Source organism: Cognatundibacterium griseum (assembly GCF_014284195.1).
GTDB classification, from domain to species: domain Bacteria; phylum Pseudomonadota; class Gammaproteobacteria; order Burkholderiales; family Burkholderiaceae_D; genus Undibacterium; species Undibacterium griseum.
The window spans coordinates 1-57,671 of sequence record NZ_JACOGC010000009.1; the positions used below are offsets into that span (position 1 = coordinate 1).

Consider the following 57,671-nt stretch of genomic DNA (forward strand, 5'->3'; position numbering starts at 1 on the left):
TTTCTGAACTCCTTCTTGCGAAGGTGTCGCTCACTCAAAATACTGACAGTTCGGCTTCCATTGCTGAAAACCGTCTTGCTTTGTTATTTCTTGCGAACATTTGATATTTTTTAAGCATGCCGGCCAGCTACACTGACCGGTGCGCTTTCATCAAGTGCCCACATTTATTGACTGTTAATTGTTAAAGATCGCTGTCTTGTCTGCTGGCTTTTACAGCTTGCTGGCGAAGCGTTTTGTTCGTCAGCAGCAGAGAAACGAGATTATGAACGACTTAACGCACACTGTCAACTACCTTCCCACAAACTCCTCGCCGTATAAGCTGCAGAGGCGACTGCCCGACAAAATTTCTTCGTATCGAACTGAATTAAAGACTGAGTCGCATCAAAGGGTAAAATACCGTTTTCGCAGCCACAAAACGCTTCAGACCATTTCTGACTGAGGCCTCTGGAATCAATCACTATGTTACGCATTACCGATTTACAACTCCCGCTGGATCATTCTGAATCTGCTTTGCAGGCAGCTATTCTGCAGTCGCTCAATTTACCAGCAGATGAGTTAATCCACTTTGAAGTATTTAAACGCAGCTACGACGCGCGTAAAAAAACAGCCATCATTCTTATCTACACGATCGATGTTGAAGTAAAGCATGAAGAGTCTGTTTTGCAGAAAAATAAAAACAATCCTCGCATCAGCACGACACCGGATACAAGTTATCAGTTCGTTGCGCAAGCCAGTGGTAAGCAATTTAAACGACCAGTTGTCATCGGCTTTGGCCCCTGCGGTTTATTCGCTGCATTAATACTGGCTCAAATGGGGTATCGCCCGATTGTTCTCGAAAGGGGGAAAACGGTAAGGGAGCGAACTCAGGATACCTGGGGATTATGGCGAAAACGGGAATTGCAACCTGAATCCAACGTTCAGTTCGGTGAGGGCGGAGCCGGTACGTTTTCAGATGGAAAATTATATAGCCAGATTAAAGATCCAAAACATTATGGCCGGAAGGTATTAACTGAGTTCGTCAAAGCTGGTGCGCCGGACGAAATTTTATACGTCAGCAAGCCGCATATCGGCACCTTTCGTCTGGTAAAAATGATTGAAGAAATGCGTAATTCAATCGAAGCATTAGGTGGAGAAATCCGCTTTCAGCAAAGGGTAACGGATATTGATATCCAAAATGGCGCGGTGCAGGGTGTGCAGGTAAACGACGGTGAATACATCGAAACTAATCACGTGGTTCTGGCAATAGGGCACAGCGCGCGGGACACTTTTCAGATGGTGTATGACAAAGGCATTTACGTGGAAGCCAAGCCATTTTCTGTTGGTTTCCGGATTGAACATCCGCAATCCGTGATTGATAAAGCCAGATTCGGCCCTAATGCCGGCAATAAAATCCTGGGCGCGGCGGATTACAAACTGGTCCACCACGCCTCGAATGGCCGTTCCGTGTACAGCTTTTGCATGTGCCCGGGCGGCACGGTAGTGGCCGCCACCTCGGAGCCGGGACGCGTGGTCACCAATGGAATGAGCCAATACTCCAGAAACGAACGCAATGCCAACAGTGCCATCGTAGTTGGCATTTCACCCGCCGATTATCCAGGCCATCCATTGGCTGGCATACAGTTTCAACGTGAACTGGAGTCACATGCTTACGTCATGGGGGGCGGCAATTACAATGCCCCGGGTCAGTTGATCGGGGATTTCCTGCGCAACACCAGTTCAACGGAATTAGGCGCGGTAACACCGTCTTATAAACCTGGCATTACATTAGTCAATCTGGCCGCTGCCCTGCCCGGATTTGCCATTGAGGCGATACGCGAAGCCATTCCTGCGTTTGATAAAAAAATTAAAGGCTTCGCGATGAATGACGGCATCCTGACCGGTGTCGAAACCAGAACATCCTCACCCATCAGGATAAAAAGAAATGATGAAACGCTTCAAAGCATCAACACCAAAGGACTTTATCCTGCCGGTGAGGGTGCAGGTTATGCCGGTGGGATTTTATCTGCCGGTGTAGACGGCATCCGGGTTGCCGAAGCAGTCGCTTTGTCGATGAATAAAACCGCATAAAGATCATACCGGGGCAGGTATCTGCGAAGATCCCCGCCCCACTGTCCGAGCAAACCAGTTATACGATTTCCATCGAAGGATGCGACTCAATCATCCTTCGCGCCATCAATTCCCAGCTCATGAATTTTACGGGTAATCGTATTGCGCCCGATCCCCAATCGTACTGCCGCATCGTTTTTTCGTCCGTGCGTATATTTCAACGCAGCCTTGATGACGATGGCTTCAAATTTATCACCCAGCTTGACAATAACTTCCGGCTGCCCCTGAGCAAGCATGCTGGTGGCTTCGGCTTCCAGCAACTCCAGCCAGCTATGCGTCACCGCTAAAGTATGGTGTCTGTCAGCCCCCCCAACTGCCGGAGTTTGCACGACAGGATGATGCGCGGCTTCGGTACCGGACCTCTCAGCCTGCGGGCTGTGCGGAACCGGAGAAGAAAGCGTATTCGACGGCAATAAATCCTGAGGTAAATCGGGAATTTCCACAGTCTGTCCGGGAGCCATCACGGTAATCCAGTTGCAAAGATTTTCCAGTTGCCGCACATTTCCCGGAAAATCCAGCGTCGACAAAAACTGCATCGCGGAATCAGACAGGCGCTTCACCTCCACATCAAGCTGTCTTGCGCTTTGACTCAGAAAGAATCTGGCCAGCAAAGGAATATCTTCGCGGCGCTCGCGTAAGCTGGGTAAGCGCAAACGAATGACATTCAGGCGATGGTATAAGTCCTCACGGAACAAGCCCTCTTTTACACGCGCTTCCAGATTCTGGTGTGTGGCGGCAATCACGCGAACGTTGGCTTTCATAGGCTGATGCCCGCCGACCCGGTAGAAATGTCCGTCAGAAAGCACCCGCAATAATCTGGTTTGCAGATCAAATGGCATATCACCAATCTCATCCAGAAACAAAGTACCGCCTTCCGCCTGCTCAAACCGCCCCCGGCGGGTCGTCTGCGCTCCGGTAAATGCGCCGCGCTCATGGCCAAACAATTCAGATTCCAGCAAGTCTTTGGGAATAGCGGCTGTATTCAACGCAATAAATGGCTGATGGGCGCGGGGGCTGTGTTTATGCAAAGCGCGGGCGACCAATTCTTTACCGCTACCGGACTCGCCGGTAATCAGAACGGTGACGTTAGATTGAGACAAACGGCCAATGGCACGGAATACATCCTGCATCGCTGGTGCCTGCCCGAGAATTTCAGGCGTCTCGGATGTTGCCTGCTCAACGTTCGACTCGCGCAAACTTTCCTCAAGCGCCCTGCGGATCAACTCTACCGCTTTATCCAGATCAAAGGGCTTTGCGAGATACTCAAATGCTCCTCCCTGAAACGCCGCCACAGCCGAATCCAGATCAGAGAATGCCGTCATGATGATGACTGGCAAGCCGGGATGTTTGGCTTTGACTGTCTGCAACAACTCCAACCCCGAAGCGCCGTGCATACGGATGTCAGACACCAGAACTTGCGGTGTCTCTGATTGCAAGGCAAGCATGGCATCACGCGCATTCGTAAAACTTTTTGTCGTCAGATTTTCTCTTGCCAATGCTTTTTCAAGCACCCAGCGAATCGAATCATCATCATCCACAATCCAGATAGGTTTCATATTTTTGTCTTATTTCCAGTATTGAACTGATGCATTCATCACGATATCTTGTCCTTATACTTCGCACCCAAAATGGGCACGATTTTTACGGAAGCGGAATCAGGATTCTGAAATCCGTACAGCCCGGCCGGCTCTCACACTCAATCACACCTAAATGCTGCTCGACAAAGGTCTGTGCCAGAGTCAGCCCCAGTCCGCTGCCGCCATCTCTGCCGGAAACCAGCGGATAAAAAATCCGGTTCCGGATTTCCGGAGGTATGCCAGGCCCGTTATCAATGATATGCAAGTCTAATGCCAGCCTGTATCTGACTTTAGCCAGCGTGATCTGCCGCACCACCCGCGTCTTAAACGTAAGACGCGCATCCCCCTGACGAATACGTTCAGCCAGTGCCTGTGCGGCATTGTGGGCAATATTAAGAACAGACTGGATCAGCTGCTCTTTATCGCCACGGAATTCCGGAATGGACAAATCATAATCACGCTGAATCGTCAGACCTTGCGGAAACTCCGCGACGATCAGACTCCGCACCCGCTCACAGACTTCGTGAATATTGACATCACCCACGATATGCGGGAAACGATGCGGTGCCAGCAAACGGTCAACCAGTGTCTGCAGCCGGTCGGCTTCTTTGATGATCACCTGCGTATATTCGCGCAACTCTTTCAGATGACGCTCCGGCAATTCCAGCTCCAGCAACTGTGCCGCACCGCGGATGCCACCGAGTGGATTCTTAATCTCATGCGCCAGATTGCGGATCAGCTCTTTGTTCGCCTTGCTCTGATCCAGCATGCGTTCTTCGCGATCAAGCTTCAGTTGCTGAACATTTTCCCTGAACTCGATTAACACCGGCATTTCGGGATTATCCAGCGCAGTCACAATGCTGTGCACGTGCAGCGACTCCCGGCCCGCGCGCTCCAGCGTCAGATCCTGCCGTTTGTCCGCAAACTGATGCGCCACGGCCTGATGAAAAACTTCCAGTAATTCTTCGCCATTCAAAAACAAGTCTGTCAGACGTTGCTGCGCCAGCGCCTTCATGGAGCTGTCAAGCAGGCTTTCGGCCGCAGCATTTGCGAACAGAACACCGCCCTGAGCATCCAGCACCAGCACAGCGGAAGTCAGCAAATCAAGACCGGCAAATGAGGGGAAAGTATTTTTCAAAATCATTCATAAAAAAAGGTCGCATTCAGCGACCTTGTTACGCAAACATCATGCCTGGAAATAAAGTGAGAATGTCATATGATTTCCTGCATGATTTCCCGGGACTCACTTCAGGTTCGCCAATTCCCGTTTGAGTGCCTCAACATTTTTTTCACTGCGGCCGATACTGTCTTTCAGGTTGGCCGTGCGCTCCTGGTATTTGGCGTAATTCCGCTCATCGCCGCGGCGCTCAGGCTCTCCGTTGTTGTACTCTTTCTTCAGGTCAGCCAGTTTCTGCTCTTCGTTTTTCAGTTCATCTGCCAATATCTGCTTACGGTCTGAATCCCTGGCCTTTTGTGTGCCCTCATCCACTTTGGGGAAATCTGCCGGGCTGGAAGCTGGTTTTCCTTGTGTCTTTTTGGCAGACGCCGGCAAAGTGGGTGCCGGAACCACCGTAATGCCAGGCAAATCTACCTTCTTGCAACCCTTTGTTGCGCCGGTATTTTTATATTCTTTCTTCCCGTTCTCATCGACGCACAAAAAAACCTCTGTCTGCGCATGAGCGAGACTCTGCAAAAGAATCAGAACCACAAAACCAGTCAAAAGTCGCTTCATATTCAATCATTCATCAAAAACAGACAAGTAGTGTATGCGAAGCAAGGTTTCTGCACAATTCCAGGTTACTTAAGGTAACAAACAAAAAAAGCGGGGTGAAAACCCCGCTTTTCTTTTCCCGGTCAATTACAGGGAGTAGTACATATCAAACTCTACCGGATGGGTAGTCATGCGGAAGCGCTGGACTTCCTGCATTTTCAGTTCGATGTAGGCGTCGATCATGCTGTCGCTGAATACACCGCCGCGTGTCAGGAACTCACGGTCTTTGTTCAGTGCATCCAATGCTTCTTCCAGAGAAGAGCAAACTGTCGGGATCAGTGCATCTTCTTCTGGTGGCAGATGATACAGATCTTTCGTCGCTGCTTCGCCAGGGTGGATCTTGTTCTGAACACCATCCAGACCAGCCATCATCAGTGCGGAGAATGCCAGGTATGGGTTTGCCAGCGGATCTGGGAAACGCGCTTCAACACGGCGACCTTTTGGATTCGCAACGTAAGGAATACGGATAGAAGCAGAACGGTTACGTGCCGAATAAGCCAGCTTAACCGGAGCTTCAAAACCTGGAACCAGACGCTTGTAGGAATTGGTACCCGGATTAGTAATAGCGTTCAGTGCTTTGGCGTGCTTGATGATACCGCCGATGTAGTACAGAGCGAACTCAGACAAACCGGCATAGCCGTCGCCAGCAAACAGATTTTTGCCGTCTTTCCAGATCGACTGGTGAACGTGCATACCGGAACCGTTATCGCCAACGATAGGCTTAGGCATGAAAGTCGCTGTCTTGCCGTAAGTGTGGGCTACGTTCCAGACGACGTATTTCAGATTTTGCGTCCAGTCAGCACGCTCAACCAATGTAGAGAATTTAGTACCGATTTCATTCTGACCAGCGCCAGCCACTTCGTGGTGATGCACTTCAACCGGGATGCCCATGGATTCGAGGATCAGGCACATTTCAGAACGCATGTCCTGGAAACTGTCGACCGGAGGAACAGGGAAATAGCCACCTTTAACGGTTGGGCGATGGCCGGAATTGCCGCCTTCGAGTTTGGCGCCTGTTGTCCAGGAGGCTTCTTCGGAATCAATTTTCACGAAGCAGCCGGACATATCCACATCCCAGCGCACGCCATCAAAAATGAAAAACTCTGGCTCTGGGCCAAAGTAGGCAGTATCACCGATACCGGAAGACTTCAGATACGCTTCTGCGCGCTTCGCGATCGAACGCGGATCACGGTCGTAGCCTTTGCCATCGGATGGTTCGATAACGTCACATTGCATGAACAATGTGGTTTCTTCCATGAATGGATCGATATTGGCGGTGTTCGGATCAGGCATCAGCAACATGTCAGAAGCTTCAATGCCCTTCCAGCCTGCAATCGACGAACCGTCAAATGCGTGACCAGATTCGAATTTATCCATATCGAATTGGGAAACTGGAACAGTCACGTGCTGTTCTTTGCCTCGGGTATCAGCAAAGCGGAAATCAACGAACTTAACTTCGTTGTCTTTCGCCATCTTCAAGACTTCTGCGGCTGTCATTGCCATGTGAAACTCCTCAAATAGAGCTAAAAAATAAATTCAGAAATTGCCGAGCCCATTATCAGCCATTACGGCCAGTAAATGATTGACCTATTTACTTATCAGTCCCGATATACCGTGGCTGCTAAACTCAATAAAACATGATAGCAGAAACTATGCCACCCGCCTGATATACCGGAATCAAATATCCGTATTTGTAAACCCTTGTTTTTACAGGTCTTAAATCAGGGTGCCCACAAGAAATGTTTTATCACAATACAGAAATTCACCACAATGAAGCGCCCGCCCATGAAAGCACCAAACAAGTGCAACAGGAATCACCAAAATAGTGCATCCTTATTTTAGTGCAAGACATCCCTTTCATGATGCAAAAAGAGCGGCCTTCAGATTCTCAATATCAAGATCATTCTGTTCCGCTTACCCTTAGTGACAAGAGACTTGATGCGCATCACAATCTCTGCATCTTTTTAAAGAATGCAATTGACTCTCATTTCGGGAGTGTCTATTGTTCCGCAGGGCATCAATAGTGTTTTGTCGATACATCCGGCAAACCACCTCAATTGCAATCCATCTTTTCCTCTTCCACATGCTGCGTTTTTTTCAACGATTTAAGGGCAATCCCTATTTATGGGCAGCAATTGTCTTTTGTATTGCCCTCAGTTTATGTACGGGACTGATTCTTAAGCTGGAAGAATACAATGACAAGGAAGCACTGGCGCTCACACATGATCTGGCCGCAGTCCATGCTCACGCGATTGAACATAAGGTCGGGCAAGCGCTCTCTGCCGCCTATGCGGTAGCTGCCTTGGTCAAGGATACGCAGGGACAAATCACCAATTTTGAAACTTTCGCAACCCAGTTGCTGGAATTTCACCCTGCAATTTCAGCGATCTATCTGGCTCCTGACGGCATCACGCGCCAGGTCGTACCGCCGCCATGGAGAGAAAAAGGACTGGGCGTCAATTTACTGACCGACCCGGAACGAAAGACGGAAACCATTCTCGCAAAAAATACCAAGCGCCTGACCCTTGCAGGGCCACAAGTCCTGAGCCGGGGTGGCACAGGAATTATTGGCCGTCTGCCGGTCTTTTTAAAGAGGAACGACGGCACGGAATACTTCTGGGGCATGGTATCGGTTGTCATTTCCTTGCCGAAAATTCTGCAGGATGCCGGTCTGCCTGCGCTGGCACAACGCGGCTACCAATACCAACTCTGGCGCATCAATCCTGAAACCGGGCAAAAGCAAATGATCGACGGCAACCGGGAGCTGGACGCCGCCGATCAGATTCACCATCCCTTTACCCTTCCGAATACAGAATGGAATCTGGATGTCACGCATCAGGTCAGCGAGGCATCACTTTACGGGCTTTATCTTAAATACAGTCTGGGTTTCATTTTCAGTCTGATGCTGGCTGATCTGGTAAAACTGTTACTGGAAGCACGGATACAAAAGCGGAATCTAAAAAACATCATCGCCAGCCGCACCGCTGAACTCGCCGAGAGCGAAGCCGATCTGCGCAGAGCGCAGGCCATATCCAAAACAGGCAGCTGGGTTATTGATATCAACAGACATCAGATTCAATGCTCTGAAGAAGCTGCCCGCATCTGGGATACCCCGGCTGACGCACCGTTGAGTCCGGATACGCTGATACAGAAAGTACATCCTGATGACAGGGATGCTGCTTTCAACAACTGGCTTAAAGCACTGGCCGGACAAGAGAGTGAAATCGAATACCGCCTGGAGATCAACGGGCAGATCAGGTGGGTGCATTCCCAGCTGGAAAGCGTGACCACCGCCGAGCAACTGTCGCACCGCCGAATCGGCACCATCCAGGACATCACTGAACGAAAGCATGCCGAAGAAAATCTGCGCGTGGCAGCAATTGCATTTGAAGGCCAGGAAGGTATGGTCATCACCAATGAACAGCGCGAGATTTTGCGGGTCAATCAGGCATTTACCCGGATTACTGGCTATACGCGGGAAGAAGCCGTCGGTCAAAAAACCAGTCTGCTGAAATCAGGCATGCACAGCGCCAGCTATTACAGCGATATGTCCGAGCAGCTGGATCAGCATGGGTTCTGGCAAGGTGAAATCTGGAACCGCCGCAAAAACGGGGAAATCTATCCGGAATGGCTGACGATCACTGCTGTGACGTCAGAGCATGATCAGAGCATCCATTTTGTCGGCACGATGCTCGACATCACTCAGCGCAAAGCCACCGAGGCCAAGCTGGAACACCTTGCCTACCATGACCCGCTGACTGGCCTGGCCAACCGGAGACTGCTGCTGGACCGGCTGGAACATGCGTTGGCCAGCAATACTCGCAGCCATCGTTTTGGTGCCATCCTGTATCTGGACCTCGATAACTTCAAGACCATCAATGACATCAATGGTCATGGCAAAGGCGACCAGCTCCTGCAGCAGGTTGCCAGGCGGCTGACGGTCCGGCTGAATAAAGGCGACACTCTGGCGCGTATCGGTGGCGACGAATTTGCACTGATACTGGAAGACCTCGGTGACACCATGCGCGAAGCCGCGATCTGCGCAAAAACACTGGCCACCCAGATTCTGGATGACATCGCCGCCAGCTATTTCCTCGATGACAGTGAACATCACACCTCGGCCAGTATCGGTATTGAGCTGTTCAGCGCCCACAGCCATTCGGCAGAAGACATTCTGAAGCAAGTCGAAGTCGCCATGTATGAAGCAAAGGCCAGCGGCGGCAACAATGTGTATTTCTTTGATCCGGACATGCTGAACATTGTCACCACACGCGCAATGATGGAAGCCGACATGCGCGCCGGAATCAGCCATGAGCAATTCATCCTGCACTACCAGCCACAGGTCAACAGCGCGGGAAAAATCATCGGGGCAGAAGCTCTGCTGCGCTGGCAGCATCCGGAAAAAGGCATGATTTCACCGGCAGAATTTATTCCGCTGGCAGAAGAAAGCGGAATGATCATCCCGATCGGTAACTGGGTCATGCGCACAGCCTGTGCGCAACTGCGCGCCTGGCACCAGCAAAAAGAAACCAGCCATCTGACCATGTCCATCAACGTCAGCGCCAAACAGTTCCGGCAACCGGATTTCTCTGACATCGTATTGCACTGCATCGACCATATCGGCGTAGATGCCCGCAAAATCAAGCTCGAACTCACGGAAAGCCTGCTGGTCGACAATATTGAAGAAACGATTCAAAAAATGCACCTGCTCAAAGCACACGGTGTCTGTTTTTCACTGGATGATTTCGGTACCGGCTACTCCTCCCTCAGCTACCTGAAACAGCTTCCGCTGGATCAGCTGAAAATAGATCAATCCTTCGTCAAAGACATCCTGATCAATCCAAATGACGCCGCAATCACCCGAACCATCATCGGACTGGGAAAAAGCCTGGGTCTCGCCGTCATTGCAGAAGGCGTGGAAACAGATGCGCAACGCCTGTTTCTGCAAAATCAGGATTGCCATGCATTTCAGGGCTACCTGTTTGGCAGACCAGTTCCCGAACTCGACCTGACGCGAAAATTCAGCCTGTCACGCTGAATGCAGAACACCCACGCATGAGGCATAATTCATCATCTGCCTCCACTCTTCAGCCTCCATCATGACAACGACGACCTTGTTACAGACAGCCCGGCAACGCGGCCAGGAACAAACCCTTCCTTACGCCGGAGCAGTCACTCCTGCAGAAGCATGGACACTATTAAGCACCGACCGCCAGACCATCCTGATTGACGTGCGCACCAATGCAGAACGGGACTGGGTCGGCAAAGTCATCCTGCCGGAAACGCAACACTACTCCGTACAGTGGAACCTGTATCCGGGCGGCATTCAAAACCCGGATTTTTTGGCTCAGCTGCAGGCTGCATGCCCCGATAAAAATACCGTACTGCTCTTTCTGTGCCGGTCCGGCGTACGCTCACGCCACGCAGCAAAACTTGCCACCGAACATGGATACAGCCATTGCTTCGACATCCTGCACGGCTTTGAAGGCGACAAAAATGAACAAGGTCACCGGAAAACTGTCTGCGGCTGGTGCCATCAAAATTTACCCTGGAGCGGTGCCTGATTTCGAACAAATCTGCGCAAAAGCTTCCATCTGATCAAATAGTTTGCTAGAATAGCGAGCTTCGCTGGCACAACTATTTGTGAACACGAAAAGCAGGAGAGGTGGATGAGTGGTTTAAGTCACACGCCTGGAAAGCGTGCGTAGGTTAATCCCTACCGGGGGTTCGAATCCCCCCTTCTCCGCCAGAATTAGATAAGCCCTTGATTTATCAAGGGCTTATTTCTTTTGGTTTCGCATATGGCGGCCCTCATAGGGGTACCTCTTCTCTTGAGGTTGCTATGAAAATCGCTTGCAGAATCCAACAATCCCGCCACGGCGTTTATTACTACCGCCACCAATTTTCAGCACTGGGCATTCGCAAAGAACGCCGGATTTCGTTACAAACCAAAAATCCTGTCATTGCAAAAGAAAAATCATTGCTCATTTCCGCTATGATGATTGCCAATAAAACAGGTGGACGTATGCACGATAACGAACGCGACATTCTCAAAAAGATTGAATTACTCAACCAAAAAGAATTGGAAGATGCCTTCCGTAATCTTGAAATTGTTATTACCCCATCCGCCAACGACAAACAGAATTATTGGGTAAATTAGGGAGCTGATGATTTTATTGCGAACGGCATCGATACGCTGTTGATATTCAACAAAACGCGCTAACGATGCAGGTAAATTACTGGTGCTTTCCGATGCCTGCACGATACCGACAAATAAAACCGGAAAATACTCTTCTTGTTCAGATAGTACTTGGGAAAAACGTTTTCCTTCACTGAGGCCGTTTAATACTGAAGATAAAATTGCGCGAGTATTTTGACTTTGCTCCTTATCAAGCAAAACCTCCAAAGCCTCTACGATAGTTAAACCAGCATTAAGTAATGACAGTAATTCCTGGCTGAACAAAAGCAAAGAGAATTTTTTTGCTTTGCTGATTTGCCAAACTGGAGTGTCGAGAGAGGATTTACGCATTCCAATGAGGAAATGATCCAGCCTCTTTTTTTAATAATTAGCCGGGCGTCAGCTTCATTGCGAGCTTCAACGATTTTGTCGACAAGTTCATGCTCGGATATTAATACTCGTATTTTGAAGCGCATAATTGGATTTTAAAATTTCACCAAAAGCACTTAGTTACTAACTAATATCAGCATCATCTCCCGTGCCACCAATCTGCCCATCTTTACCATAAGACACAATCTCATAATCTTTATCCTTCGCAGGTGAAAGGTAGCGATACGCACGCCCCCATGGATCCAGAGGTATAGATTTCTTAAGATATGGACCATTCCACTTTGGATTTGCAGATGAATTTTCTACAAGAGCATTTAAACCTTCCTCGGTTGCCGGAAATCTCCCTACATCTACACGATAAGTATCAAGTGCTTTTTCGAATGCCGTGATTTGGGCTTTTGCAACCGCACTTTCTGATTTTCCAATTTGTGAAAAATATTTAGGCCCGACATATGATGCTAGTAAACCTATGGTCACGACGACAACCAGCAGTTCCAACAAGGTAAATCCATTATTACCCTGAGGAAATTTTTTGTGTGGCTTTTTGGGGAGAATAGTAATCACTCATCACCTTGTATTATTTTTAAAGATATTTTATTGAACAACATTCTTTTAAAAATATAGCATAAGAAGCATTCATTTATTTGATGCTCTTTGAGCTTCCCCTGAAATTTAGTCTGCCATAGGTGACGTAAAATTACCGTTACTATGGAAAGACAAGAATGAAAAAAATACCTAAACAGGCCTATACGACCGAATTCAAAGAGTTGGCCGTTCAGCGCGTCACAAATGGGGAAGCCGTCTCGGTTGTCGTGAAAGAACTGGGGCTGGGCGACCAAACGCTATGTAATTGGGTCAAGGCACAAGCAGAAGGCAAGCTCAAAGGTGCAGGCAAGAAGGTGGTGACGCCGGAAGCCATGGAGCTTTCGCGACTGCGGGCAGAGAATGCCCGGCTGAAGCGGGAGAACGAAATTATAAAAAAGGCGGCGGTGTACTTTGCCAAGGATATTCTGTGAAGTACGCCTGGATAGACGTCAACCGCAAGGCTTATGCGCTGACCGAAATGTGTGCCGTGCTGGGCGTCAGCCAGAGCGGTTACCGTGCCTGGAAGCGCGGCGGGACACCTGCTCGCAAACGGCTGACGGATGCCCAAACGCTGACAATTATTCGTGCCATCCATGACGAACTCAAAGGGGCTTACGGTAGCCCACGCATGGTGCCCGACATAAGCGGCGCTACAAGGTCACGACCGACTCGAAACATGGTCTGCCGGTCGCGGCCGATCTGCTGGATAGAAATTTTACGCCAGCCGCACCCAATCAAGTCTGGACCTCGGACATCACCTATTTGTGGACCGGCGAAGGCTGGCTGTATCTGGCAATTGTGCTGAACTTGTTCAATCGGGAAGTCATAGGCTGGTCCCTCAAGCCGCGCATGACCAGCGATATCGTAACGGATGCATTGACCATGGCCTGGTTTCGCCGCCGGCCAGCAATCGGCGTGCTGCATCACTCGGACCGGGGTAGCCAATATGCCAGCCACGCCTTCCCTGGATTCGCTTGCGCGGCTTGTGGCTAGCACAGGCCGGCTTCCTCCCTCAGGCACGCATCCGCGTGCGCGTCATGCGTGGGTGTCTGGTCATTACGACCGAGTAGGCACGCTGCCCCGATCGTCGCCGCCGATCTGGCGGCTAAAGAAAGAAGCCACTGCATCCGGGGATACCGGAGGCAGTGGCTTTCTTCATTGGAAATAAGGGGATGTCGTTGGCAATGCTGGGCTGATGAAGCGTTAGCCCAGCCTACCGCGCTTTCTTCGCTTGCCTCGAACGAAATTTCTCCTGAATGAACGGAAACAAGACAAACCATTGTAGGTATCCGCTTAAAACAAAGCCGGCCCACATCGTAAATACTTCAAGCATCTCATGCTGGTGCAAATCGATGCCGATGCTATCCAGCCCATAAACCGCAAACCCAAACAAATACATGTAAAACAGCCCAGCAGGGAAGGATAAAACAACCATTCCGATAATCGGGTATATCTGCGACTCATTCCTGAGTGTTCGTGATAACTCCGGATTCAATCCAAAATGGAAATACCACCAACCCAGCACGACAAACGAAGCAGCTAGCCAAACAAAAAGAGTCATTCTTCGTTTCATCGTTTCCTCACTTTAAGCCGCATTTTTTCCTGCATGTAGCGTTCACGTCGTCATCGTATTGCTGGCACTGCGTGCCCAGTCCTGGAATAACGCTATAGCGAGGTCGAGGCTTTGACCGCTCATCTTGCAAGCACTGCTCAAAGCACTGATTGTCATCCTGAGTCTTTTGGCATGAATTTTTATCGAGGTAATCCTCATCGGGTGTTGTTGGTTTTCCAGGACTGCTTATCGGATTGCCGCTTGGCCCTTGGCCTCCGCAAATAGATGTTCCATTCGGAAGCGTTACACAACTGTATTGATGGTGAGTGATATTGCCAGGCGAAACGTACCCGCCAGGCTTCTGTCCTAAACCGCGTATGCATTGATAGGTGGCCAGCCCAAACGGATCAGTTTTGCTTACGGGATTGGCGTCACCGTAAGCATAGGTATTGATGCCGCCTTCGAGGCCGATGGGATCACTTTCAATATAACGACCTGCCGTTGGATCATAATCCCTAAAATAGTTGTAGTGGAGATTAGTTTCCTTATCATAATACTGCCCCGGGAAACGCAGGTTCAACGCGAAATCGTTTTCCGTTCCACTATGCCCCGAATTCTCATCCGGCAAATCCTCACCGAACGGCGCACCGTCCCATCTCCACACCACAGTCCCATTCTTGTCCGTCACGACTCTCTGTGTATTGAGCTGGTCCGTGTGAATGTCGTACACCTGCGATACGCTGTTCGTGACCACAATACTGACCGGTACGCTGGTGGTGGTGGCGCCCAGATTGTCGGTCGCGACAGCCGTTAAGCTGTATGTGCCTGCTGGTACAGGGGTCCATTGAGTATTGTAGGGAGCCTGGTTCAAGCTGGCAATGAAGGTGTTGCCGTTGTAAAACTCGACTTTGCTGATGCTGCCGTCGCTGTCGCTGGCTGTGGCGTTCAGCAGAATGGTGGCCGGTGCCACGGCTTTGGCAGGGCTGGCGAGGAAACTCACGACCGGAGGGTTGTTGTTAATGACGTTGACGGTGATCGGGCCACTGGTGGATGTGCCGCCCAGACTGTCTGTTGCCTTGGCGGTCAGTACATAGCTATTGGCAGGGACATTGCTCCAGGTGATGCTGTAGCTGTTGCTATCGGGCGTCACCGGAGTACCGCTGGTGCCAATCAGGGTGTTGCCCTGATAGAGGTCGACTCTGATAATACGGTTGCCACTCCCCGTGGCACTGGCACTCAGGCTGATGTTCATGGTGGCCGGTGCAACGAGTGTCATATTGGCTGACACTGGGTTGAGCGTAATACTCGGAGGTGGGGTGGCGCCTCCCCCGGGATTTCCGCCGGGGGTGCTGTTATTCTGGCTGAATACGGGCCGGTACGCATAGGCTGTTGGACCGCCGTTGGCGGTACTGATATTGCTGGCGATATTGGAATATTCTTAGGCTTGGGAATCACTTACTGGGCGAGCGAATATAATAAACTAATTGGCTTGGCACTTTTTTCATATTCAATATGGGTTAGCTGCAGCTTTTACTTCACCGGTTTTTCTATTTCTTCAGCATAACCAAGGGTGCCGCAGCAAAATGCTGCTACCAATCCTAAGGAAAAAAGGAATTTATCCATATTTTTCTTTCAAGTTAAATTTATTATTTTGATAATTTTTACCTAAAATATCAAATGCATTTAATCTCCGGCAATCAATATAGAAATTTTGCCTGTTAGATTATCGCCATCAAATAGGACGCTTGAATGTCAGAATCGGGGCACTGTTGTAGTTGATCATGTTGAGGCCCTCCACACTGACCAATTCCCAGCCTTGCTGTCCCATGTCGTTACATTTTTCCTCGACTGCTTTGTGATCGGACCGGCCCGTCCAGAAATGACGTTTCAGCTTTATAGCGATGACTTTATATTCCCATTTATTCATGATGACCCTATGTGGTTGAGATCAAAAATATTGCACGTTATGCGACAAGACACTCCTCACTATGAAGCATGTCTTTTATTAACCCGCTGCTTTTCTGTTTTGCTTCAGGCTGGCTGACGTCGGAAATCATGCAGCCAGGTTCCGGCCTGTCTGGCTTCCTGTTCGTGTGCCGGTTCGCGGGGACTTTCCTGCAACGCATCTTCATACCATTGCCGCATGCCGGGCAGCGCCAGCATGTGCTGGCAATAGGCGGTGGCGGCGGCAGACATGATCAGGCCGTAAGTCTGGATGCGGAATACCACTGGTGCGAAAAAGGCGTCTGCTGCGCTGAACTGAGCCCCGGCCAGATACGGGCCGCCAAACCGGTGCAAACCTTCCTGCCACAGTTCATCTATTCTTGCGATATCTTTCTGGAGTGCTTCGGGCATGTTTGAGAGCGCTACGCGTATGCCGCAGTTCATGGTGCAATGCTGACGTAAGGCGGAGAATCCCGAATGCATTTCTGCGGCAGCGCAACGTGCCCAGCTGCGCGCCGCCGGATCGGATGGCCAGACCTGCGGATAATGCTCCGCCAGATGCAGGGTGATGCCCAGCGAATCCCAGATGACCTGCCCGTCCTCAGTCAGGCAGGGAACTTTCCCTGTAGGAGAAAATGCACGGAAGGCTTCCCAGTTGGAGCCTTCGCGGAAATGTTCCAGATGCTCGGTAAAGGGAATGCCCAGTTCGCGCATCAGCAGCCAGGGACGCAAAGACCAGGAGGAGTAATTTTTATTGGCGATGAAAAGCTGAAGCATGCGGAGTTTCCTTATTGAAGTCAGACGGACGGAAATGGTCATTGTGCGTGAGCCTTACCAAGCAGGCAACATTTTTGTTTGACTGCGGGCGGTAAGTTAGGAAGTACGGCGTAAAAAATCATACTCTGTATGGGCTATGGCAATGCAGAGCACACGTCACTCGATCGGCCGCATCAAATCCGGACGGCGATATCTGCGATTGATTCCTCCGTTTCTGCACTCTGTCGCATCCGCCTTGTACCGCCACAATGCTTCTTCTACGATGCAGCCATGTCGTTGACAGTCGTCCTGACGGTAAAACAGTTACACAGATATCTTTCATATCATTAACGAGGGGAACAAAAATGAAAACAACATTCAAGGTATTTCTCGTGCTGTGCGCAGTGCTGATCGCAGCCATGCTGTGCATGCCATTGCTGCCAGATCAACAGGTGTGGATTAATGGTGAAGAGATCCACGGTGTGACGGGATTCGGTGTGATTCTGTGCGGGATGATCTTTGCGGTATTTGCCGGAGTGCTGGCGTTTCTGTTCGGCGGACTGGTGCTTGCCGGCGTCGGTGTGCTGTTGGCCTGTATCGCCATTTCTGTGTTCTTCGGCCTGATGTTTGCGCTGTTGCCGATGTTCATACCCGTGCTGGCTGTCGTCGGCGCGGTCATGCTGTTTCAGCATTTTCGCCGGCAGCGGAACCGGGTCAGCCACTGAAGCTGCGCGACCAGCGCCGCCGGCAGCAGAATCCGCTGAATAGGAGCCGGGGCGCTGGTACAATCTCAGCCTATTTTGCTGATCGCTTGCTATGAAATCTCCGGAACTGCGCAAAGAATTATCTGAACTCATCCTGCACAAACGCGGCATCCGCCTGAATCTGCAACTGCCCCTGATCGAGAGCGAGGAAGAAATCACCTTGCGCAGCAAGGATGATGTCGCCCAGCGCCTGTACGCTTTGTGCCTGCTGCATCACAGCGCACAGGAAGCCCTGCAGCCAGAGGTGCGGCGTCTGCTGGAAACCACCGGCTCCGCAGGTTTATCCCACCTTGAACAGCAGCAGTTATACACGCCGGAAGCAACGGCTGCCAGCACCGATGCCTTGTCGTTTCTGCTCTGGTGCTGCGGCCTGAAAAAAGAGGCCGGAATGCCGGATGGCAAGCAGGCGCTGACTGAAATTGCCACGCTCTGGCAAGCCATCAGTCGCCAGCCTGCCACTCTGCCGCTGCAACTGCATCTGCGTTCCAGAACAGACATTCTGGACTGGGCTGATCTGCTGTACCGTCTGCACTGGGCGGTCAGGCATGCCCATCTGAACGGCAAGCCGGTTCCGGGCCGGCTCGATGCCCATGCGGTGCATGCGTGGCACAAAGCCGTAAACTGGATGATTCGCTATGATGACGAAAACGACTGGGACCGGGTCAGCACAGAAACAGCCGGTTAAACTTTTTCGACGCATCAGACAAGCGATTTGCGAAGTATTGCGGCCTCATTATGCCGTGGCTGCGCCAGTCGCCATTCAATCCTGCTCGCCATCACACAAAGCTGCAAAAGCCAGTCATAGCGGCTACAATAAAACGATATCGCCGATCGCATTTTTTCCTGCCAGCCTGCCCATTATGCCTATCCGTCCGTTTCAGATCAGCAGCGCCCTGCTCTTCGCCGTCAGCTTGCTGTGCCAGCCTGTCCGTGCGGGCGATTTTGAAGACGGGGTCAGCCTGTATGAACAGGAGGAATTCTCCGCCGCTGCAGAAGCCTTTCAGGCTGCCGCCAGCAAAGGGCATGCCGATGCGCAGTTCAATCTCGGCCTGATGTATCTGAACGGCGAAGGTGTTCCCGAAGATTACCGGCGGGCGCGTGAATTATTTGAACAGTCGGCAGCGCAAAACAATGTACGGGCACAGGTGAATCTGGCGCGGATTTATGCCAAAGGTAAAGGTGTCGCGCCGGATTATGGCAAAGCCGTCAGCTGGTTCAAAAAAGCGGCAGATCAGGGTTATGCCGATGCCCAGTACAGCCTGGGGGTGCTGTACGTGACCGGAAATGGGGTGGCGCCGGATTATCGCAAGGCACGTGAGCTGTTTCAGCAGGCTGCCGATCAGCATAATGCCAGCGCCCAGTACCAGCTGGGTCTGATGTATTTCAAAGGCAGGGGCGTTGCGGTAAATCTGGTGGAAGCCTATAAGTGGCTGCTGCTGGCAGAAGATTATGACGATGCCGCAGTCTATCGCAGCTATGTGGCGCGTTCCATGAGCGCGGAGCAGATCAGCGAAGCCACCACCCGTGCCAAAGAATGGACGGCATCGGGTCAGTAAGCATGAGATGACTGCCTGTCAGGCATAAAAAAATCCGGCACCGTTTTCAGGAGCCGGATTTTTTTTGGATACCCGGTGCGACCCGGCATCATGCCATCATGCATCAGCCGTCAACACATCAGCCATCAATAGCCCGTCGTCCAAGCGCCGAATCATCGGAAAAGAAGCCATCGATACCGGCTTCAATATAACGCCGCATCTCCGCCACCGAACCGTTGTCATGCCGCGCATCTTCCCCCTGATCGTTGCGGAAGTCCGCTGCCAGAAAACGGTTTTCCGGACGGAAGGTCCAGGTATGCACCAACAGGCCGGCCGCATGCGCATCGGCAATCAGGGCGGTAGGCTGACCCAGTCTGCCATCCGCCAGCAGAGGAATCAGCGCTCTGGTTGGCGGCGCCACGATGTCGGCATAGCGCGCCATCTCTTTCAAGCCTTGCGGAGTGCACATTTTTTCAAATGTCAGATCACCGCCAGCAGCAACCACATCGGCAGGGCGACCGCGTTCCACCAGTTGCATCAGGCGGATATTCGGACGCTTGCCAAGCACACTGCGCAGGTATTTGAGATTTGCCACTTCAAACGACTGCACCACCAGCGGGCAGCGTTGTGTGTATTCATGCGCTGCGATGCTCGCCAGAAAGCGGTCTTCCAGCGGCAGGCCGATAGCCGCAAAATACGTCGAATGTTTCAGTTCCGGAATCAGGCCGATCACCTTACCGGTGGTCGCTGCATTTGCTGCGGCGAAATCAATGATTTCATCCCAGGTCAGGATCTGGAACATGCGGTCATACTGCGTATTTTTCGGACGCACTTTCGGCAAGCGCTCGACAGCACGCAGGGTCTTGAGTTCTGCCAGCGTGAAATCTTCGGTAAACCAGCCGTTCAGCGTGATGCCATCAATCGTGCGGGTCACACGTTTGGCGGCAAACTCAGGACGCAGCGCGACGTCTGTGGTTTCGTTGAGGAAGTTTTCATGCCGCGCGACCAGTACGCCATCTTTGGTGCTGACTAAATCTGGTTCAATAAAATCAGCGCCATCGGCAATCGCCTTGGCATACGATGCCAGTGTATGCTCAGGACGCAGCGCCGAAGCGCCGCGGTGTGCAAACAATTCCACCTTGCGGCCGGAGGCGGTCTTTTGCGCAGCACCCGCCGTAGCGGAGGTCTGCTCCGTCGAGACACTGGTTGCTGCCAGACTGAGCTGGCTGAGTTGGGTTAGCGATAAACCGGTGCCGGCAACCATGGTGTTAAGCCATTTGCGGCGTGTCAGATTGGTTTGATCCATCTTTGTCTCCATCAGAATTCCGCGCCGAAGGTCACGAACACCTGGCGTGGCGCAATCGGGAACGTATTGTAGGTACCGCTGGCAGCACCGACCACCACGGCAGAAGCGCCGGTTACCTGATTCAGGTTAGTGACATTCAGGCGTACCCGCGCATTTTTCAGGAAGCCATTCTGCTCTACCGGAATCTTTGCAGTGACGCCCAGATTCAGCATGAAATAGCTGTCAACAGATAAATCGTTGGTGTAAGTCGCGTAACGCTTGCCGACATAATCACCGATCAGTTGCGCTTCGATATTACCGAAAGTGGCCGTTGCCACGAATTTATTCATCCATTCAGGGCTGCCCGGAACCCGCTTGCCGGAGGTGGCGACATTGTTCTTACCGTTGCTGTAATCATCGTTGTAGACAGAGCGGTTATACGACAGCGCATTGTAAAAACTGAAGTTCTTGCCAAAGTACACCGTGCCTGCCAGATCGATACCGTCGGTGGTCACGCTGCCCACGTTGGCCAGCACAGGGTTGCCGCCGACGATGGCGGTAATCACCGGCGTCGGGCTGATCTGCAACAGGCGGTTGCTGAAGTCGACATGGTAAACGTTGACCTGACCATCAATCCTGTTCAGCGCGCCCAGATCCAGATTACGTTTGCCGCGCAGACCCATTTCATAAGTGACCGAGGTCTCAGGCTGTGCAGTGTTCTTGAACAGATCGAAAGCGGACTGGCTGGACAGACTCCACGGTGAAGCACCACCGCCGCCATAGGTGACGAACTGACGCATGTTTTTCTGCGCGTTCACAAAGAACTGGTCACGAGAGCTGATGTCCCACAACAGGCCGAGCTGCGGCAGGAACCATTTCTTGGTATCGATTTCACCGACCGGCAATGCCGTGGAACCACCGGAAATCGCTCCCGGCAAAGGCTGTACCGGGAAGTCGCCTTTTGCATATTGCAGGCTGGATTTGAAACCCATTTGCACCGACATATCCGGCCGCACACGCCATTCATCCTGCAGATGCAGCTGAACCACATTGTTGCGGATTTCACTGTCGTACTGGGTGATCAATGGGTTAGACGGTCTGTCGTAAGGAGAACTTGGATTATTCACATCCAGCGGATACCAGCGACGGAAAGCAGACGACTCGTTGTGTTCCCACCAGCCGCCGAATTCAATCTGGTGATTGCCGATTTCGGTGCGCAGATTGGAGATCAGGCCGGAACGGTGAATATCGTATTCCGTGGTGCGGGTTGCATAGCCGGAATTACCGAAAACCGTTTTCAGATTCTGATTTGGAAAATATACGCTGAACAGCGCTGGCAGACCGGCGGCACCGATCGGTCCGGCGACCACGCCGACGCCATCATCACGGTGGAAGTAAACCTGATTCGACCAGACCGTGGACGGATTCAGATTCCAGTCATATTTGGCATAAGTCAGCACGTCTTTACGCTGCGCATCGCTGTAATAGTTACGGTAGTTAGCACCGTCTGCCGCAGGTGTCGCACCGGTCGGCGACAGGTAAGACAGGGCACCGGCAAAATCGGGATACCAGAACGGACGTGTGTATGGTGCGCTGGTTTCGCCAGCCACATGCACGGTGCTGTCTTCGTTTGGTTCGGTCTTGTCGCTGTAGTTGAAAAACAGCGTCAGCTTACCGGCATCGTTATTGCGGACAAATTTACCGTTGAGCTGTTTGCCGCCCTGCTTGCCATCGAAATCCCAGGCGCGGGCATCCTGACGCAATACCGACACATAAGCCGAATTGCCTTCGCCAAAATTACCGGTATCAAAGCGGGCAAAAGTGCGTGATGTGCGATAGCTGCCGAGTGTCTGCTCGACACTGGTTTTGCGGGTGGTAGACGGATCGCTGGAGAAGACTTCGATAGTGCCGCCCAGATTGCTGGTCGATGGCGTTGCCAGATTACCGGCACCGGACGACAGGATCACATTGCGCACGTTTTCACTGATGACGGCGCGCTGTGGCGACAAGCCGTTGTAGTTGCCGTATTGCTGATCGCCGAGCGGCACGCCGTCCATGGTGTAGCCGAGCTGCTGGCCGTTAAAGCCATGCACAAACAGCGACAGATTCTGTTCGTTGTTACCCCATGGATCCGCAGTTGCAAACGTCACGCCAGGCAATGTCTGCAAGGATTTGACCGGGTTGATACCCGGCAGGATTTTCTGGATTTCATTGCCGCGCAAAGAAACGGAGGAGCGTGTGCTTTGCGAAGAAATTTCGACGGTCGCTACAGCGTCATCTGCTTTTACCGTCTGATCCTGTGTTGTGCTGCCAGCCTTCGCCGCAACAGTCTGCGCCTGACTCAGCGCAGGGTAAGCCATGAGGCAGGCGGCGCTGATCGCGAGCAAACGGAATGTCTGCTGCACGGGGATTTTTTTTGTGGATTTCGCTGATTGCATGCGGTTCTCTCAAAACGGAATGGAGTAAAAGAAGGTTTGTAAAAAAGCCCGCGTAGCTTAATCAGCATTTGTGACGATGACGTGACGGATCGGCTGATTTTCAGTGAAATATGTTTCCATGTGGAAAAAATATTTTTCTCCGATGTCATACTCCGGAAAGAAAAATTCTTTAGAAATTCTGCTCAGGCGAGGTATCTCAGGTGCGACAAGCTGGCACAACAAATCACAGCAATCATGCCAGATGCATTTACTGTCATTTACAGCCTTTGCAAAGCATTCAGCAAAGGAATGCAGGCATCGGCAACGCGGTTGATGCTGTGTTCGCGCAATGCCGCCAGATCAACCCGGGTATCACTGCGCAATCCGGCCCAGGCCAGCAATGCGGCACTGGCCGCCGGATCATCGAACATGCCATGCAGATAGCTGCCGATGATCTGGTCGTCCGCTGAACGTATCCCCTCATCAAAAGGGAGCGCCGCATCGTCGCTATGCAGCCGGAACACCGGCAGCGTATTGCGGCTGATATGATTCGCTGTGGTGACGCCCATGTGAATTTCGTAGCCCTGCACAGCTGCACCCGGAGGCTGGCCGAACAGGCATATTCCGCTGACTTGCTGCAGACGTTTTTCCTGTGTGAGTTGGGTACGGATATCCAGCAGACCAAAACCTTCCGCCATGCCCGGTGCGCCTTCCACACCATGCGGATCATCAATGACCTGCCCCAGCATCTGATAACCACCGCAAATGCCAATGACTTTGCCGCCATAGCGCAGATGCCGCTGCAAGGCCTGCTGCCATCCCTGCTGCTGCAAAAATGCGAGATCGGCGCGGGTGTTTTTACTGCCCGGCAGGATGATCAGATCAGCGGGCGGAATCGTACCGTCCGGGCCGATGAATTGCAGATCGACATCCGGATGCGCACGCAGGGCATCGAAGTCGGTGTGATTGGCAATGCGCGGAATCGCCGGCACGATAATGCGGAACTGGCCGCTGCGGTTCTGGCTCGACTGAATCGCGTCTTCTGCATCGAGTTGCAAACCATGCAGATAAGGCAGCACAGCGAGCACCGGCTTGCCGGTCTGTTGTTCCAGCCAGCGCAGCCCGGGCTCCAGCAGGCGGATATCGCCACGGAAACGGTTGATGACAAAACCGATGATGCGTTGCTGTTCCGATGCCGACAGACACGCCAGCGTACCGACGAAGTGGGCGAAAACACCGCCACGGTCAATGTCCGCCACCAGAATCACCGGACAATCCACCGCTTCGGCAAATCCCATATTGGCGATGTCGCGTTCGCGCAGATTAACTTCTGCCGGGCTGCCGGCGCCCTCGACGATAATCGCCTGATACTGCGCCTGCAGGCGCTGATACGATGCCAGCACCGCCTGCATCGCCACCGTTTTGTACTGGTCATAATCACGCGCCTGCATGTCCGCCCGCACCTTGCCGTGAATGATGACCTGGGCACCGGTATCGGAGGAGGGTTTCAGCAGCACCGGATTCATATCGGTATGCGGCGGAATGCCGGCAGCCAGCGCCTGCAATGCCTGAGCGCGGCCGATCTCGCCGCCATCAGCAGTGACGGCGCTGTTGAGCGCCATGTTCTGCGGCTTCATCGGCGCCACGCGCACACCCTGACGCTGCAACAGGCGACACAAAGCAGCCACCACCGTGCTTTTGCCCGCATCGGAAGTCGTGCCCTGCACCATCAGTGTTGTGATCTTCATCGGTGTTCCGTCAATGTTATGGTGATATTTGGCCGATCTTGTATCGATCTTCTAACGATGCTGATCGTCTGCTGCCTAATAGTCGGCAGGCGATACACCCTGACCTGCTTTTGCCCGGTAAATATATGTCTGAATATACTCCCCCCAGTATCTTAAAAAACCCTTACTTTCTCTTGGCATCAGCCCTATTTTATTAAAAACAGGGGGGAGTATCTGCTGTCTGCCAGTTATCAGGAGTTTGCCTTATCCGCTGGACGCACATCTTCGGACCCGCATGCGCCATGCGCCTGCTGCCAGTCTGCAATGATTTTCTGCAGTTGTGGCAGCCCATGCCGGATTGCCGATGGTCCCGGCGACAGGACATCGGGGGACTTGATTTCCCAAATCTGTACGTTGCGCACCGCAGGCACGGCAGCCCAGCCTTCGCGCCTGATCACGCTGTCCGGCTGGAATTTTTTACCGCACCACGAACCGATGATGATGTCCGGTGCACGGCGTATCACTTCTGCCGGGTCAGCAATGATGCGCTCTTTGGCGCTGTGAAAGCCGGCCAGATCGGCAAACGCATCTTCCCCTCCCGCCACACCGATCAGCTCGGACACCCAGCCGATGCAGGACATCATCGGTTCATTCCATTCTTCAAAATAAATCTTTGGTTTGCGTGCCCAGCCTGCACTGATCCGGCGCGCCTGCGCAATCTGCGCCTGCAGTTCCGCCACCAGCAGCGCACCGCGTTCAGCCCTTCCGGTCAGCGCCGACAGCACATGAATCATTTGAAAAATTCCGGACAGGGTGCGCTGATTAAACGCATGGACTTCCACACCTGCTGCAATCAGTTCACGACATAACTCGGACTGCATGTTCGAATACGCCACCACCAGATCAGGATTCACCGCCAGAATCCGCTCGGTCTTTGCAGAAGAAAAACCGCTGACCTTCGGCTTCTCGGCCCGCGCCCTTGCCGGATACACGGTGTAGCCGGAAATGCCCGCGATCTGGTCTTCTGCACCGATGGCATACAGCACCTCTACCGCTTCGGTGGACAGGCAGGCGATGCGTTCGTAATGGCCTGTGAAATCACTCATGGCGTACCTTTCTGATTGCTCTGGCGGTGCTGCCGCGCCTGCTCCAGCGCCTCGCAGATGGCCCGGGCGCCGTCGATGATGCGCGGCCCGGGACGATTCATCAGATCACCGTTAATGGTGACCAGATTCTGATTCCTGACTGCCAGCAGCGTCGTCAGCGTTTTCCACTGGGCCATGCCATTGCTGCGCTGATTTGCACTTTCCGCGCTGATGATGACTTCCGGATTTTCCTGCAATACGGCCTCTGTGCTGACCACCGGCGCAGCCGTCGTCAGTTTGTTGAAAATATTTTCGCCGCCGCACAGCCGGATCGCATCGCTCACGATGTGATGTCCGTTCAGCGTGTATAAAGGTTGGTGCCAGACCTGATAAAACGTCCTGACCTGCGGCCTGCCCGCATACTGCGCAGAGAGTTGCTGCAATTGCTGCTTAAACTCGGCAGCGGCCTGCTGCGCCTGCGTTTCGGTTCCGAGCAGGCTGCCGAGTTTTTGCAAGGTCTCCGGAATCTGCGTCAGCCGTTGCGGCTCGCTGAAGAAAAACGGAACGCCGGATTGCCGCAACAGATCAAGCTGTTTATCGAATGCGCCATGCATCCAGATCACCAGCAGGTCCGGCTTCATGGCCATGATGCGCTCCATGTCCAGCAAGCGGTTGTCGCCGATGCGCGGAATCTCTTTGGCTGCAGCAGGATAATCGCTGTAACTCACGGTGCCGACGATTTTATCGCCGCCGCCGGCTGCAAAGATCAGTTCGGTCACATGCGGCGACAGGCTGATGACACGCTGCGCCGGACGAGACAGGCGCACCGTATTGCCCATGTCGTCCGTCACACTGACAGGCAAAGGTTGCGCGGCCTGGGCAGATAATGCGAACAGACCGGCCATGAGCCAGATACCCGCCATGCCAGCAATGGCAGGAATGCGCTGCCAACCGTTCTGGAATGCGGTTTTGCTTGTGCTGGCAACATGCTTGTGCCTGATTTTTTTCATGCTGAATCACCTCTGCTGGTTGCGATGCGTGTGCTGACTGCGCTGCTTGCCGTGACTGTGGCGGTCATCCGTGTTTCATGGCTGCTGCTGGGTCCATTCATGGCAGGCCTGTTGCAAACGCTGCCATCCGGTTTCACCGCCGGGTAAGCCCAGCCGCACGCCGTGCGGGCGCTGCGGCCCGGGCGCAAACCAGCGCAGCCAGATGCCGCGCTGTGCCATGAAATGAAACAGATGCTCACTCTGCTCGCCGGTTTCGTGGTGGCTGATCCACTGAAACAGATCGGTGCCGGATGAATGCCATCCGTGCTGTCGCAACAGGTTGCGCAGGCGTTCGCCGTCATGCTGCAATTTGTCACGGGTTTGCTGCTGCCATGCGCTGTCCTGCAACGCAGACAAAGCGATCTGCTGCGCCGGGCCGCTGATCGTCCAGGGGCCAAGCGCATGCGCCAGCTGACGCAAGAGCGCTTTTCCGGCAGCAACAAACCCGAGCCGGATACCGGCCAGTCCAAAAAATTTTCCGACCGAACGCAATACGATCACACCGGCTTGCTGACTGTAACGGGCAATGCTGAAATCATTGGCGGTGTCGGCAAACGCTTCATCCACAATCAGCCAGCCGCCGCGTGCCGCCAGCCGGCCTGCCCAGTCCAGTAACTGTGCCGGGGCAATCCGTTCGCCGGTCGGATTGTTCGGGTTGCAGACCACGATCACATCGGCGGCATCGACCTGCTTGCCCAGCAAGGCATAGGGCGATTCGCTCACGCTGAAACCCGCCTGCCGCCATTGATGTGCATGTTCGGCATACGAGGGTGCGGATACCACGATCCGCGAAGCCGCGTGCGATGCAGCGCGCAGCCGGGGCAATGCCTGAATCGCGGCCTGCGTTCCGGCCACCGCCAGCATCTGCGGCGCCTGATAATACGCTTGCGCCGCTTCCTGCAGGGCGGTCGAGGGTTCCGGCAGGCGGTGCCAGGCATCCGCAGGCAATGAAGGCACCGGATAAAAACCGGGATTGATACCGGTCGACAGATCCAGCCACTGTTCCAGCGGACGTCCGAAATTGTGAACTGCATCGCGCAGATTGCCACCATGTTCCAGCATCTCACCACCCTCCGCAAAGAAACGCCGCCAGCGCCACACCACCCGCCCAGAAAAAGCTGCCGCCGGACACCAGCAACAAGGCACGCCGGATATCCGCCGCACCTGCGGCCGGGCCAGCGCCAAGTAAAGGGCGCTGTTCATCCGCACCGTCATACTGGGCCAGCCCACCCACCGTGACGCCGAGCGCACCGGCGCCTGCCGCCATCACGGGACCGGCATTCGGGCTGGGCCAGGCGGGCGCCTGCGACCGCCAGCAGCGCCATGCCAGCGCAGTATGACCGAGCACAGCGTAGGTCAGCGCAGTCAGCTGTGCCGGGATCCAGTTCATGACGTCATCCACACGCGCAGCAACACAGCCGAAGCGTAAAAAACGTGACGAACGATAGCCCCACATGGCATCGAGCGTATTGACCAGCCGGTAGCAGACCGCACCGGCACCACCCAGCAGCACGAACCAGAACAAGGTGCCGAATACCGCATCGCAGCCGTTTTCCAGCACCGATTCGACGCTGGCTTTGGCCAGATAGGCGGCGTCACCATCGGCGGTATCCCGGCTCACGATACGGGCGGTCAGTTCGCGGGCGAGCGGCAGATCCCCGTCTTCCAGTGCGCGCTGAATCGGCAGATTATGATCGCGTAAACTGCGCAGCCCAAGGCAGAGATACAGGAACAATGCCTGCCCCGGCAGCGCCAGCCAGAATGACTGCTCCTCTGCCCGCACCAGCATCAACCAGACCAGCGCAGTCAGCGGAACCACTGCCGGCAGCCACGCCGCGAGCCCCGTCCAGCGGGTGGCAGCAGCATGATTCAGATGGCGTTCCAGCCAGTTGGCCAGCCTGCCAAATCCGACCAGCGGATGCCAGCGCTTTGCTTCGCCCAGCGCCAGATCAAGGCCCATACCCACGATCAGGCTTAATGCCAGCAGCGCCGGAGACAGAATCAGCATGCGCCTCCCGCAAGCCACGGTTGTGGTGCATTTTTCAGATACAGAGGCAAACCGGCCGCCACCCAGATCACCCGTTCGCTGCATGATGCCAGCGCCTGATTCAGCCACCCGGCCTCATCGGTGAACCAGCGCGATACGGCTCCCATCGGCACGATGCCCATACCAACTTCATTGGACACCAAAATCACCTCACCCGGCGCCTGTGCCAGCGCATCGAGCAGCGCAGCCCGCTGTTCCGTATAGATCGCCGGTGGCGTGATGGTGCCGATTTCAGGAAAATCCCGGTTGTCAGCAAACAGGCAATTCGACAGCCAGACGGTGATGCAATCGATCAGGATCAACGTATCCGGCTGGCTGTGACGGCGGATCGTGTCTGCCAGCGCCAGCGGCTGCTCCAGTGTGCGCCATTCCGCCGGACGACGCTGCTGATGGTGGGTAATGCGTTGCTGCATCTCTGCATCGGCAGCCTGCGCCGTCGCCAGGTAAATCACCTGCCTGCCGTGACCCGGTGCGCTGCCCGCCCTTGCCGGCTGCGTCATCCATTGCGTCGCCAGCTGTTCGGCAAACGCACTTTTACCGGAACGGGCGCCGCCGAAAATCAGTGTGCTGCTCATGCGCCGTCCCGGAGAAACAGGCTGGCAGCAGCGCAAGGCGATGAACCGAAATACGCATGAAAATACGACGCATGCAGCTGCCGGCTGCGGTAAATCGCCTCACCCACACCCTCCAGCACGCCGCGCTGATGCTTGCAGGTATGCTGCGCCGGAGTCAGTGTGGTTTCAAAACGCGAGTAGTGAAACGTGTGGCCGCGCAGTTCGCCTTGCGGCATCTGCCACGCCTGACCACCCAATGCCGCCAGCCGCTGCTGCATGATGACCTGCCCGCTGAGTAATCCGGCCATGGGCCAGTGCTGTCCCTGCTGATCGGTCAGCCCTTCGGTCAGTGCCATCATGCCGCCGCATTCAGCCAGCATCGGCATATCGTCCAGCCAGGCTTGGCGCACCGAGTCCTGCCAGCATTGCGCCTTGCTCAGTGCGGCGGCATGCAGTTCCGGATAACCGCCCGGCAGATACAGCGCATCAGCCTGCGGCGGAATGCATTCGTCGGCCAGCGGAGAAAAAAAGACCAGCTCTGCCCCCTGCTCTCGCAGACAACGCAGATTGGCCGGATACAAAAATGAAAAAGCGGCATCGCGGGCAATGGCGATGGTTTTACCGCTCAGCAGCGTTGCCGGTGCCGGCTCCGGCATCAGCTCAAATGTGGTGCGTGGCAATTTCTCCCAGGCATCCGGCGACAATTCCAGCTGCGCTGCCAGCTGGTCCAGCAAAGCATCGATCTGCGTGACTTCATCGGGCAGCACCAGTCCCAGATGCCGTTCCGGCAGGGTGTGCTGCTGGCGTGCCAGACTGCCCAGCAGCGGGATATCGCGCATCGCTGCCGCCACCATCCCGGCATGTCCGGCAGAAGCGATCCGGTTGGCGATCACCCCCGTCAGCTGCACCGGACCAAAATCCCGCAGGCCGAGCGCCAGTGCGCCGACCGTCTGCGCCATGGCAGATGCATCCAGCACGGCAATCACCGGCACACCGAAAGCCCGCGCCAAGTCTGCCGATGAAGGGTTGCCGTCATACAGTCCCATGACACCCTCGATCAGAATCACATCAGCCTGCGACGCCGCCTGCGCCAGCATCTGCCGGGATGCGGATTCACCCACCATCCATAAATCGAGCGAATACACCGCCGCACCGCCGGCACGTTCCAGAATCATCGGGTCGATAAAGTCCGGGCCGGTTTTAAACACCCGGACGCGCTGCCCCTGCTGCACCAGCTTGCGCGCCAGTGCCGCAGTCGTGGTGGTTTTTCCCTGCCCCGATGCAATCGCCGATACCAGCACCACCTTCGCCGATACCGTGGCAGATGCAGCAACCGGCGGCGCGCTACCCAGTGCGCCGGCCATTACCACTCCACTCCGGCCTGCGCCACGATGCCTTCTTTAAACGCATGCTTGATAACCTGCATCTCGGTAACGGTGTCGGCAATCTCAATCAGCTCAGGCAATGCGCCGCGTCCGGTGATCACCACATGCTGCATCTCTGGCCGGGCATCCAGATCGGCGATCACGTCCTGCACATTCAGATAATGGTATTTCAGCGCGATATTGAGTTCATCCAGCACCACCAGTCCGATGGCCGGGTCGCGCAGGAATTGCCGCGCCTGCTGCCACGCAGCGGTAGCTTTTTCGATATCGCGTTCGCGGTTCTGGGTTTCCCAGGTGTAGCCCTCGCCCATGGCGTGAAACTGTACTTCTTCCGGAAAGCGCCGCAGGAAAATTTCTTCGCCGGTAGACATCGCGCCTTTGATGAACTGCACGACGCCAACCTGCATGCCATGTCCGAGCGCGCGCATCACCATGCCAAAAGCGCTGGAGCTTTTTCCCTTGCCGTTGCCGGTATGAATCAACAGCACCCCGGTTTCGCGCTGCGCCTGCTGAATCTTGTCATCCATCAGCGCCTTCTTGCGCGCCATGCGGCGCTGATGGCGGGAGTTGATATCGTCCGGAGCATCCGGAATGGAATGTGCTTGCATGAGTTAACCTGTCACAGAGTGGCGGGGAATAAAAATGGTTTGTCCCTGATGGCTCAGGCTGTCGACCGGATGCCCCAGACAGAGACTTAAATGACTGGTCGTCAGAATCTCGCGCGCAGTGCCCGCATGCCAGCTGCCATCGCCCATCAGCAACAGGGCATGGGTGGCGACACTGTTTGCCAGATTCAGGTCGTGGCTGACCATGACCACGGATTTCTGCTGTTCCCGGCACAGGCGCGACAGCAGCTGCATCACGCTGACCTGATGCGCCATATCGAGTGCATTGACCGGTTCGTCCAGCAGCATCAGCTGCGCATCCTGCGCCAGCATGGCAGCAATCGCCACCCTTTGCCGTTCACCGCCGGACAGACTGCGCACATCGCGGTCGGCAAGCGCATCCACATCCAGCGCACGCAGCGCAGCCTGCGCCTGTTCCAGATCGCCGGAAGATTCCCAGTACTGCGTGCCGTGATAAGGATGCCGGGCGCTCAGGACGGTTTCCAGTGCGGAATAACCGAAAGCGTCCGTTCTGTTTTGCGGCAGGAAAGCGCGCTCCCGCGCCAGTGCCGTCAGCGGCCATGTCGCCAGCGGTTCGCTGTGCAGCAAAATCTGGCCGGCATCCGGCTGCCGCAATCCGGCCAGCGTGCGCAGTAAGGTGCTTTTCCCGGCGCCGTTGCGGCCGATCAGGCACCAGCATTCACCGGGCAGTATCTGCCAGTTCAGCTGCCTGAGCAGACTCCGGCCTGCGATGGACAGAGACAGTTGACGTATTTCCATCAGCGCCTCCGCAAATGATGCAGTTGCAGCAGGAAAACCGGCACGCCGATGATGGCGGTAATCACGCCGACCGGCAGCTGTTGCGGCGCAATCACGGTTCGCGCAATGGTGTCGGCCAGCACCAGAAAACTGCCACCAGCCAGCGTCGCGGCGGGAATCAGCAGGCGGTGATCCGGCCCCAGTGCAAAACGGCAGGCATGCGGCATGATGAGGCCGACAAAACCGATGCTGCCCGCCGTGCTGACAGCGCTGGCCGTGAGCAGCGCGGCGCAGACAAACAAGGATTGACGCAAACGGCCGATATGCACGCCCAGCGTGCTGGCATTGTCTGCATGCATTGCCGCCACATTGATTGCCCGGGCACGGCGCATGACAAACAGCAGCACCGCACTGCCAATCAGCCACGGCAGATAACGTGACTGGGTATTCGACAGGTCGCCGATCATCCAGAACACCATGCCGCGCAGGCGGCTGTCGGGCGCGACCGATAACATCAGTGTAATCAGCGCACCGCAACCGGCGGCCACGATCACACCGGTCAGCAATAACAAAGGCGCGCTGCCATCGCTGCTGCCGGCGCCGCGCAGATCGCGGTATGCCAGCGCAAACAACAACAGGGCAACCGTGATGGCGCCGCCGAATGCGGCCAGATCGACCATCCAGAATGCACCATAAAACAGGATAGTCGCCAACGCCCCGACTGCCGCACCACCGGAAATGCCGAGCACATAAGGATCGGCCAGCGGATTGCGCAGCAGCGCCTGCATCAGCACACCGGCCAGCGACAAGGTGGCGCCGGTGATGAATCCGGTCAGCGCCCGCCCCAGCCGCAAATCCAGCAGGCTCGCGGCGAGGGATGCCGGTGTGCCTGAGCCCAGCTCAGATACTGCCTGCGATAATTCGGAAAAACTGAGTGACACAGAGCCAGTTATGCAAGCCAGCACGAGACTCGCCAGCGCTGCGGCAAGCAGCACAGGAATCGCCTGCCAGCGCGGAACGCGGACAGCCTGCCAATACCGCTCTGCGGAAGAAATCGCCATCTTTATCCTGTACGGCTGTTTTGCAAAAAAGAAGAATGCGCTGAACGCGCATTCCGGGAAAACCATCCGTCTGGCGACACCTGACGCCAGACTGCATCGGTTGACAGCGTTTGTCGTCATGACAAACGCTGTCAGTTTTTATCTGAAACCGTAGTTCAGTCCAACATACAGATTCGAACCGGGAGTGGCATAATTTTTCGCCAGCTCATAGTCCTTGTTGAGCGCATTATTCCAGCGGCCAATCAACGACAGATCTCTGGTCAGCGCATAAGTACCGTACAGATTCAGCAGTCCATAACCCGGCAGCATCTTTTTGTTTGCCACATCATCGTAACGGTTACCCGACAACACCGTTTCCACACCCAGCTTCAATGCAGACACGACATACTCTGCTGCCAGTGTGCCATGTTGCTTGGAACGGCGTGCCAGACGCAGGCCGGTGGTATCGTCTTTCGGGTCCTGCAGATCCAGCGAGCCGCGCAGACTCCAGTCACCGAGACGGGTTGCCGCGCCCAGCGTCAGGCCGGACATGGTCGCCTGATTCACGTTATAAGCACAGCCATAAGGGTGGGTCGCCGTTTCAACCGGGCAGACATAGGTGCTGACCAGCAGATCCGTGGCTCTATTCTGATAATACACGGCACTCAGCTGCGTATCACCCAATTCATAATAAACACCGATTTCCGCATTCTTGGCGCTCTCCGGCTTATTGCCTGCCACACCGTAGCCCGGGTAATACAGTTCATTGAAAGTCGGTGCGCGGAAGCTGGTGCCGTAGCTCGCATTGACACGCCAGGCATCACTCAGGCGATAGCCGTATGCCAGATTGCCGGTGGTATTGCTGCCATACACGGAACTATTGTCGTAACGCACGCTGGCACTGGCCAGATGCGCATCCCGCTTCAGCACATAAGATGCGGCGAGCGAGCCGGTGCGACGTTGGCCGTTTAAGCCTGCGATGGTGGTGGCTACATTTTCTTCACGACGTTCTGCGATCAGTTGCAACACATCTTTGTCGATACGGATATCGTTCTGCAACGTGATGAAACTCTGGCGGGTGTCGATTTGGCTCTGACCGTATGAAGCATCGGTAAAGGTCTGGTCAGCGGACTGCGCAACCTGCAGGGAAGCTGTCCAGATATCGCTGATTTTCGTTTTACCATGCAGCGTAATCGTTTCCAGATTCTGCACATTATGGTCGTCATACGACGGACCGGCATCAAACTGGGCATTCAGGCGGCTTTTCAGGTAGCTCGCTCCGGCTTCGCTATCGCGGCTGATCTGCAGGTTCATGCGGGCACTGAAGCTGTCGAGCTTGTAACCGTCTTTATCCGGGTTATAGGTATAAATGCCGGCACCGGGCTTGGTGGCGGAAAAACCTTCGTTTTCATCATGCCCGGCATTCAGCGCGAAGCTCAGGCTGTTGGAAATGGAACCGCTGATTCCGGCCTGCATCTTGCGGGTGCCGTAGCTGCCCACGCCGACCGCTGCTGTCGGGCTCAGTGCCCCGGCTGTTTTTTTGGTGAAAATCTGGATCACACCGCTCATTGCATCTGCGCCATACAGGCTAGACAACGGACCATACACGATCTCGACGTGATCAATCTGATTCAGCGGAATATTGGACCAGGTCGCGCCGCCAGTGGTGGAAGAACCGACGCGCACGCCATCGACCAGCACCAGGATTTGCGAGTTGTTGCCGCCGCGCATAAAGAGCGCGCTATTGGTACCTGGGCCGCCATTGCGGGCAATCTCGATACCACGTTGCTGTTGCAGCAGATCGACGATCGTGGCTGCACCGGATTGTGCGATTTCTTCAGCGGTGATGACTGCATTATCGGCCAGCACATCTTTAGCAGCCTGTGCCTGACGGCCTGCCGTGATAATCACGCTGGAAGCAGTGGAAGCAACGACGGCATTTGCTGTCTGCGCGGAGGAAACGGAAGGAAATGCGGCGGCCACGGCCAGGCCGATGGCGAGAGGTTTCAGTACAGAATTCATGATGTAGAAAAATAAGCTAGGCGCACAGCCAACGTCCCCGCAGGCTGTCCTGAACAAAGCGTACAGAAAAGATTTCGCCGGGCAATGCCCGGGATGAGAATTGACGCAGTATTCCTGCATCAACTATTCACGAAAATCCCCGTCCGTATCACTCCACTTATTCTGGCCGGTATCCGGGCTGACAAGTATCACCATCTGACCTTCCCATGCAATTGCACAGTGGTGTTGAGAGATGGCTGTCACAATTTCTCAATGACAACTTGCACACCGTTGCGGGGGCAGCACATTGCTGTTTATCCGGAGCCTGATTCGTCAGCCAGGCTGACTGGTGAGCAGGTCCGGTACACATCATGTTTCCCGTTTAACCGCAGACACGATCATGTCCGCGAGCACCAAAACTTCGCTATTTTAATGGCAGAACCGCAGTGCAGCAAGGTTGGCGCAGCGGCGGCACCTTATAAAGCAACAGATAACGCATTCATGGCAGACGCATTTTCCTGTTTCCTGACTCAGATCAATGCGTTGGCCGTGAGCGAAATTTCATGACAGGAACCGAAGTCCAGCGTCACCTGCCGGGTGCTGACCAACTGCGCCAGTTCAGTGTGTGACAAGGCAGCATTCCATGCCAGGATGACGCGGATCACGCCGCCATGACAAACCAGCACAGCTTCATCCTGCCCCGTCTGCTGAGCGGTACGCAACAGCTCGCGTAAAAAACTGTCAACCCGGCCGACCATCTGCAGCAGGCTTTCGCCGCCTCCCGGACAATAATGCGCGACATTCTGCGCCCAGGCTTCAACGTCGACACGGGGGATCGCAGACCAGCTCCGGAGTTCCCATTCGCCAAACGACATTTCCATCAGACGGGCATCCGTTACCGGACGTTCATGCAGCAGCACAGCCAGTTGATGGCAGCGCTGCAAAGGACTGCTATAGACCGGAATCCGCCCTTGCCAGCGCGGATACATGCTTGCGGCGAGCCGGATGCAATCTGTGTGGCTGACCGCAATATCGGCCTGTCCGTAACACACATCAGAATCAATCTGCGGCGCTGTATGGCGGATCAGATGCAGGCGCACAGCAACGTTATCCGGCGGCGACCTCATTTTGCCGCGTGCGCCAGCAGCCCAAGATAAAACACCACTTCGGTGACCTGCTGGACAGCCCCCAGACAATCGCCGGTATAACCACCTATTTTTCTGACAAACAATCGCGCCATCCAGAACGCCGCCAGCGACATCAGCATCAGCGCAGCGATCAGACGTTCCAGCACCAGTGGTTCGCATAACAGGATCACGCCAGCAGGCACCAGCACACTCAGGCAGGCGATGCCGAATTCGTTGGAACTCATGTGCTGCGCCAGCGGCTTGGCTTTTCCCTCGGCACGGGCATATTCCAGTAACCAGATCAGACTGCAGGAAAACAGCCGCGACAAAGGATGCGCAATCAGCAATGCCGGCACCACCAGCACGACGGGCAGGCTGACCAGCAAAATAAATTTACTCAGCAGCATCATACCGATGCCGATCGCCCCGTAAGCACCGATACGGGAATCCTTCATGATTTCCAGGGTGCGCTCCGCTGTCAGTCCGCCTCCCATGCCGTCACAGACATCGGCAAAGCCATCCTCGTGAAAGGCGCCGGTCAGCAGAAGTCCGGCAATCATCGACAGCAGCACGGCCACTGCTGCTGGCCACCATTGGACTGCAAAGATATACACGCAAGACACCACGGCACCGACCAGCCAGCCCACTGCCGGGAAATAACGGGAAGCCTGCTGCAGCCAGTCCGGATCGTACCCGACCCAGCGCGGGACAGGAATGCGGGTAAAAAACTGCACAGCAATAAAAAACAGCCGCAGCTGATGCAAGGTCAGTTGCGTGATATGGGTGAATGCATTCATCGGAACGCTTCAGTCAGCCGTTTTTTCACTGACGCGGGCGTCGCCAAAGGTCGCCATCTGGTTCAGGAAATTCACCGCCGCCTGCACCATCGGATACACCAGTGCCGCACCAGTGCCCTCACCCAGTCGCAGGTCGAGTTTCAGTAAAGGAGAAACCTGCAAGGCATCGAGCATACGGGCATGACCGCTTTCGTCGGACTGATGTGAAAACACACAATAATCCAGAATCGCCGGCTGCAACCGCGCCGCGACCAGCAAGGCGCTGCTGACGATAAAACCATCGATCAGCAGCACCATGCGACGCTGCGCGGCTTCCAGCATAGCGCCCGTCATCATCGCGATTTCCAGCCCGCCGAAACAGGCCAGCACCTCCTGCGGCGCAGTCACACCGGCATGCAATGCAACTGCCGCCTCAATCACCTGCTGTTTATGGCGTATGCCCTGTGGCGATAAACCGGTTCCGGCGCCAACGCAATCCGCCACCGGAATGCCGGTCAGCTTGTGCATCAGTGCCGCCGCCGCCGTGGTGTTGCCTATGCCCATTTCACCAAAGCCCAGTACATTGCCGCTCAGTCCGCGCACCAGCTCACGGCCATGCCGGATCGCCTCGGCGCACTGCACGGCACTCATCGCAGGCTGCTTCGCAAAATTCTGTGTGCCGGGCGCCACTTTGCGGCCGGTCAGCCCGTTACGCTGTCCAAATTCATGCCGGACACCGCTGTCGACAATATGCAGCGCAATACCGTTCTGTCTGGCAAAGACATTGATTGCCGCACCGCCAGCCAGAAAATTTTCCACCATCTGCCAGGTCACATCCTGCGGAAATGCAGAAATTCCCTCTGCCACGACACCATGATCGCCTGCGAACACGATGATGGCCGGGTCGCGTAAAACAGGTGACGCGGTTTGCTGGATCTGGCCAATCTGGGCTGCCAATAGCTCAAGCCGCCCCAGGCTTCCCGGCGGCTTGGTCTTGTGATCGATCGCATGCTGCAGCAAAGCCTGCAATTCGTTGTCTCTGGCTGGGGCAATGTGCAGGTCAGAAATCATAGAGGTCATATTTTTCTTCTTTATGGATAAAATCGGTTCACCAGAATGACTGCCCAGGTGGCAACGGCAATCACAAATGTCAGCAGCACAGCGGCGCTGCCGAAATCCTTGGCATTTTTGGACAGCGAATGCCGCTCCAGCGAGACCCGGTCAACAACGGCTTCAATTGCCGAATTCAGCAATTCGACAACCAGAATCAGCAGCAATACCGCGATCATCATCAGCTTTTCAACCGCCGACACAGGCAGAAACAGCGCGATCACAGCGCCAGCCACCACCAGCACCAGTTCCTGCCGGAACGCATGCTCGATTTTCCAGGCAGAACGGAAGCCGTCGATGGAGTAAAAAAGTGCTGAAAAAATGCGCTTTAAGCCGCTCTTGCTTTTAAATTCACTGACTGGTTGTTCTGGTGCAGACATCTCGTTCCCTTATCGGATAAAAACGGCATATTGCAGGTACGCAAGACCGGTTCGCATAGCCAATGCCGCCGCCGGATTTTACATGACAAAACTTCCGTGTCACGCCGGAAAATCACAAGCAGCATCGGAGAAGGTGCATAAAAAGCGCCCGTTTCAGCCGCCAACCCGCCACATACAGCGGTTTGAAGGTGTGCCGGATGCCTCAGGCATCACGATCAATTTCCACGGATAAAGATGCGGATTTTGTATCGTTTTTGTCTGAATTGCTTTCAAGCCTATTATTTTTCTTCCAAAAGATGACTGTTTTTTTCACATTGTGGTATAACATAACTATTGCACTGCACCACATTTTCCATGAAAAACGACGCTCCCGCTTCAGAAAAAACATCCATTCAGGTCATTGAACGCATGGTTTCCCTGCTGGATGTCCTGTCCCAGCATCAGGACCCGGTCAGCCTGAAAGAACTTGCCATTGAAACCGGTCTGCATCCATCCACAGCCCACCGCATCCTGAACGATCTGGTAACGACCCGCTTTGTTGACCGTGCCGATACCGGTTATTACCAGCTGGGCATGCGACTGCTGGAACTGGGCAATATCGTCAAAAGCCGTCTGAATGTGCGTGAAGCGGCACTCGAATTCATGCGTACCCTGCACCGGCAGACCAATCAGACGATTAACCTGTCTGTGCGTCAGGGAGATGAGATTGTCTATATTGACCGCGCCTATTCCGAACGCTCCGGCATGCAGGTGGTGCGTGCCATCGGTGGCCGCGCGCCGCTGCATCTGACTTCCACCGGCAAATTATTCCTGTCGCTCGACGAGCCGAAAGCCATCCGCGCCTATGCCACCCGCACCGGCCTGGCGGGACATAATAAAAACTCGATCACCGACCTCAGCAAGCTGGAAAAGGAACTCGCTGAAGTGCGTGTCACGGGGTATGCACGCGACAACGAAGAGCTGGAACTCGGTGTGCGCTGTATGGCTGCCGGCATTCACGACGACAGTGGAAAAATGATTGCCGGATTATCGATTTCCGCTCCGGCCGATCGTCTGCAGGAAGACTGGCTGACCAATCTGATGGACACAGCGCAACAAATTTCAGCAGCGCTCGGCTATCGTGGCGGCGCCAGCAGCTGACGGATTCGGCAGCGCATGATTGCCGCTGCCGATTGCAGATTACAGATCGCCTTCTGCTGCTGATTTCCCCAACATAGCAAAAATATCGCCTGCGCTTTGACGGCACATCCGGGCAGCGAAATTCCGCTTACCCAGAGAAACGGCAGAATGGCGGCGTCATTTTTTTCAGGCATGGATTCTTTCCCGCTCTGCGACTCAGACGGCTGAACCAAAACGCTCGAAACGCGGCATGTAGTAACGGTCGCCGTCCAGTGAAAACATCAGATGTTTGATTTTTCCGGTGATCAGTTCGCGCTTAACCAGACCGATATAACGGGAATCCTTGCTGTTATCGCGGTTATCCCCCAGCATCAGAAATTGCCCTTCCGGCACGCTGACCGGACCAAAACTGCGCATGGCAGGACGCTCCGGCATGACGATGATCGGATGATTCAGACTGCCGAGTTTTTCCTGATAAACCTGCTGCTCACCGGCATATTCCCGTTGTGGCGTCAGATGACTGCCGCTGAGCTGCGACACAGTTTCGTAATTTGCCGCCTGACCATTGATGAATAAACGTTCTTCACGCATTTCAACCACATCGCCCGGCACGGCAATCAGTCGCTTGACCAGACGGGTGCCGTCTTCCGGTGAAGAAAACGTCACGATATCGCCGCGCTGCGGATCAGCCAGATGTTTGACAATCACATCGGTGAACGGGATTTTCAGGTCGTAAGCAATCCGGTCGCAAATCACGCGATCACCTTCCAGCAAGGTCGGATACATGGAACTCGACGGCACCAGATAATAGTCGGCAAAAGCGCTGCGCACCAGCAGCATACCCAGCATGAATGCGGCAAAACCTTTGTTATCTGCAATCAGTTTTTTAAAATTCAACATCCCAGCCTCCGTTCATAGTGACCCGCATTGATCATGCCTGTTTCCGCTGCCCGGACGAATTGAAGAGATTTTCCGGGAAAACAAACTGAACATCAGACAAAAAAATACCCCGAAAGTTCGGGGTATTTTGAATTCCGTTTTAAAAAACCGGGATTATTTTGCGTTCATCAATGCCACAGTCGTGTCGAGCATACGGTTGGAGAAGCCCCACTCGTTATCGTACCAGCTCGATACTTTCACCAGACGGCCATTCACTTTCGTCAATGTTTCATCGTAGGTGGAAGAAGCAGGATTGTGGTTGAAGTCAACCGACACCAGCGGTGCCTTGTTGTAATCCAGAATGCCTTTCAACCCACCTTCGGACGCTTCTTTCAGTACCTTGTTGATTTCTTCGACAGTCGTATCACGCTTGGCGATGAAAGTCAGATCAACCACAGAAACGTTGATAGTCGGAACGCGCATCGCGTAACCATCCAGCTTGCCGTTCAGCTCTGGCAATACCAGACCCACTGCCGCTGCTGCGCCAGTCTTGGTCGGAATCATGCTCATGGTGGCAGAACGTGCGCGGCGCAGGTCTTCGTGCATCACGTCGGTCAACACCTGGTCATTGGTGTAAGCGTGGATCGTGGTCATCAGACCGCTTTCGATACCGATGGCATCGTTCAGTGGTTTTGCCAATGGTGCCAGGCAGTTGGTTGTGCAGGATGCGTTGGAGATCACGGTGTCAGTTGCTTTCAATACGCCGTGGTTCACGCCATAAACGACCGTTGCGTCAACGTCTTTGCCGCCTGGTGCGGAAATGATGACTTTCTTTGCGCCGCCAGCCAGATGGGCAGAGGCTTTTTCTTTGGTCGTGAAGAAGCCAGTGCATTCCAGCACAACGTCGACATTCAGTTCGCCCCAAGGGATGTTCGCCGGATTGCGTTCTGCGAACACCTTGATCTTGTCGCCATTCACGATCATGGTGTCACCTTCCACACTGACTGTGCCCGGGAACTTGCCGTGCGCTGTATCGTAGCGGGTCAGGTGGGCGTTGGACTCTGCATTGCCGAGGTCATTGATCGCGACGATCTGGATCTCGTTCTTGAACTTGCCACCTTCGTAGTGAGCGCGAAGGATGTTGCGGCCGATACGGCCATAGCCGTTGATTGCGACGCGAATCGTCATGGTTTTATCTCCAAAGGACTAAACAACAATAAAAGAACAATAAAAGAACAATAAAAATCAAACTGTTTTGCAAAAATCTCAGTGTACTGCACTCGATGTCGGCATCGCATTCACCGATGCCATCAGCACCGACAGATCGCGCCAGCCGTAACCGGCTTCTTTCAGATCAATGCCATCCCAGGTAAATGCCTGTTCGTGCAACAAAGCGCCGCCCAGATCTTCGTAAAAATTACGGGCAATGGCATTACCTGAAATCACCCAGACCAGCAAATTGTCAGCGCCCTGCGCCTGCAATGTGCGGGCGACCTTTTGAACCAGACGGCGGCCGATGCCGGAGCGTTGCCACGCCGGACGCAGGTAAATTGCCGTCAATTCCGCACGCATTCCCAGCTTAGGTTCCGGCAACAACATGCCCGATGCAAAGCCGATGATGTGCCCCTCGCTTTCGGCGACATATACGCACACACGGTCACCTGCGGCAGGCAAAGCTTCGAGAATCTGCTTCCAGTGCAGGAAACTGTCCTCAACGCGCATCTGGTCCAGATAGGTATCCGGAATCATGCCGCGGTAGGTGGTTTGCCAGCTTTCCACACGCACGGCAGCAATCGCTTCTGCATCTGCCACAGTAGCACGACGCAGACTGATTTCTTTGATACTGCTCATAGCTTCGTTCATCGCGCTCAAGCCAGTGTCGCCTTGACCTTGGCAACCACGTTCTCAACTGTAAAGCCGAAATGCTTGAACAGGACACCCGCTGGTGCGGATTCGCCAAAGGTATCGATACCGACCACAGCGCCTTCCAGACCGACATATTTGTACCAGAAATCCGTCACACCGGCTTCAATCGCAATACGTGGCAAGCCTTTGCCCAACACCGCAGCTTTATATGCAGCATCCTGACGATCAAACACGTCCGTGGACGGCATGGACACAACGCGCACTGCGATGCCCTGTTCTGCCAGCGCAGCAGCGGATTTCACTGCCAGCTCGATTTCAGAACCCGTCGCGATCAGCACTGCTTTCGCATCTGCTGCATCTTGCAGAACATAGCCGCCACGCTGGATATCCGCGATCTGCTGGGCTGTACGTTCCTGATACGGCAGGTTCTGACGCGAGAAAATCAAGGTCGATGGGCCGTCATGACGCTTGACCGCATGCGCCCAGGCAGCAGCGGATTCCACGGTGTCACACGGACGCCAGTTATCCAGATTCGGGATCAGACGCAGACTGGACACGTGCTCGATCGATTGATGCGTCGGGCCATCTTCACCCAGACCGATAGAGTCATGTGTGAATACGAACAGGCTGCGGATTTTCATCAGCGCAGCCATGCGGATGGCGTTGCGGCTGTAGTCCGAGAAAGTCAGGAAAGTTGCGCCGAACGGGATATAACCGCCATGCAAGGCGATACCGTTCATGATGGCGCTCATGCCGAATTCACGCACACCATAGTTGATGTGATTACCGGCCTGATTACCGCGCACGGCAACGCATTCTTTCCAGTTGGTCAGGTTGGAACCAGTCAGGTCGGCAGAACCGCCGAGGAATTCCGGCAGCGAAGGTGCAAATGCCTGAATCGCATTCTGGCTCGCTTTGCGTGTCGCGATGTTTTCTTTTTTCTCAACGCAGGCGGCGATGGCGTTCGCTACCACTTCATCAAAATTCGCTGGCAGATCACCCTTCATACGGCGTGTCAGTTCAGCGGCTTTTTGTGGAAATTGTGCAGTGTAAGCGGCAAATTGTGCGTTCCAGTCAGTTTCGTTTTTCGCGCCATCGGCTCTCGCATCCCAGGCAGCGTAGACATCTGCCGGCATTTCAAACGGAGGCAAAGTCCAGCCCAGATTTTCACGCACCGCAGCCACTTCTTTGTCGCCGAGTGCTGCGCCATGCACATCGTGCGTACCCTGCTTGTTCGGCGAGCCTTTACCGATTACGGTTTTGCAGCAGATCAAGGTCGGTTTGGCAGATGTTTTGGCTGATGCAATTGCCGCATCCACCGCTTTGGCATCATGACCGTCCACCGCACGAATCACATTCCAGCCATACGCTTCAAAACGTTTCGGCGTATCGTCCGTGAACCAGCCTTCGACGTGACCATCGATCGAAATGCCATTATCATCCCAGAACGCGATCAGTTTATTCAGTTGCAGCGTGCCCGCCAGCGAACAGGCTTCGTGCGAGATACCTTCCATCAGACAACCATCGCCCATGAATACGTAGGTGTGGTGATCAACGATATTCATACCACCCTGATTGAACTCGGCGGCCAGCAATTTTTCAGCCAGTGCCATACCAACGGCATTGGTGATGCCTTGCCCCAACGGACCCGTTGTCGTCTCCACGCCCGGCGTGACATGCACTTCAGGGTGGCCTGCTGTTTTGGAATGCAATTGACGGAAATTTTTAATTTCATCCATCGACAAGTCATAACCGGTCAGATGCAGCAGCGAGTAATGCAGCATCGAGCCATGGCCATTCGACAGCACAAAACGGTCGCGGTTAATCCACTGCGGATTCGTTGGATTATGACGGTAATGGCCTTTCCACAATGCCACCGCAATATCCGCCATGCCCATCGGCGCTCCCGGGTGGCCGGAATTGGCTTTTTGAACGGCATCCATGGACAAAACGCGCACGGCATTGGCCATGGTGGTGAGTGTTGCAGGCTGAAGAGTTGAGATCATGACGATAGATGGTGTATTGAAGAAACTGGTCGAAATTATGCGGTACCTGAATGCGCGCCATAGCGGTATCCGGCAGGCTATTCGAAAATTAGATAAAACGATAAACTGCCATTTTACCAGAGCACGGTAGTGCGTCATATAGATGCATTTTTGGTAGCCCGTTACGGGGTCGTATTCATCTCATTTTGCCCCGGTTATCCTTGCCACATGGGAAACTTTTTATCACGCATTTCCGGGGCGTTATCGTATAATCAGATCCGTTTCTGCCTGGATTGCACCATCACTCTTCACTGACCTTCATGCCTCGTTTTTTTTGCCAGACACCGTTATCTGTCGGTGCCCTCGTTGATCTCCCTGCCGATATTGCCCATCATGCGCAGGTGCTGCGCCTGCAGCCCGGTGATGCCATCCAGCTGTTTAATGGTGAGGGTGGCTGCTATGTCGCCAGCCTGACGGTCATTGAAAAAAAACGCGCCAGTGCCGAGGTGAAGGTATTTCTGCAGGAAGAAAACGAGTTACCTTTTTCGCTGAATCTGGCACAGGCGCTGCCAGAAGGCAGCAAGATGGACTGGATTATCGAAAAAGCGGTTGAGCTGGGGGTCAGCAGTATTCAGCCGGTGGCGGCGCAACGCTCTGTGGTGAAGCTGAATGCCGAACGGGCTGAAAAAAAACTGGTGCATTGGGAAGGCGTGATCCGTTCGGCGTCCGAACAATGCGGCAGAAACCGTCTGGCGCATCTGGCCGCGCCGGTCGACATCGGAAAATGGCTGCAGCAGCAAGATATGCATCCACGCATCATGCTGTCTCCCCGCGCCGAACAGTCGCTGGCAGAGTGGGCGCGGCATCATCCGCCGCAGGCGATTTCCCTGCTGATCGGACCGGAAGGCGGATTGACTGAACAGGAAGAAAATCTGGCCATGCAGCAGGGCGTCCTGCCTTTGTCTATGGGGCCACGGATTCTGCGCACTGAAACTGCCGGACTGACGGCCATCGCCATTCTCAGCGCGGCCTGGGGCGGCATGTAATCAGTCATACCGTCTGGACGACTACCCGGGCAAGCGGTGTATCACTTCGGGGGAGGAAACGGATGATCTTTTACCGGTGCCTCTGTCACTACCGGCATTTTTGTTATCACGACAGGCTGCCACTGATCCCAGTCTTCGCCGAATAATTCGGCCGGATGCGGCGTCCGGTCAGCGCCATTGCCACAGCTCATGGAATCTGCCGGACAATACAGATCACATCCCCAGCAAATACGTTCCGGGTTCTTCGGATTGGCAGGAAATTTCTTGGCCATGATATGACGGACGAGTGAAGGATGTGCGCATTCCCGTTTTTGAGGAGAATGCCGGTTCATCTTACGCCTCTCCGACACATCCTTCCTTGATATGGGGCAATATTTTATGGGGCAATATTTCCGGCACTGTCCTGACCAGCGAGACTGATCTGGGGAATACCTGCCACAAGCTATAAGCCGCCAGCTCCCGCAAACTGCGGGAGTCGGGGCACTTCAATGGCTTTTATCATTCAGCATCATGTTGCGGATCATACTGACAGGGGTGCTGCCGTAACTCAGAAACTGTTCGTGAAAACGTTTCAGCTTGAATTGCGCTCCCTGCTGCTGTTTCAGCTCATCACGAAATGCCATGATCTCGCTGTATCCGCTGAAATAACTGGTCAGCTGCACGGAGCTGTACTGCACGCGCAGCCATTTGCCGCCCGCCTCTGCTTTGGTCTGAAATGCCTGATGCATCAGCAGATCTTTTGCCTCTGCTTCGCTCATACCGAGCACATGAACGCTGTAATCAAGAATCGTGTTGCAGATCGTCCGCAGATTCCATTTGTAATACATGAGCCACATCTCCGGTGCCTGATCGCCATAACCGGATTCGAGCATCATGCGTTCGCTGTAGACCGCCCAGCCCTCAATCATCGCACCGTTGCCGAACAGGGTTTTGATGACAGAAGGAGACTGATTCGCATACTGCAATTGCGTGTAATGGCCCGGAATCGCCTCATGGATATTCAGTATCTGCAGCACCCAGCGATTGTATTCGCGCAGCGTGCTTTCGATCTGTTCCGGCGTCTGTCCATCCAGTGGTGTCACGTTATAGTAAGTTTTATCATTGGGTCTGAAAATGCCCGGAGCCTCAATCGAAGCCACTGTCACACCACGTTCGTATTCCGGCGTTTCACGCACGATCAGGGGCTTTTCAGTATCCAGACTCAGCAGGTCATGCTCGCGTATCCAGTGCTCCAGCACCGGAAGCTGACGCCGGATTTCCGGGTAAAGCTCTTTCGCAGCCACATGCTGCTCGGATAGCTTGTCGATCACCATGGCAATTTTCTGGACGCGGTCTGCCGGTTTCGCGGTATCGCCCATAGTTTTATCCCATAGCTGATCAGCCAGTTTTTCCATGTTGTCGTGCGCTGCCTGCTTGGCAACCAGGGCGCGCTGATACATCTGTTCCGCAGTCAGTCCGGATTGGATGTCAGCTTTGAATTTTTCTTCATACAGTGCGCGTCCGATACGGAAAGAGCGGGCCGTGGCAGGATTCAGCGATTTTTCGGTATTTTCCAGAAACTGCACATATTCCTGAATCGCCGTGCGTGCCCGGCGCAGTCCGGTTGTCAGTGCAGTCTGTTCCGCATGACTTAATTTTTGTTCTGCGGCAGCCGACTCCAGCGCTGCCAGCACAGAAACCGCACCGCTGCTCTGACGGATTGCCAGACGGGTATGTTCCGGCGTTGGCTGGCTGATGCTGGCTCTGGCGGCGGCATAGTAGGCCGGCACCTGTTGCAGACGCCGGATCGCCGCCCGGATACGCTGTATCTTCGGCGCATAATCCGTATTCAGAATTGCGTCAAAACCGCCGGCAATATTATGCTGGGACGGGTTCCAGGAAAATTCGCGAAAGCGCGTCAGATACCAGCGTGTGCCGTTCAGGTAGTTCTGCATCAGTACCAGATCGGTCTGCTCCCGGGGCGCTAACCGCGTCGCATCGACTTGCTGCAACCGTTGCAGCCAGCGTTCAGCAAAAGCCACGTAAGCATCGCGTTCCGTCTGCCCTGGCAGCGCCAGACGGTCGGCCTGTGCAAAATGTCCGGCAGACATCGCCAGATCAGGGTCCTGCTGCCACAATTCCTTTAAAAAAATTGCCTTAAGTTTCTGAAAATCCAGATCCGCCTGATGGCGATCCGCAGCCGGAACAGGCCCCGCAGGAGTGACGGCAGAGTACGCCGGTAATGAAGCAGCGGGCAGCAAGCCCGCCATCAGGCTCGCAAGTAAAAGGCGGAAACCGTGTTTTTGCATAAAAATATCCGGAAACAGTTCAGGAAATCTGGCATGTGGCAACGCAGTGCCACGCCCGGCAGGAAATCACAACATCGTTAATATATTAAGACTCAGGGACTATCTCAAAAATATGTCTAAGCGTCAACATTCGTGCTGTTGAGCCGCCACAGCAGTGCGACTTGCCCGCTCTTACTCTATATCTGCGATCATTCATAGACAGGATGCATCGCGCCATACCCCCGGGCAGTATGTGAATAAATCGCCTTATCCTCTATATAAAACATAGGTGCTACTTACATACTCCCCGGCTTTTATCTCATCCTGCCGATTGTTTTCACCCCGTAAAAACTGAACAGCCCGTTCCCGGCGGCATTCTTTGTTACACTCCCTGCTGCTTCTTTTTCTGAATAAACCATTTCCATGAATACCTCCTTACCGCAGTTGCACTGGATTGAAGACGGGCAAGCGCGGAGTTGCCGCTGGCATGCAGAAAATGGCAGCCCGCCGCCTAAAAAAGTGCAGGTGGCAGATGAACGGCTGAATGCGGATACGGCGTACCGCCTTGCCTGCGAAGGTACTGCGCTGCTGTGGCGGGGTGATTTTCATCAGGCCAAGCAAATGCTGCAAGCCATGGCTCGGCGTATCGACAAAAAACCGGCAAAGAAAAAAACACCGCTTGCCGCCGACGCCCATACCGCTTTTAATCTGCATCGCCAGGCGCAATCGCAGCGTGCCCGGGTGCTGGCCATGCTGCTGATTCCGTTTGATGCCGATTACCGGATTCCGCTGCGACGGTCGCCCGATGTGCAACTGGCCTGCACCGAGGCTTATGGAGCGCCAGCCACTGCCTTTGTCGCTTCTTTACGCGAACTGCTCGGCATCATCGGTGCGCATGAATGGCGCAGGAACGGGGTTGAAGTTGCCGCACTCGGAGCAAAAATTCATCCGCATTACGGTGTTTTTTCCCCGGTTCGCGGCGAATACATTGATCTGGTCGGGAAGGCGCGTCTGCCCTCCACCGAACTGGCATTCGACATCGGTGTCGGCAGCGGTGTATTGTCCGCCGTGCTGGCAAAACGCGGGATGCAAAAAATCATTGCCACCGATCAGGACCCGCGCGCGCTGGCATGTGCCAGAGACAATCTGGAACGCCTCGGCCTCGCTGCACAGGTAGAGTTACAGCAAACCGATTTATTCCCGGCTGGAAAGGCGCCGCTGATTGTGTGCAATCCGCCGTGGCTGCCTGCCCGGCCCAATTCACCGGTTGAACATGCCGTCTATGACCCCGAAAGCCGCATGCTGCGGGGATTTCTGGCCGGTGTCGGCGCGCATCTGGAACCCGGTGGCGAAGCCTGGCTGATTATGTCCGATTTCGCAGAACATCTGGGATTGCGCAGCAAGGAAGAGTTCTGGCAATGGATTGACGCCGGCGGTCTGACTGTCAGCGGAAAAATGGATATCCGGCCACGCCATCCGAAATCGACAGACGCCAGCGATCCGCTGCACGCCGCACGCGTACAGGAAGTGACATCCCTGTGGCGCTTGAAATTAAAGTAACCCCGGATTTTTATTGCGGCAAGCTGCCGTCAGGCATGATTTGTGATGTCCGGGTTCATTTCACGCTTTCTTAGTTTTAATTTTTGATTTTTTTCTTTGTTTTAAGCATTGTATTTATGAATAAACCAACCCGAATCCTGACATTTAAATGCACCAGCTGCAGCAAACCCGTGCAGGTCTTTTTACAGAAAGTGTCTGCCTGCGCCCATATTGCGCCGTATCAGGGCATCTGCAGCTGCGGAACCGTCATGAAACATGCGACCGGCAATCAAGAAGCGGTCGAATCCTATATGCAGTCCGATTCCGTCACCTGGTCACACCATCACTGAGACTGACGGCTCGCTGCGCGGCAAACCAGGTGTTCCGGTACTGAACACGGATTTCAGCACCGGCATTTGCACCGGACTATGACCGGATACCCGCGCCGGATGCGTTTTTAGAAGTCCTTCCCCGCGAAAGCATTTATAATCGAAGGCTTTTGCAGCTGTTTCTGGACATAATGAAGGTATTTCGCGGACTTCCGAATGCCGCCTCCCGTGCTCCCTGTGCATTGGCGATAGGTAATTTTGATGGTGTGCATCGCGGCCATCAGACTTTGCTCGCGCATTTACGTCAGGCAGCCAACCAGTTGGGTCTGGAGTCGGCTGTTATGACATTTGAACCACATCCACGCGCTTTTTTTGCCAAACTCGCCGGAGATTTATCCAAAGCGCCCTCCAGAATTGCCAATCTGCGCGACAACATGACATCGTTGCAGAGAGCCGGTGTCGACCGCGTGATTGTCGAACATTTCAATGCCCATTTTGCCGCGCTGTCGCCGGAAGACTTTATCCGCAAAGTGCTGGTCGAAGGTCTGCACGTCAAATGGCTGATGGTCGGCGAGGATTTCTGTTTCGGTGCACGCCGGGCGGGCAGTATCGCGACCCTGGAAGAAGCCGGCAAACGCTATGGCTTTGAAGTCCAGACCCTGCCGGCAGTGCAGAATAAAGGTGTCAGAATCTCCTCATCGGCTGTCCGTGCTGCTTTAGCGCAAGGCAATTTTGAAGAAGCGCGCGAACTGCTCGGACATCCCTACCGGATCTCCGGCCATGTGATCCACGGCCAGAAACTGGGACGCACGATCGGGTTTCCGACCCTGAATCTGCGCATCGCACATCATCGTCCGGCGCTCACCGGCATCTTTGTCGTCCAGGTACATGGCCTGGCAGAGCAGCCTTTACCGGCAGTCGCGAGTCTGGGTGTGCGCCCGACGGTTGATGACAGCGGCCGGGTACTGCTGGAAACCCATGTGTTCGATTACGCCGGTCATGCCTATGGCAAGGTGGTGCAGATTGAATTTCTGAAAAAACTGCGCGACGAAGAAAAATACGGCGATCTGGAAACCCTGACCGCTGCGATTGAACGTGACGCCGAACAGGCGCGCACCTATTTCGGCGCCGCCTCACGAATTCCGGCCAGTAGCGCCACCGACCGAATTTGAAGCTCTGTCAGGCTAATCAGCATTGCACGACAACACCGCTGTGCGCAGTAAACAGATGCTTCCACCTGTATTGATAAATTCAAAGAAAATCATTATGTCCGATAACAAACCTGCAAAAGCTGCCAATAAATACCCGGTTAACATGACCGAAACACCCTTCCCTATGCGTGGCGATCTGGCCAAGCGCGAACCGAAATGGGTCAAGGAGTGGCAGGATAAAAAAATCTACGAACGTGTGCGCAAAGCTGCTGCCGGTCGTCCGAAATTCGTTCTGCATGATGGTCCGCCGTATGCGAATGGCGATATCCATATCGGTCACGCTGTGAATAAAATCCTCAAGGATATGATTGTCAAAGCCCGCACGATGGCAGGCTTTGATGCGCCGTATGTACCGGGTTGGGATTGCCACGGCATGCCGATCGAAATCCAGATCGAAAAACTGCACGGCAAAAATCTGCCGGTAAATGAGGTGCAGTCCAAAGCCCGCGCTTATGCTGAAGAGCAGATCGCCCGTCAGAAAGCTGACTTCATCCGTCTGGGCGTATTGGGTGAATGGGATAATCCTTACAAGACCATGAACTTCAGCAATGAAGCGGATGAAATCCGTGCGCTGGGTCAGTTGCTTGACAAAGGCTACGTCTATCGCGGTCTGAAGCCGGTGAACTGGTGTTTCGACTGCGGCTCTGCGCTGGCAGAAGCCGAAGTGGAATACGAAAATAAACGTGACCCGTCGATCGACGTTGGTTTTCCGTTTGCCGAGCATGACAAACTGGCGCAAGCGTTCAAGCTGGATAAGCTGCCGCATCAGAACGGCTTCTGCGTGATCTGGACTACTACTCCTTGGACCATTCCATCGAATCAGGCACTGAACATGCACCCGGAAATCAGCTACGCGCTGGTGGAAACGGCACGTGACGGCGCACCGCTGTTGCTGATCCTGGCGCAGGAACTGGTGGAATCCAGCCTTGCAGAATATGAACTCGAAGGCAAGGTCATCGCGACCTGTAGCGGTGCTGATCTGGCAGAAATCCGCTTCAAGCATCCGCTGTCATCGCTGCATGAGGGCTATGACCGTTATTCGCCGGTCTATCTGGGCGATTATGTGACGCTCGACAGCGGTACCGGCGTGGTGCACTCGGCGCCCGCTTACGGTATCGAGGATTTCCAGTCCTGCAAAGCGCATGGCATGAAAGACGACGAGATCATCGCGCCTGTCATGGGTGATGGCCGCTATGCATCGAGCCTCCCGTTGTTTGCAGGCATGACCATCTGGGAAGCCTCCAAGCCTATCTGCGATAAATTGCGCGAAGCCGGTGCGCTGTTCTCGCTGAAAATGTTTGACCACAGCTATATGCACTGCTGGCGTCATAAAACACCGATCATCTACCGCGCCACCTCGCAATGGTTCGCGAGTATGGATAACACACCGAAAGACGGTGGTGCCTCGCTGCGCGAAACTGCGCTCAAAGCGATCGACGAAACCGCATTTTTCCCTGGCTGGGGTAAAGCGCGTCTGCACGGCATGATTGCGAATCGTCCTGACTGGACTCTGTCGCGCCAGCGTCAGTGGGGCGTGCCGATGGCATTTTTCCTGCATAAAGAAACCGGCCAACTGCATCCACGCACACCGGAATTGCTGGAACAGATCGCCCAACGCGTAGAGAAAGAAGGTATCGAAGCCTGGCAACACATCGAAGCCGCCGACCTGCTGGGTGATGACGCTGCCATGTACGTAAAAAACCGCGACACGCTGGATGTCTGGTTCGATTCCGGCACCACGCATTTCACTGTCTTACGCGGCTCGCACAAGGCGCAGTCAACGTATCCTGCCGATTTGTATCTGGAAGGCTCGGATCAGCATCGCGGCTGGTTCCATTCCTCCCTGCTGACAGCCTCTATGCTGGATGGCCACGCACCGTACAAGGCCTTGCTCACGCATGGTTTCGTGGTGGATGGCGAAGGCAAAAAAATGTCCAAGTCCAAGGGCAACGTGGTGGCGCCGCAAAAAATCTCTGATACGCTGGGTGCGGACATCCTGCGCCTGTGGGTGGCATCGACCGATTACTCCGGTGAATTGTCGATCTCGGACGAAATCCTGAAACGGGTGACCGAAGCCTATCGCCGTATCCGCAATACCCTGCGCTTCCTGCTGGCGAACACTGCAGACTTTGACTTCAGCAAAGATGCCGTGGCAGTCGATGCGATGCTGGATATCGACCGCTATGCGATTGCTAACATGGCGCTGCTGCAAAAAGAGATACTGGCTCACTACGAGAGCTTTGAATTCCATCCGGTCATCGCCAAGCTGCAGTCGTATTGCTCCGAAGACCTGGGCGGATTCTATCTGGATATCCTGAAAGACCGGCTGTACACCAGCGGCGTGAATTCGCCGGCACGACGCTCTGCGCAGACGGCCATCTGGCACATCACTCAGGCGCTGCTGCGTCTGATGGCACCGACTTTGTCCTTCACCGCCGAAGAAGCCTGGCAGTTCTTTGCAACCACCGAGGCCTATCAGGACAGTAGCGAAACCATCTTTACCCAGACTTACTACCAGTTGCCGCTGGTCGCAGGCACAGAAGCGTTGCTGGCACGCTTTGCAACGCTGCGTACCGTGCGTGCAGACGTGACGAAACAGCTGGAAGAAGTACGGGTGGCCGGCGGCATCGGTTCCTCATTGCAGGCGGAGGTCTTGATCAAAGCCAGTGGGGAAAAATTTGCCGTGCTGAACAGCTTTGCGGATGATCTGAAATTTACCCTGATTACCTCTGCCGCCAGCGTAGAGCAAGTCGCCAGCGAAGCAGAAGAAACCGTTATGGTCACGCCGTCTAAGTACGAAAAGTGCGAGCGTTGCTGGCATTATCGTGCTGATGTCGGTGCCCATGCCGACCATCCGGGTCTGTGCGGACGTTGCCACAGCAATCTGTTCGGCAGCGGTGAGACACGCCGTTTTGCCTGATTAACCTGATTTGCAGCAGGTTGTGTACGGTCATACACTGACCGTACACAGTCGTTAGCAGGGCTCCGTTCCACTCATTACCAGTTAATGGATTCATCTTCATGGCAAGTAAAAAATCTCCGAAACCCGTATCCCGTCCGTCCAGTTCCGGCAACAGTCTGATTCCCTGGCTGGGACTGGCAACCATCGTCATCCTGCTGGATCAGGTCAGTAAGATCACCATCACTAAATTGTTCGCTTATGGCGAGTCACTGGCCGTCACCGGATTTTTTAACCTGACGCTGGTATATAACAAAGGGGCCGCATTCAGTTTTCTGGCGGCCGAGTCCGGTTGGCAACGTTACCTGTTTACGACAATCGGCCTGATAGCGGCTGCTTACATCACGTTTCTGCTGAAACGTCATTCCTCGCAAAAACTGTTTTGCTGGGCGCTGTCGCTGATCATGGGCGGCGCACTGGGAAATGTGATTGACCGGCTGCTGTATGGTCACGTCATTGATTTCCTGGATTTCCATTATCAGGAGCTGTACCACTTCCCGGCCTTTAATATTGCCGACAGTGCCATCACCATTGGTGCAGCCCTGTTTATTCTGGATGAATTGCGCCGCGTCAGAAAATAAGGAGTACCGATTATGGCTTTGCGACTGGCAGGAAAAAAAATCGTGCTCGGCATGACGGGCGGTATCGCCTGTTATAAAGTTGCCGAACTGGTGCGCTCGCTCGGGAAAGCGGGTGCTGACGTACACGTGGTGATGACCCAGGCAGCAACGCAATTTATCACTCCGGTGACCATGCAGGCGTTGTCGGGGAATACGGTATTTACCGATCAGTGGGATGCCCGCATTGCCAACAACATGCCGCATATTGACCTGACACGCGACGCCGATGCGGTTGTGATTGCGCCCTGTAGTACCGATTTCATGTTCAAACTGGCGCACGGTGCCTGTGATGATCTGCTGTCGACGCTATGCATCGCACGGCCAGCGCACATTCCGCTGCTGGCAGCACCGGCGATGAATGTCGAGATGTGGCAAAACCCGGCAACGCAACGCAACGTCAGCCAGCTTCTGGCAGATGGTATCCTGCTGATGGGTCCGGCAGCCGGCGATCAGGCCTGCGGCGAGACGGGTATGGGACGCATGCTGGAGCCAGCTGAGCTTCTGACAGAAATCATCGCTGCATTCCAGCCCAAATCGATGGCTGGCAAACACGTCCTGCTGACCGCTGGCCCCACATTCGAGCCAATCGATCCGGTACGCGGCATCACCAATCTGTCTTCCGGCAAAATGGGATACGCGATTGCCGAAGCCGCCTGGGAAGCAGGTGCTCACGTCACGCTGATCTCCGGCCCGACCGCGCTGTCCGCACCGTACGGTGTGCAGTGCCTCCATGTGCAGACGGCACAGCAGATGCATGACGCTGTCATGGAGGCAATCGGGCTGCAACAGCAAGACGCCTTCATTGCAGTCGCAGCCGTGGCAGACTGGCGCGTCGCCAATGCCAGCTCTCAGAAGCTGAAGAAAAATTCCGGATCCGATATGCCGGAACTGAAATTCGCTCAAAATCCCGATATCCTCGCCAGTGTCGCAGCCCTGCCGGATGCACCGTATTGCATCGGTTTCGCAGCCGAATCAGAAAACCTGCTGGCCTATGGTGCGGCTAAACGCATCAGGAAAAATATCCCATTATTGGCCGGTAATATCGGACATCACACCTTCGGCCAGGACGATAATGAACTCATCTTATTCGATGCCAACGGCCATCGTCATTTGCCGCGTGCAGACAAGCAGACGCTGGCGACACAGCTGATTGCAGAGCTGGCGCAACGCCTGTCCCAACGCTGAGGCACAACCTGATGCCTTCTCTTTTTTTACTTTGAACGATCTATGAAAAACGTTGCACTGAAAATCCTCGACGCCCGCATGAAAGATCAGTTGCCGGCTTATGGCACGCCAGGCAGCGCCGGCCTTGACCTGCGCGCATGCATTGATGCCCCGCTCACGATTCAGCCCGGTGAAACGGTGCTGATTCCAACCGGACTGGCAATCCATATCGCCGACCCCGCTTATGCCGCAATGATCCTGCCACGCAGCGGCATGGGACATAAACATGGGATCGTGCTTGGTAATCTGGTCGGTCTGATCGATTCGGATTATCAGGGGCAACTCATGGTATCGACCTGGAATCGCAGTCAGACCAGTTTTGTCCTGAATCCGATGGAGCGCCTGGCGCAACTCGTCATTGTGCCAGTGTTGCAGGTCGGGTTTGATATCGTGGAAGAATTTGGAGACAGCGAACGCGGTGAAGGCGGCTTCGGCAGCACGGGCAAGCACTGAACCCGGCAAAAATCCTGGCGCCAGCCTCCTCTGCCGGAAGCTGGCCCGCACCGCCTGCAGCACTACAGTTGCAACCATTGCCCTTTGAATAAAATCGGACCGGATGGCTTGTCCGGATTGCCGGAGCCACCCTTCGGTTCCAGCGAAATAGCCAGCAATGCCTGTTCGTGACTGATCATGTGCTCCGGCATCGGCAGGGTTGCGCTGCCCTGACTGGCAAGCAGCCCCAGTGACCGGACTTTTCCTTCTTTCGAGACAGACCATAATTCAAGACTCTGATCAGCGCGAATCTGCGGTGCATTCAGCATTCGCACCACCAGCTGCCGGCGGCTGCGGTCGCCGGTAATTAAGGCAATCGCCTGGGCTTTATCATCTTCCAGTGCCGCCACATACTGTGCAGGATTGCGTTCCGGGCGTTCGCTCTGTTTATTCAACATGACGGAAAACAGAATCACCGCGGCAGTCGTCGATACCAGTCCGAGGCCGCGCCAGAATGCGAGATCATTGCGTAATTCCCGCCAGAATTGCCAGCGTCCCGACGCAGGTTGAGTGGCTTGACGGGCGTCCCCGATACGTTGCCGGATTTGCTCCCATACCTGCGGCGAAGGATGGCTGAGCGGCGCGAGTTCCGCCATCGGCAACAAATGTGCCTCCCACTGACGGACAAGCTGACGCAGACTGGCATCCTGCCGCAACCAGTGCTCAAAACGGCTCCGGGCACCACCGCGCAAAGTGCCCAGCACGTATTCGGCAGCCAGTTTGTGCTGCAACCTGGAGTTATTCTGCAAGGTCTGAAGATTCATCATGCCTCCCGACGATTCAGACATAAGCGCAGCTTATCCAGACTGCGCCGTATCCAGGTTTTGACGGTACCAACCGGCAAGCGTAATTGCTGGGCGACCTCACTGTGAGACAGGTCATGGAAAAATGCCAGTGCCATGGCCTGCCGGTGCGCGTTTTCCAGACGCGCCATGCAAGAAGCCAGCGCATGCGCATCCTGACTCAATTCCAGATGCCGCGCTGGTGAAACCGTTTCACCTTCCATTGCTTGCAAAACATTCATATCAAAATCGTCGCCATCTATTTCCACGGTGTGATCCAGCCGCCGTAACAAATCAAATGCCCGGTTGCGCACAATGGTCGTCATCCATGTCATCGGTGCCGCCAGACTGGACTGATAACTAGCCGCACTGTTCCAGATATTCACATAACTCTCCTGTAAAACTTCTTCAGCCAGCTCACGTTTATGCAATATACGTAAAGCGAAGCTAAACAGTTTCGACGATGTGCTCTGGTACAGCGAATGAAATGCCCGGGCATCCTGCCTGGCAACAGCGGCCAGCCAGTCGTGCAATTGGCGGGTATCGGTGGTGGACTGAGTCAATGGCGTATCCATCCCTGTCAATGTAAGTGTGTGAGGGATTGTAGCCGGATTTGACCGGGTTTTATCAAGCAGAACGGATTGTGAACAAAGTGTCTCATTTCGGATTTTTTACAGATTCTGAAAAATAGTTGAATCCGTTTGCAGATGACATGCGTATCAGCCCACAGGCGATCGTTTTTTCTCTGCTGAAAAGAGAAAAAACTATTTTGACTCAATGGAGACCAAGGAGAGGATATGCGATTAACAAGACAACTGGCCTATGCGGGCTTTTGTGCGACGATAGGC

General features: G+C 54.4%; 52 protein-coding genes, 1 tRNA gene, 1 pseudogene and 1 riboswitch. Of the genes and pseudogenes, 19 read left to right on the plus strand and 35 right to left on the minus strand.

All coding sequences use genetic code 11. The annotated features are described in order from the left end of the window. The first annotated feature begins 459 nt into the window (after positions 1-459). Entirely contained in the window at positions 460-2,067 is a 1,608-nt protein-coding gene (locus tag H8K27_RS15660) for an NAD(P)/FAD-dependent oxidoreductase (RefSeq protein WP_186864118.1), read from the plus strand. An 86-nt stretch (positions 2,068-2,153) separates the two neighbouring features. Here the strand turns inward: H8K27_RS15660 and ntrC are convergent, their stop codons facing one another. The 4 genes from ntrC to glnA all read right to left on the minus strand — a co-directional run bounded on the left by ntrC (position 2,154) and on the right by glnA (position 6,957). Then, positions 2,154-3,662, minus strand: a complete 1,509-nt coding sequence (gene ntrC / locus H8K27_RS15665; protein WP_186864119.1) for a nitrogen regulation protein NR(I) — start codon at positions 3,660-3,662, stop codon at positions 2,154-2,156. A gap of 85 nt (positions 3,663-3,747) precedes the next feature. Then, a complete protein-coding gene (gene glnL, locus H8K27_RS15670) occupies positions 3,748-4,821 on the minus strand; it encodes a nitrogen regulation protein NR(II) (protein WP_186864120.1) in 1,074 nt (357 codons plus the stop codon). A 105-nt stretch (positions 4,822-4,926) separates the two neighbouring features. Next, positions 4,927-5,415: a DUF4124 domain-containing protein gene (locus H8K27_RS15675; RefSeq protein WP_186864121.1), complete on the minus strand. Its 489-nt coding sequence runs from the start codon at positions 5,413-5,415 to the stop codon at positions 4,927-4,929. 126 nt (positions 5,416-5,541) lie between these two features. Continuing rightward, positions 5,542-6,957, minus strand: a complete 1,416-nt coding sequence (gene glnA, locus H8K27_RS15680) for a type I glutamate--ammonia ligase (RefSeq protein ID WP_176804936.1) — start codon at positions 6,955-6,957, stop codon at positions 5,542-5,544. 580 nt (positions 6,958-7,537) lie between these two features. Between glnA and H8K27_RS15685 the strand changes: the two genes are divergently transcribed. The 3 genes from H8K27_RS15685 to H8K27_RS15695 all read left to right on the plus strand — a co-directional run bounded on the left by H8K27_RS15685 (position 7,538) and on the right by H8K27_RS15695 (position 11,203). Beyond that, a complete protein-coding gene (locus H8K27_RS15685; protein ID WP_186864122.1) occupies positions 7,538-10,492 on the plus strand; it encodes a bifunctional diguanylate cyclase/phosphodiesterase in 2,955 nt (984 codons plus the stop codon). Positions 10,493-10,553: 61 nt separating this feature from the next. After that, the gene (locus H8K27_RS15690; protein WP_186864123.1) at positions 10,554-11,018 is read left to right on the plus strand and encodes a rhodanese-like domain-containing protein; all 465 of its coding nucleotides are present in this window, start codon (positions 10,554-10,556) and stop codon (positions 11,016-11,018) included. A gap of 95 nt (positions 11,019-11,113) precedes the next feature. Continuing rightward, positions 11,114-11,203: transfer RNA gene (locus H8K27_RS15695), tRNA-Ser, on the plus strand. A gap of 315 nt (positions 11,204-11,518) precedes the next feature. Here H8K27_RS15695 and H8K27_RS15700 read toward each other — a convergent pair. Both H8K27_RS15700 and gspG read right to left on the minus strand, forming a co-directional pair. Then, positions 11,519-11,983 carry a type II secretion system F family protein gene (locus H8K27_RS15700; protein ID WP_186864124.1) on the minus strand — a complete coding sequence of 155 codons (465 nt, stop codon included), beginning with the start codon at positions 11,981-11,983 and terminating at the stop codon, positions 11,519-11,521. A 162-nt stretch (positions 11,984-12,145) separates the two neighbouring features. Then, complete coding sequence (gene gspG / locus H8K27_RS15705; RefSeq protein ID WP_186864165.1) at positions 12,146-12,577, minus strand: type II secretion system major pseudopilin GspG; 432 nt, start codon at positions 12,575-12,577, stop codon at positions 12,146-12,148. A gap of 167 nt (positions 12,578-12,744) precedes the next feature. Here gspG and H8K27_RS15710 point away from each other — a divergent pair. Together H8K27_RS15710 and H8K27_RS16710 are read left to right on the plus strand one after the other, a co-directional pair. Continuing rightward, positions 12,745-13,570 (plus strand): annotated as a pseudogene (locus H8K27_RS15710) (DDE-type integrase/transposase/recombinase); the annotation flags it as partial. Between the two features lie 20 nt (positions 13,571-13,590). Beyond that, positions 13,591-13,677, plus strand: a complete 87-nt coding sequence (locus H8K27_RS16710; protein WP_408058463.1) for a SymE family type I addiction module toxin — start codon at positions 13,591-13,593, stop codon at positions 13,675-13,677. A 143-nt stretch (positions 13,678-13,820) separates the two neighbouring features. Here H8K27_RS16710 and H8K27_RS15720 read toward each other — a convergent pair whose 3' ends face one another. From H8K27_RS15720 to H8K27_RS15735, 4 genes are all read right to left on the minus strand, one after another. Beyond that, a complete protein-coding gene (locus H8K27_RS15720; protein ID WP_186864126.1) occupies positions 13,821-14,168 on the minus strand; it encodes a hypothetical protein in 348 nt (115 codons plus the stop codon). 19 nt (positions 14,169-14,187) lie between these two features. Next, a complete protein-coding gene (locus H8K27_RS15725) occupies positions 14,188-15,585 on the minus strand; it encodes an RHS repeat-associated core domain-containing protein (RefSeq protein WP_329604425.1) in 1,398 nt (465 codons plus the stop codon). 306 nt (positions 15,586-15,891) lie between these two features. Then, positions 15,892-16,086 (minus strand): DUF4177 domain-containing protein, encoded by a 195-nt coding sequence (locus tag H8K27_RS15730; RefSeq protein WP_186864127.1) that lies wholly within the window; start codon positions 16,084-16,086, stop codon positions 15,892-15,894. A 104-nt stretch (positions 16,087-16,190) separates the two neighbouring features. Beyond that, positions 16,191-16,880, minus strand: a complete 690-nt coding sequence (locus tag H8K27_RS15735) for a glutathione S-transferase family protein (protein WP_186864128.1) — start codon at positions 16,878-16,880, stop codon at positions 16,191-16,193. A gap of 344 nt (positions 16,881-17,224) precedes the next feature. Between H8K27_RS15735 and H8K27_RS15740 the strand changes: the two genes are divergently transcribed. The 3 genes from H8K27_RS15740 (at position 17,225) to H8K27_RS15750 (ending at position 19,179) form a co-directional block, all read left to right on the plus strand. Further along, positions 17,225-17,584 carry a hypothetical protein gene (locus H8K27_RS15740; RefSeq protein ID WP_186864129.1) on the plus strand — a complete coding sequence of 120 codons (360 nt, stop codon included), beginning with the start codon at positions 17,225-17,227 and terminating at the stop codon, positions 17,582-17,584. A gap of 91 nt (positions 17,585-17,675) precedes the next feature. Then, on the plus strand, positions 17,676-18,308 hold the full coding sequence (locus H8K27_RS15745) for a DUF4272 domain-containing protein (protein WP_186864130.1): 633 nt from the start codon (positions 17,676-17,678) through the stop codon (positions 18,306-18,308). Between the two features lie 55 nt (positions 18,309-18,363). Beyond that, a complete protein-coding gene (locus H8K27_RS15750; protein WP_186864131.1) occupies positions 18,364-19,179 on the plus strand; it encodes a tetratricopeptide repeat protein in 816 nt (271 codons plus the stop codon). A 118-nt stretch (positions 19,180-19,297) separates the two neighbouring features. On the opposite strand, the gene H8K27_RS15755 is transcribed toward H8K27_RS15750, so the two are convergent. From H8K27_RS15755 to H8K27_RS15835, 17 genes are all read right to left on the minus strand, one after another. Continuing rightward, positions 19,298-20,464 carry a glycerophosphodiester phosphodiesterase gene (locus tag H8K27_RS15755; protein ID WP_230419415.1) on the minus strand — a complete coding sequence of 389 codons (1,167 nt, stop codon included), beginning with the start codon at positions 20,462-20,464 and terminating at the stop codon, positions 19,298-19,300. An 11-nt stretch (positions 20,465-20,475) separates the two neighbouring features. Next, entirely contained in the window at positions 20,476-22,881 is a 2,406-nt protein-coding gene (locus tag H8K27_RS15760; protein WP_230419417.1) for a TonB-dependent receptor, read from the minus strand. A gap of 257 nt (positions 22,882-23,138) precedes the next feature. Continuing rightward, positions 23,139-24,590 carry a cobyric acid synthase gene (locus H8K27_RS15765; protein ID WP_186864169.1) on the minus strand — a complete coding sequence of 484 codons (1,452 nt, stop codon included), beginning with the start codon at positions 24,588-24,590 and terminating at the stop codon, positions 23,139-23,141. A 248-nt stretch (positions 24,591-24,838) separates the two neighbouring features. Beyond that, positions 24,839-25,693 carry a cobalamin-binding protein gene (locus tag H8K27_RS15770; protein ID WP_186864132.1) on the minus strand — a complete coding sequence of 285 codons (855 nt, stop codon included), beginning with the start codon at positions 25,691-25,693 and terminating at the stop codon, positions 24,839-24,841. Further along, positions 25,690-26,682 (minus strand): cobalamin-binding protein, encoded by a 993-nt coding sequence (locus tag H8K27_RS15775; protein WP_230419420.1) that lies wholly within the window; start codon positions 26,680-26,682, stop codon positions 25,690-25,692. The genes H8K27_RS15770 and H8K27_RS15775 overlap by 4 nt, the downstream gene beginning before the upstream one ends. A 75-nt stretch (positions 26,683-26,757) precedes the next feature. Beyond that, on the minus strand, positions 26,758-27,783 hold the full coding sequence (cobD, locus tag H8K27_RS15780) for a threonine-phosphate decarboxylase CobD (RefSeq protein ID WP_186864133.1): 1,026 nt from the start codon (positions 27,781-27,783) through the stop codon (positions 26,758-26,760). A 1-nt stretch (position 27,784) separates the two neighbouring features. Further along, positions 27,785-28,729, minus strand: a complete 945-nt coding sequence (cbiB, locus tag H8K27_RS15785) for an adenosylcobinamide-phosphate synthase CbiB (RefSeq protein ID WP_186864134.1) — start codon at positions 28,727-28,729, stop codon at positions 27,785-27,787. Continuing rightward, positions 28,723-29,343, minus strand: coding sequence for a bifunctional adenosylcobinamide kinase/adenosylcobinamide-phosphate guanylyltransferase (gene cobU / locus H8K27_RS15790; protein ID WP_186864135.1), 621 nt, complete (start codon positions 29,341-29,343; stop codon positions 28,723-28,725). The genes cbiB and cobU overlap by 7 nt, the downstream gene beginning before the upstream one ends. After that, a complete protein-coding gene (locus H8K27_RS15795) occupies positions 29,340-30,686 on the minus strand; it encodes a cobyrinate a,c-diamide synthase (RefSeq protein WP_186864136.1) in 1,347 nt (448 codons plus the stop codon). The genes cobU and H8K27_RS15795 overlap by 4 nt, the downstream gene beginning before the upstream one ends. Beyond that, positions 30,686-31,315 carry a cob(I)yrinic acid a,c-diamide adenosyltransferase gene (cobO, locus tag H8K27_RS15800; protein WP_186864137.1) on the minus strand — a complete coding sequence of 210 codons (630 nt, stop codon included), beginning with the start codon at positions 31,313-31,315 and terminating at the stop codon, positions 30,686-30,688. Before cobO ends, H8K27_RS15795 begins: the two co-directional genes overlap by 1 nt. A 3-nt stretch (positions 31,316-31,318) precedes the next feature. Further along, positions 31,319-32,092, minus strand: a complete 774-nt coding sequence (locus H8K27_RS15805) for an ABC transporter ATP-binding protein (protein WP_186864138.1) — start codon at positions 32,090-32,092, stop codon at positions 31,319-31,321. Beyond that, a complete protein-coding gene (locus H8K27_RS15810; RefSeq protein WP_186864139.1) occupies positions 32,092-33,132 on the minus strand; it encodes a FecCD family ABC transporter permease in 1,041 nt (346 codons plus the stop codon). The genes H8K27_RS15805 and H8K27_RS15810 overlap by 1 nt, the downstream gene beginning before the upstream one ends. Before the next feature lie 138 nt (positions 33,133-33,270). Then, positions 33,271-35,133: a TonB-dependent receptor domain-containing protein gene (locus H8K27_RS15815; RefSeq protein ID WP_186864140.1), complete on the minus strand. Its 1,863-nt coding sequence runs from the start codon at positions 35,131-35,133 to the stop codon at positions 33,271-33,273. Between the two features lie 147 nt (positions 35,134-35,280). Further along, positions 35,281-35,545: riboswitch (cobalamin riboswitch) on the minus strand. A 97-nt stretch (positions 35,546-35,642) separates the two neighbouring features. Continuing rightward, a complete protein-coding gene (locus tag H8K27_RS15820; RefSeq protein WP_186864141.1) occupies positions 35,643-36,239 on the minus strand; it encodes a histidine phosphatase family protein in 597 nt (198 codons plus the stop codon). Continuing rightward, positions 36,236-37,036: an adenosylcobinamide-GDP ribazoletransferase gene (locus H8K27_RS15825; protein ID WP_186864142.1), complete on the minus strand. Its 801-nt coding sequence runs from the start codon at positions 37,034-37,036 to the stop codon at positions 36,236-36,238. Before H8K27_RS15825 ends, H8K27_RS15820 begins: the two co-directional genes overlap by 4 nt. 9 nt (positions 37,037-37,045) lie before the next feature. Beyond that, entirely contained in the window at positions 37,046-38,095 is a 1,050-nt protein-coding gene (gene cobT, locus H8K27_RS15830) for a nicotinate-nucleotide--dimethylbenzimidazole phosphoribosyltransferase (protein ID WP_230419426.1), read from the minus strand. 11 nt (positions 38,096-38,106) lie between these two features. Then, positions 38,107-38,505 carry a diacylglycerol kinase gene (locus H8K27_RS15835; RefSeq protein ID WP_186864143.1) on the minus strand — a complete coding sequence of 133 codons (399 nt, stop codon included), beginning with the start codon at positions 38,503-38,505 and terminating at the stop codon, positions 38,107-38,109. 82 nt (positions 38,506-38,587) lie between these two features. On the opposite strand from H8K27_RS15835, the gene H8K27_RS15840 reads away from it, so the two are divergent. Continuing rightward, positions 38,588-38,737, plus strand: a complete 150-nt coding sequence (locus H8K27_RS15840; RefSeq protein ID WP_186864144.1) for a hypothetical protein — start codon at positions 38,588-38,590, stop codon at positions 38,735-38,737. A 122-nt stretch (positions 38,738-38,859) separates the two neighbouring features. After that, positions 38,860-39,645 (plus strand): IclR family transcriptional regulator, encoded by a 786-nt coding sequence (locus tag H8K27_RS15845; protein WP_186864145.1) that lies wholly within the window; start codon positions 38,860-38,862, stop codon positions 39,643-39,645. Between the two features lie 195 nt (positions 39,646-39,840). Here H8K27_RS15845 and lepB read toward each other — a convergent pair whose 3' ends face one another. From lepB to tkt, 4 genes are all read right to left on the minus strand, one after another. Next, the gene (gene lepB, locus H8K27_RS15850; RefSeq protein WP_186864146.1) at positions 39,841-40,524 is read right to left on the minus strand and encodes a signal peptidase I; all 684 of its coding nucleotides are present in this window, start codon (positions 40,522-40,524) and stop codon (positions 39,841-39,843) included. Between the two features lie 153 nt (positions 40,525-40,677). Next, complete coding sequence (gene gap, locus H8K27_RS15855; RefSeq protein ID WP_186864147.1) at positions 40,678-41,691, minus strand: type I glyceraldehyde-3-phosphate dehydrogenase; 1,014 nt, start codon at positions 41,689-41,691, stop codon at positions 40,678-40,680. A gap of 78 nt (positions 41,692-41,769) precedes the next feature. After that, on the minus strand, positions 41,770-42,354 hold the full coding sequence (locus H8K27_RS15860; RefSeq protein WP_230419427.1) for a GNAT family N-acetyltransferase: 585 nt from the start codon (positions 42,352-42,354) through the stop codon (positions 41,770-41,772). A gap of 17 nt (positions 42,355-42,371) precedes the next feature. Next, a complete protein-coding gene (tkt, locus tag H8K27_RS15865; RefSeq protein ID WP_186864149.1) occupies positions 42,372-44,375 on the minus strand; it encodes a transketolase in 2,004 nt (667 codons plus the stop codon). Positions 44,376-44,674: 299 nt separating this feature from the next. Between tkt and H8K27_RS15870 the strand changes: the two genes are divergently transcribed. Further along, positions 44,675-45,400 carry a 16S rRNA (uracil(1498)-N(3))-methyltransferase gene (locus tag H8K27_RS15870; protein ID WP_186864150.1) on the plus strand — a complete coding sequence of 242 codons (726 nt, stop codon included), beginning with the start codon at positions 44,675-44,677 and terminating at the stop codon, positions 45,398-45,400. A 41-nt stretch (positions 45,401-45,441) separates the two neighbouring features. Here H8K27_RS15870 and H8K27_RS15875 read toward each other — a convergent pair whose 3' ends face one another. After that, positions 45,442-45,672: a DUF3079 domain-containing protein gene (locus H8K27_RS15875; protein WP_186864172.1), complete on the minus strand. Its 231-nt coding sequence runs from the start codon at positions 45,670-45,672 to the stop codon at positions 45,442-45,444. 213 nt (positions 45,673-45,885) lie between these two features. Then, positions 45,886-47,688 (minus strand): DUF885 domain-containing protein, encoded by a 1,803-nt coding sequence (locus H8K27_RS15880; RefSeq protein ID WP_186864151.1) that lies wholly within the window; start codon positions 47,686-47,688, stop codon positions 45,886-45,888. A 402-nt stretch (positions 47,689-48,090) separates the two neighbouring features. Here H8K27_RS15880 and H8K27_RS15885 point away from each other — a divergent pair, with 402 nt between their 5' ends. The 7 genes from H8K27_RS15885 to dut all read left to right on the plus strand — a co-directional run bounded on the left by H8K27_RS15885 (position 48,091) and on the right by dut (position 56,002). After that, positions 48,091-49,227, plus strand: coding sequence for a methyltransferase (locus H8K27_RS15885; protein ID WP_186864152.1), 1,137 nt, complete (start codon positions 48,091-48,093; stop codon positions 49,225-49,227). Positions 49,228-49,343: 116 nt separating this feature from the next. Next, complete coding sequence (locus H8K27_RS15890) at positions 49,344-49,556, plus strand: hypothetical protein (RefSeq protein WP_186864153.1); 213 nt, start codon at positions 49,344-49,346, stop codon at positions 49,554-49,556. 170 nt (positions 49,557-49,726) lie between these two features. Beyond that, entirely contained in the window at positions 49,727-50,707 is a 981-nt protein-coding gene (locus H8K27_RS15895) for a bifunctional riboflavin kinase/FAD synthetase (RefSeq protein ID WP_186864154.1), read from the plus strand. Between the two features lie 94 nt (positions 50,708-50,801). Then, positions 50,802-53,666: an isoleucine--tRNA ligase gene (ileS, locus tag H8K27_RS15900; RefSeq protein ID WP_186864155.1), complete on the plus strand. Its 2,865-nt coding sequence runs from the start codon at positions 50,802-50,804 to the stop codon at positions 53,664-53,666. A gap of 101 nt (positions 53,667-53,767) precedes the next feature. Beyond that, positions 53,768-54,286, plus strand: coding sequence for a signal peptidase II (gene lspA, locus H8K27_RS15905; RefSeq protein WP_186864156.1), 519 nt, complete (start codon positions 53,768-53,770; stop codon positions 54,284-54,286). A gap of 18 nt (positions 54,287-54,304) precedes the next feature. Next, complete coding sequence (gene coaBC, locus H8K27_RS15910) at positions 54,305-55,510, plus strand: bifunctional phosphopantothenoylcysteine decarboxylase/phosphopantothenate--cysteine ligase CoaBC (protein ID WP_186864173.1); 1,206 nt, start codon at positions 54,305-54,307, stop codon at positions 55,508-55,510. A 42-nt stretch (positions 55,511-55,552) separates the two neighbouring features. Continuing rightward, positions 55,553-56,002, plus strand: a complete 450-nt coding sequence (dut, locus tag H8K27_RS15915; protein WP_186864157.1) for a dUTP diphosphatase — start codon at positions 55,553-55,555, stop codon at positions 56,000-56,002. A gap of 62 nt (positions 56,003-56,064) precedes the next feature. On the opposite strand, the gene H8K27_RS15920 is transcribed toward dut, so the two are convergent. After that, positions 56,065-56,829 carry an anti-sigma factor gene (locus H8K27_RS15920; RefSeq protein WP_230419434.1) on the minus strand — a complete coding sequence of 255 codons (765 nt, stop codon included), beginning with the start codon at positions 56,827-56,829 and terminating at the stop codon, positions 56,065-56,067. Further along, positions 56,805-57,398: a sigma-70 family RNA polymerase sigma factor gene (locus H8K27_RS15925; protein WP_186864158.1), complete on the minus strand. Its 594-nt coding sequence runs from the start codon at positions 57,396-57,398 to the stop codon at positions 56,805-56,807. Before H8K27_RS15925 ends, H8K27_RS15920 begins: the two co-directional genes overlap by 25 nt. Between the last annotated feature and the right edge of the window lie 273 nt (positions 57,399-57,671).

What these genes read in the sequence shown, in the direction of transcription:
- H8K27_RS15870 (WP_186864150.1), top strand. Translation starts at nt 44,675, where the DNA reads ATGCCTCGTTTTTTTTGCCAGACACCGTTATCTGTCGGTGCCCTCGTT.
- gap (WP_186864147.1), bottom strand. Translation starts at nt 41,691, where the DNA reads ATGACGATTCGCGTCGCAATCAACGGCTATGGCCGTATCGGCCGCAAC.
- H8K27_RS15730 (WP_186864127.1), bottom strand. Translation starts at nt 16,086, where the DNA reads ATGAATAAATGGGAATATAAAGTCATCGCTATAAAGCTGAAACGTCAT.
- H8K27_RS15880 (WP_186864151.1), bottom strand. Translation starts at nt 47,688, where the DNA reads ATGCAAAAACACGGTTTCCGCCTTTTACTTGCGAGCCTGATGGCGGGC.
- cbiB (WP_186864134.1), bottom strand. Translation starts at nt 28,729, where the DNA reads ATGCTGATTCTGTCTCCGGCGCTGCTGGCATTAAGCCTGATCGTGGGT.
- H8K27_RS15675 (WP_186864121.1), bottom strand. Translation starts at nt 5,415, where the DNA reads ATGAAGCGACTTTTGACTGGTTTTGTGGTTCTGATTCTTTTGCAGAGT.
- ntrC (WP_186864119.1), bottom strand. Translation starts at nt 3,662, where the DNA reads ATGAAACCTATCTGGATTGTGGATGATGATGATTCGATTCGCTGGGTG.
- H8K27_RS15745 (WP_186864130.1), top strand. Translation starts at nt 17,676, where the DNA reads ATGAAATCTCCGGAACTGCGCAAAGAATTATCTGAACTCATCCTGCAC.
- H8K27_RS15845 (WP_186864145.1), top strand. Translation starts at nt 38,860, where the DNA reads ATGAAAAACGACGCTCCCGCTTCAGAAAAAACATCCATTCAGGTCATT.
- ileS (WP_186864155.1), top strand. Translation starts at nt 50,802, where the DNA reads ATGTCCGATAACAAACCTGCAAAAGCTGCCAATAAATACCCGGTTAAC.
- H8K27_RS15685 (WP_186864122.1), top strand. Translation starts at nt 7,538, where the DNA reads ATGCTGCGTTTTTTTCAACGATTTAAGGGCAATCCCTATTTATGGGCA.
- H8K27_RS15885 (WP_186864152.1), top strand. Translation starts at nt 48,091, where the DNA reads ATGAATACCTCCTTACCGCAGTTGCACTGGATTGAAGACGGGCAAGCG.
- tkt (WP_186864149.1), bottom strand. Translation starts at nt 44,375, where the DNA reads ATGATCTCAACTCTTCAGCCTGCAACACTCACCACCATGGCCAATGCC.
- H8K27_RS15760 (WP_230419417.1), bottom strand. Translation starts at nt 22,881, where the DNA reads ATGCAATCAGCGAAATCCACAAAAAAAATCCCCGTGCAGCAGACATTC.
- H8K27_RS15770 (WP_186864132.1), bottom strand. Translation starts at nt 25,693, where the DNA reads ATGAGTGATTTCACAGGCCATTACGAACGCATCGCCTGCCTGTCCACC.
- H8K27_RS15810 (WP_186864139.1), bottom strand. Translation starts at nt 33,132, where the DNA reads ATGGCGATTTCTTCCGCAGAGCGGTATTGGCAGGCTGTCCGCGTTCCG.
- lepB (WP_186864146.1), bottom strand. Translation starts at nt 40,524, where the DNA reads ATGTTGAATTTTAAAAAACTGATTGCAGATAACAAAGGTTTTGCCGCA.
- lspA (WP_186864156.1), top strand. Translation starts at nt 53,768, where the DNA reads ATGGCAAGTAAAAAATCTCCGAAACCCGTATCCCGTCCGTCCAGTTCC.
- H8K27_RS15820 (WP_186864141.1), bottom strand. Translation starts at nt 36,239, where the DNA reads ATGAGGTCGCCGCCGGATAACGTTGCTGTGCGCCTGCATCTGATCCGC.
- H8K27_RS15825 (WP_186864142.1), bottom strand. Translation starts at nt 37,036, where the DNA reads ATGAATGCATTCACCCATATCACGCAACTGACCTTGCATCAGCTGCGG.
- H8K27_RS15690 (WP_186864123.1), top strand. Translation starts at nt 10,554, where the DNA reads ATGACAACGACGACCTTGTTACAGACAGCCCGGCAACGCGGCCAGGAA.
- H8K27_RS15740 (WP_186864129.1), top strand. Translation starts at nt 17,225, where the DNA reads ATGAAAACAACATTCAAGGTATTTCTCGTGCTGTGCGCAGTGCTGATC.
- H8K27_RS15805 (WP_186864138.1), bottom strand. Translation starts at nt 32,092, where the DNA reads ATGGAAATACGTCAACTGTCTCTGTCCATCGCAGGCCGGAGTCTGCTC.
- H8K27_RS15840 (WP_186864144.1), top strand. Translation starts at nt 38,588, where the DNA reads ATGACAAAACTTCCGTGTCACGCCGGAAAATCACAAGCAGCATCGGAG.
- H8K27_RS15895 (WP_186864154.1), top strand. Translation starts at nt 49,727, where the DNA reads ATGAAGGTATTTCGCGGACTTCCGAATGCCGCCTCCCGTGCTCCCTGT.
- H8K27_RS15775 (WP_230419420.1), bottom strand. Translation starts at nt 26,682, where the DNA reads ATGAAAAAAATCAGGCACAAGCATGTTGCCAGCACAAGCAAAACCGCA.
- H8K27_RS15835 (WP_186864143.1), bottom strand. Translation starts at nt 38,505, where the DNA reads ATGTCTGCACCAGAACAACCAGTCAGTGAATTTAAAAGCAAGAGCGGC.
- H8K27_RS15875 (WP_186864172.1), bottom strand. Translation starts at nt 45,672, where the DNA reads ATGGCCAAGAAATTTCCTGCCAATCCGAAGAACCCGGAACGTATTTGC.
- H8K27_RS15700 (WP_186864124.1), bottom strand. Translation starts at nt 11,983, where the DNA reads ATGCGTAAATCCTCTCTCGACACTCCAGTTTGGCAAATCAGCAAAGCA.
- H8K27_RS15765 (WP_186864169.1), bottom strand. Translation starts at nt 24,590, where the DNA reads ATGGTGCAGGGCACGACTTCCGATGCGGGCAAAAGCACGGTGGTGGCT.
- H8K27_RS15660 (WP_186864118.1), top strand. Translation starts at nt 460, where the DNA reads ATGTTACGCATTACCGATTTACAACTCCCGCTGGATCATTCTGAATCT.
- dut (WP_186864157.1), top strand. Translation starts at nt 55,553, where the DNA reads ATGAAAAACGTTGCACTGAAAATCCTCGACGCCCGCATGAAAGATCAG.
- H8K27_RS15890 (WP_186864153.1), top strand. Translation starts at nt 49,344, where the DNA reads ATGAATAAACCAACCCGAATCCTGACATTTAAATGCACCAGCTGCAGC.
- cobT (WP_230419426.1), bottom strand. Translation starts at nt 38,095, where the DNA reads ATGACCTCTATGATTTCTGACCTGCACATTGCCCCAGCCAGAGACAAC.
- H8K27_RS15735 (WP_186864128.1), bottom strand. Translation starts at nt 16,880, where the DNA reads ATGCTTCAGCTTTTCATCGCCAATAAAAATTACTCCTCCTGGTCTTTG.
- H8K27_RS15925 (WP_186864158.1), bottom strand. Translation starts at nt 57,398, where the DNA reads ATGGATACGCCATTGACTCAGTCCACCACCGATACCCGCCAATTGCAC.
- H8K27_RS15795 (WP_186864136.1), bottom strand. Translation starts at nt 30,686, where the DNA reads ATGGCCGGCGCACTGGGTAGCGCGCCGCCGGTTGCTGCATCTGCCACG.
- cobO (WP_186864137.1), bottom strand. Translation starts at nt 31,315, where the DNA reads ATGCAAGCACATTCCATTCCGGATGCTCCGGACGATATCAACTCCCGC.
- H8K27_RS15860 (WP_230419427.1), bottom strand. Translation starts at nt 42,354, where the DNA reads ATGAGCAGTATCAAAGAAATCAGTCTGCGTCGTGCTACTGTGGCAGAT.
- H8K27_RS15815 (WP_186864140.1), bottom strand. Translation starts at nt 35,133, where the DNA reads ATGAATTCTGTACTGAAACCTCTCGCCATCGGCCTGGCCGTGGCCGCC.
- H8K27_RS15755 (WP_230419415.1), bottom strand. Translation starts at nt 20,464, where the DNA reads ATGGATCAAACCAATCTGACACGCCGCAAATGGCTTAACACCATGGTT.
- cobU (WP_186864135.1), bottom strand. Translation starts at nt 29,343, where the DNA reads ATGAGCAGCACACTGATTTTCGGCGGCGCCCGTTCCGGTAAAAGTGCG.
- H8K27_RS15720 (WP_186864126.1), bottom strand. Translation starts at nt 14,168, where the DNA reads ATGACTCTTTTTGTTTGGCTAGCTGCTTCGTTTGTCGTGCTGGGTTGG.
- glnA (WP_176804936.1), bottom strand. Translation starts at nt 6,957, where the DNA reads ATGGCAATGACAGCCGCAGAAGTCTTGAAGATGGCGAAAGACAACGAA.
- H8K27_RS15920 (WP_230419434.1), bottom strand. Translation starts at nt 56,829, where the DNA reads ATGTCTGAATCGTCGGGAGGCATGATGAATCTTCAGACCTTGCAGAAT.
- cobD (WP_186864133.1), bottom strand. Translation starts at nt 27,783, where the DNA reads ATGCTGGAACATGGTGGCAATCTGCGCGATGCAGTTCACAATTTCGGA.